Origin of the sequence: Bartonella sp. AC158YNML, from assembly GCF_042196725.1 — a bacterium.
GTDB lineage: Bacteria > Pseudomonadota > Alphaproteobacteria > Rhizobiales > Rhizobiaceae > Bartonella.
This window is the reverse complement of sequence record NZ_JBHIQU010000004.1, coordinates 57,672-115,342: the sequence shown is the minus strand read 5'-3', so window position 1 is coordinate 115,342 and position 57,671 is coordinate 57,672. Positions and strand designations below refer to the sequence as shown.

44 protein-coding genes, 1 tRNA gene and 1 other RNA gene (1 of these 46 only partly in view) are annotated in these 57,671 nt (G+C 37.8%); 21 read left to right on the top strand and 25 right to left on the bottom strand.

Translation table 11 applies throughout. The features are described from left to right. Positions 1-949: 949 nt before the first annotated feature. Positions 950-1,025 (bottom strand) — tRNA-Lys (locus tag ACFIM1_RS03745). Between the two features lie 436 nt (positions 1,026-1,461). Between ACFIM1_RS03745 and ACFIM1_RS03740 the strand changes: the two genes are divergently transcribed. The 5 genes from ACFIM1_RS03740 to ACFIM1_RS03720 all read left to right on the top strand — a co-directional run bounded on the left by ACFIM1_RS03740 (position 1,462) and on the right by ACFIM1_RS03720 (position 9,056). Next, complete coding sequence (locus tag ACFIM1_RS03740; protein ID WP_375609287.1) at positions 1,462-3,036, top strand: TerC family protein; 1,575 nt, start codon at positions 1,462-1,464, stop codon at positions 3,034-3,036. Between the two features lie 289 nt (positions 3,037-3,325). Beyond that, on the top strand, positions 3,326-3,934 hold the full coding sequence (locus ACFIM1_RS03735) for a fumarylacetoacetate hydrolase family protein (RefSeq protein WP_375609286.1): 609 nt from the start codon (positions 3,326-3,328) through the stop codon (positions 3,932-3,934). After that, positions 3,931-4,563: a LysE family translocator gene (locus tag ACFIM1_RS03730; RefSeq protein ID WP_375609285.1), complete on the top strand. Its 633-nt coding sequence runs from the start codon at positions 3,931-3,933 to the stop codon at positions 4,561-4,563. The genes ACFIM1_RS03735 and ACFIM1_RS03730 overlap by 4 nt, the downstream gene beginning before the upstream one ends. A 759-nt stretch (positions 4,564-5,322) precedes the next feature. After that, on the top strand, positions 5,323-6,723 hold the full coding sequence (locus tag ACFIM1_RS03725; RefSeq protein ID WP_375609284.1) for an amino acid permease: 1,401 nt from the start codon (positions 5,323-5,325) through the stop codon (positions 6,721-6,723). 941 nt (positions 6,724-7,664) lie between these two features. Continuing rightward, on the top strand, positions 7,665-9,056 hold the full coding sequence (locus ACFIM1_RS03720; protein WP_375609283.1) for an amino acid permease: 1,392 nt from the start codon (positions 7,665-7,667) through the stop codon (positions 9,054-9,056). A gap of 115 nt (positions 9,057-9,171) precedes the next feature. On the opposite strand, the gene ilvC is transcribed toward ACFIM1_RS03720, so the two are convergent. The 3 genes from ilvC to ACFIM1_RS03705 all read right to left on the bottom strand — a co-directional run bounded on the left by ilvC (position 9,172) and on the right by ACFIM1_RS03705 (position 13,419). Continuing rightward, positions 9,172-10,191 (bottom strand): ketol-acid reductoisomerase, encoded by a 1,020-nt coding sequence (gene ilvC / locus ACFIM1_RS03715; protein WP_375606998.1) that lies wholly within the window; start codon positions 10,189-10,191, stop codon positions 9,172-9,174. A 1,287-nt stretch (positions 10,192-11,478) separates the two neighbouring features. Beyond that, positions 11,479-12,213, bottom strand: coding sequence for a pyridoxine 5'-phosphate synthase (locus ACFIM1_RS03710; protein WP_375606997.1), 735 nt, complete (start codon positions 12,211-12,213; stop codon positions 11,479-11,481). Positions 12,214-12,297: 84 nt separating this feature from the next. Further along, positions 12,298-13,419, bottom strand: a complete 1,122-nt coding sequence (locus tag ACFIM1_RS03705) for an ATP-dependent RecD-like DNA helicase (protein WP_375609282.1) — start codon at positions 13,417-13,419, stop codon at positions 12,298-12,300. A 1,014-nt stretch (positions 13,420-14,433) separates the two neighbouring features. Between ACFIM1_RS03705 and ACFIM1_RS03700 the strand changes: the two genes are divergently transcribed. The 5 genes from ACFIM1_RS03700 (at position 14,434) to ACFIM1_RS03680 (ending at position 17,638) form a co-directional block, all read left to right on the top strand. Beyond that, entirely contained in the window at positions 14,434-15,360 is a 927-nt protein-coding gene (locus ACFIM1_RS03700; RefSeq protein ID WP_375609281.1) for a D-2-hydroxyacid dehydrogenase family protein, read from the top strand. A 232-nt stretch (positions 15,361-15,592) separates the two neighbouring features. Further along, positions 15,593-15,805 (top strand): hypothetical protein, encoded by a 213-nt coding sequence (locus ACFIM1_RS03695; protein WP_375609280.1) that lies wholly within the window; start codon positions 15,593-15,595, stop codon positions 15,803-15,805. Between the two features lie 27 nt (positions 15,806-15,832). After that, positions 15,833-16,054 (top strand): hypothetical protein, encoded by a 222-nt coding sequence (locus ACFIM1_RS03690; RefSeq protein WP_375609300.1) that lies wholly within the window; start codon positions 15,833-15,835, stop codon positions 16,052-16,054. Beyond that, entirely contained in the window at positions 15,979-16,830 is an 852-nt protein-coding gene (locus tag ACFIM1_RS03685; protein WP_375609279.1) for an MFS transporter, read from the top strand. The genes ACFIM1_RS03690 and ACFIM1_RS03685 overlap by 76 nt, the downstream gene beginning before the upstream one ends. A 67-nt stretch (positions 16,831-16,897) precedes the next feature. Beyond that, a complete protein-coding gene (locus ACFIM1_RS03680; RefSeq protein ID WP_375609278.1) occupies positions 16,898-17,638 on the top strand; it encodes a TauD/TfdA family dioxygenase in 741 nt (246 codons plus the stop codon). Between the two features lie 760 nt (positions 17,639-18,398). Here the strand turns inward: ACFIM1_RS03680 and ACFIM1_RS03675 are convergent. From ACFIM1_RS03675 to ACFIM1_RS03645, 7 genes are all read right to left on the bottom strand, one after another. Beyond that, positions 18,399-20,198: an acetolactate synthase 3 large subunit gene (locus tag ACFIM1_RS03675; RefSeq protein ID WP_375609277.1), complete on the bottom strand. Its 1,800-nt coding sequence runs from the start codon at positions 20,196-20,198 to the stop codon at positions 18,399-18,401. A 271-nt stretch (positions 20,199-20,469) separates the two neighbouring features. Then, on the bottom strand, positions 20,470-21,342 hold the full coding sequence (miaA, locus tag ACFIM1_RS03670; protein WP_375608254.1) for a tRNA (adenosine(37)-N6)-dimethylallyltransferase MiaA: 873 nt from the start codon (positions 21,340-21,342) through the stop codon (positions 20,470-20,472). A gap of 703 nt (positions 21,343-22,045) precedes the next feature. Next, entirely contained in the window at positions 22,046-23,569 is a 1,524-nt protein-coding gene (locus ACFIM1_RS03665) for a Do family serine endopeptidase (protein WP_375606991.1), read from the bottom strand. 151 nt (positions 23,570-23,720) lie between these two features. Beyond that, on the bottom strand, positions 23,721-24,659 hold the full coding sequence (gene hflC / locus ACFIM1_RS03660; protein WP_375606990.1) for a protease modulator HflC: 939 nt from the start codon (positions 24,657-24,659) through the stop codon (positions 23,721-23,723). 2 nt (positions 24,660-24,661) lie between these two features. Beyond that, on the bottom strand, positions 24,662-25,801 hold the full coding sequence (hflK, locus tag ACFIM1_RS03655; protein WP_375606989.1) for an FtsH protease activity modulator HflK: 1,140 nt from the start codon (positions 25,799-25,801) through the stop codon (positions 24,662-24,664). Between the two features lie 118 nt (positions 25,802-25,919). Continuing rightward, on the bottom strand, positions 25,920-26,429 hold the full coding sequence (locus ACFIM1_RS03650; RefSeq protein WP_375606988.1) for a dihydrofolate reductase: 510 nt from the start codon (positions 26,427-26,429) through the stop codon (positions 25,920-25,922). Then, a complete protein-coding gene (locus ACFIM1_RS03645) occupies positions 26,426-27,220 on the bottom strand; it encodes a thymidylate synthase (protein ID WP_375606987.1) in 795 nt (264 codons plus the stop codon). Before ACFIM1_RS03645 ends, ACFIM1_RS03650 begins: the two co-directional genes overlap by 4 nt. 221 nt (positions 27,221-27,441) lie before the next feature. On the opposite strand from ACFIM1_RS03645, the gene ACFIM1_RS03640 reads away from it, so the two are divergent. The 3 genes from ACFIM1_RS03640 to ACFIM1_RS03630 all read left to right on the top strand — a co-directional run bounded on the left by ACFIM1_RS03640 (position 27,442) and on the right by ACFIM1_RS03630 (position 32,959). Continuing rightward, positions 27,442-28,749, top strand: a complete 1,308-nt coding sequence (locus ACFIM1_RS03640) for an MFS family transporter (RefSeq protein WP_375607008.1) — start codon at positions 27,442-27,444, stop codon at positions 28,747-28,749. 908 nt (positions 28,750-29,657) lie between these two features. Then, complete coding sequence (locus tag ACFIM1_RS03635) at positions 29,658-30,968, top strand: MFS family transporter (protein ID WP_375609276.1); 1,311 nt, start codon at positions 29,658-29,660, stop codon at positions 30,966-30,968. A 683-nt stretch (positions 30,969-31,651) separates the two neighbouring features. Continuing rightward, positions 31,652-32,959: an MFS transporter gene (locus tag ACFIM1_RS03630; RefSeq protein ID WP_375606985.1), complete on the top strand. Its 1,308-nt coding sequence runs from the start codon at positions 31,652-31,654 to the stop codon at positions 32,957-32,959. A gap of 68 nt (positions 32,960-33,027) precedes the next feature. On the opposite strand, the gene ACFIM1_RS03625 is transcribed toward ACFIM1_RS03630, so the two are convergent. After that, on the bottom strand, positions 33,028-33,333 hold the full coding sequence (locus ACFIM1_RS03625; RefSeq protein ID WP_375609275.1) for a DUF2853 family protein: 306 nt from the start codon (positions 33,331-33,333) through the stop codon (positions 33,028-33,030). A 96-nt stretch (positions 33,334-33,429) separates the two neighbouring features. On the opposite strand from ACFIM1_RS03625, the gene ssrA reads away from it, so the two are divergent. The 5 genes from ssrA (at position 33,430) to ACFIM1_RS03600 (ending at position 37,428) form a co-directional block, all read left to right on the top strand. Continuing rightward, positions 33,430-33,786: a transfer-messenger RNA gene (gene ssrA, locus ACFIM1_RS03620) on the top strand. A gap of 183 nt (positions 33,787-33,969) precedes the next feature. Further along, on the top strand, positions 33,970-34,515 hold the full coding sequence (locus tag ACFIM1_RS03615) for an SspB family protein (protein ID WP_375608248.1): 546 nt from the start codon (positions 33,970-33,972) through the stop codon (positions 34,513-34,515). 8 nt (positions 34,516-34,523) lie between these two features. Next, positions 34,524-34,706, top strand: coding sequence for a DUF4169 family protein (locus ACFIM1_RS03610; RefSeq protein WP_375608247.1), 183 nt, complete (start codon positions 34,524-34,526; stop codon positions 34,704-34,706). A gap of 10 nt (positions 34,707-34,716) precedes the next feature. Continuing rightward, a complete protein-coding gene (locus ACFIM1_RS03605) occupies positions 34,717-34,968 on the top strand; it encodes a ribbon-helix-helix domain-containing protein (protein ID WP_273788067.1) in 252 nt (83 codons plus the stop codon). A gap of 120 nt (positions 34,969-35,088) precedes the next feature. Further along, positions 35,089-37,428, top strand: coding sequence for an ATP-dependent helicase (locus tag ACFIM1_RS03600; RefSeq protein WP_375609274.1), 2,340 nt, complete (start codon positions 35,089-35,091; stop codon positions 37,426-37,428). A 56-nt stretch (positions 37,429-37,484) separates the two neighbouring features. On the opposite strand, the gene ACFIM1_RS03595 is transcribed toward ACFIM1_RS03600, so the two are convergent. Beyond that, a complete protein-coding gene (locus tag ACFIM1_RS03595) occupies positions 37,485-38,114 on the bottom strand; it encodes a DapH/DapD/GlmU-related protein (protein WP_375609273.1) in 630 nt (209 codons plus the stop codon). 139 nt (positions 38,115-38,253) lie between these two features. Here ACFIM1_RS03595 and ACFIM1_RS03590 point away from each other — a divergent pair, with 139 nt between their 5' ends. The 3 genes from ACFIM1_RS03590 to ACFIM1_RS03580 are packed head-to-tail and all read left to right on the top strand — an operon-like array spanning position 38,254 to position 41,575. Next, the gene (locus ACFIM1_RS03590; RefSeq protein WP_375608243.1) at positions 38,254-38,835 is read left to right on the top strand and encodes an SCO family protein; all 582 of its coding nucleotides are present in this window, start codon (positions 38,254-38,256) and stop codon (positions 38,833-38,835) included. A 26-nt stretch (positions 38,836-38,861) separates the two neighbouring features. Further along, a complete protein-coding gene (locus ACFIM1_RS03585; RefSeq protein WP_375609272.1) occupies positions 38,862-39,731 on the top strand; it encodes a 50S ribosomal protein L11 methyltransferase in 870 nt (289 codons plus the stop codon). Between the two features lie 17 nt (positions 39,732-39,748). After that, positions 39,749-41,575 (top strand): aminopeptidase P family protein, encoded by a 1,827-nt coding sequence (locus ACFIM1_RS03580; RefSeq protein WP_375609271.1) that lies wholly within the window; start codon positions 39,749-39,751, stop codon positions 41,573-41,575. Positions 41,576-42,182: 607 nt separating this feature from the next. Here the strand turns inward: ACFIM1_RS03580 and ligA are convergent. The 12 genes from ligA to ACFIM1_RS03520 all read right to left on the bottom strand — a co-directional run. Continuing rightward, positions 42,183-44,342, bottom strand: a complete 2,160-nt coding sequence (gene ligA, locus ACFIM1_RS03575; protein ID WP_375609270.1) for an NAD-dependent DNA ligase LigA — start codon at positions 44,340-44,342, stop codon at positions 42,183-42,185. A gap of 112 nt (positions 44,343-44,454) precedes the next feature. Continuing rightward, positions 44,455-46,116, bottom strand: a complete 1,662-nt coding sequence (gene recN / locus ACFIM1_RS03570; protein ID WP_375609269.1) for a DNA repair protein RecN — start codon at positions 46,114-46,116, stop codon at positions 44,455-44,457. A gap of 6 nt (positions 46,117-46,122) precedes the next feature. Further along, complete coding sequence (locus ACFIM1_RS03565; RefSeq protein WP_375609268.1) at positions 46,123-47,016, bottom strand: outer membrane protein assembly factor BamD; 894 nt, start codon at positions 47,014-47,016, stop codon at positions 46,123-46,125. A gap of 158 nt (positions 47,017-47,174) precedes the next feature. Continuing rightward, positions 47,175-48,059 (bottom strand): UDP-3-O-acyl-N-acetylglucosamine deacetylase, encoded by an 885-nt coding sequence (lpxC, locus tag ACFIM1_RS03560; RefSeq protein ID WP_375606974.1) that lies wholly within the window; start codon positions 48,057-48,059, stop codon positions 47,175-47,177. A 214-nt stretch (positions 48,060-48,273) separates the two neighbouring features. Then, positions 48,274-50,037: a cell division protein FtsZ gene (ftsZ, locus tag ACFIM1_RS03555; RefSeq protein ID WP_375609267.1), complete on the bottom strand. Its 1,764-nt coding sequence runs from the start codon at positions 50,035-50,037 to the stop codon at positions 48,274-48,276. Positions 50,038-50,100: 63 nt separating this feature from the next. Next, positions 50,101-51,402 (bottom strand): cell division protein FtsA, encoded by a 1,302-nt coding sequence (gene ftsA, locus ACFIM1_RS03550; protein ID WP_375608236.1) that lies wholly within the window; start codon positions 51,400-51,402, stop codon positions 50,101-50,103. Next, positions 51,399-52,310: a cell division protein FtsQ/DivIB gene (locus tag ACFIM1_RS03545; protein ID WP_375608235.1), complete on the bottom strand. Its 912-nt coding sequence runs from the start codon at positions 52,308-52,310 to the stop codon at positions 51,399-51,401. Before ACFIM1_RS03545 ends, ftsA begins: the two co-directional genes overlap by 4 nt. After that, positions 52,298-53,218 (bottom strand): D-alanine--D-alanine ligase, encoded by a 921-nt coding sequence (locus ACFIM1_RS03540; protein ID WP_375608234.1) that lies wholly within the window; start codon positions 53,216-53,218, stop codon positions 52,298-52,300. The genes ACFIM1_RS03545 and ACFIM1_RS03540 overlap by 13 nt, the downstream gene beginning before the upstream one ends. 239 nt (positions 53,219-53,457) lie before the next feature. Next, positions 53,458-54,435 (bottom strand): UDP-N-acetylmuramate dehydrogenase, encoded by a 978-nt coding sequence (murB, locus tag ACFIM1_RS03535; protein ID WP_375606970.1) that lies wholly within the window; start codon positions 54,433-54,435, stop codon positions 53,458-53,460. Next, a complete protein-coding gene (murC, locus tag ACFIM1_RS03530) occupies positions 54,413-55,840 on the bottom strand; it encodes a UDP-N-acetylmuramate--L-alanine ligase (protein WP_375609266.1) in 1,428 nt (475 codons plus the stop codon). Before murC ends, murB begins: the two co-directional genes overlap by 23 nt. After that, positions 55,824-56,960 carry a UDP-N-acetylglucosamine--N-acetylmuramyl-(pentapeptide) pyrophosphoryl-undecaprenol N-acetylglucosamine transferase gene (locus ACFIM1_RS03525; RefSeq protein WP_375608233.1) on the bottom strand — a complete coding sequence of 379 codons (1,137 nt, stop codon included), beginning with the start codon at positions 56,958-56,960 and terminating at the stop codon, positions 55,824-55,826. The genes murC and ACFIM1_RS03525 overlap by 17 nt, the downstream gene beginning before the upstream one ends. Further along, positions 56,953-57,671, bottom strand: the 3' portion of a protein-coding gene (locus ACFIM1_RS03520; RefSeq protein ID WP_375606967.1) for an FtsW/RodA/SpoVE family cell cycle protein. Its footprint extends 436 nt past the window's final position; the window shows 719 of its 1,155 coding nt (coding positions 437-1,155); its start codon lies beyond the right edge, outside the window — the gene reads right to left on this strand; the stop codon is at positions 56,953-56,955. Before ACFIM1_RS03520 ends, ACFIM1_RS03525 begins: the two co-directional genes overlap by 8 nt.

Below are 57,671 nucleotides of genomic sequence, written 5' to 3'. Positions count from 1 at the left end.
ATAGTAAAGCCATTATGCACCACCATCTTTATGCTCAATAAAAGAGAAAGCCAGCACAATTATACTATTTCTCACTTCCAATTTTATGGCACCTTTTAACACTTGAAAACCTTAATAAAAGACATTTACATTCTTTTCTTCAATAGTCTTTATCCCTACCCTTATCCCACTTATGAAGTACAAAAAATGAATAATTTTAATTGATTGACTATAAAGAGACTGAAATAAAATAAGCCTACGATATTAAAGTATCTTATTCAAAAGAAGAATAATTAATTATTATAAATCAATGTATTATATAATTTTAGCGGATTTTTCAATATCTATATTTTTAACAATTAAGCTTTAACAGGAGTAACTGAACAGTTTAATATTTTAAAACTTGAAGCCTCATGAAAGCTTATTTTCTGTCGTTTAGCAGATATTACTGTTGATCCGTTAAACTGACCTGATTTTATTCTTGTACTGGACCGCTAAACACTTTGTTGACCTTGATCCGACTATTAGAGTACCAATGATTATTACAGAAATTTTTTGTTTAAGTGCGAGAATTATCAGACAATATCTACGTTACCTACTTGCACAACTAAAAGAGAAAGATTGTTCTGTTTTTAAACAATAGGCCAGAACTCCAAAAAACTTTTAGTCACTTTATATTAAAAGAAATGAGAACAGTTTTCTTATAATTCTTTAAATAATACAATTGTTGATAAGAAACTTCTCCTCACCAATTGCGATTTCTAAAAAATTAAGACACATCAAAGGATTTTTAAGCTCTCTTTAAAAAAATAAATTGGTCCAAAAGCGAATGTTAAAATATAAAATGATGACAAGCTATATCAACAAACTACCCTTAAACAACTGCATATGGGGAAATCCTACTCTTAAATTTTATTGAATATCCTAAAAAAATACGCAATCAATAAGTTATTTATGGTATAAAACCAAATGGTGGGTGATGAGGGGATCGAACCCACGACCCGCTGATTAAGAGTCAGCTGCTCTACCGACTGAGCTAATCACCCATAAGTTTCTCAAAAAATGAGAATGAGCGTTTCTATAACGCTCCTAAGAGTGGATGTCTAGATATTTTGTTGTTTTTTATATAGCCTCATTGTCCGCAAGATTAAAAATATGATATTCACCACTTGATCTTATATAAAAATAAACCCATTATAAGAAGCTCTATAATAAATGTTCTGATTGTTATACAAAACCTATAGTTGGAGGATCATCGAGCATAATGCCCGAGCAAAATTTAGAGGAACCTTCTTGTGGTTGTAGGCGAGTTGGAGCATCATTTTGTTTTATCAATACTCATATGCATTTAAGCAATAGTTTGCTATTTTTTTCTTTGAGTATCAGTTTTTTTGCATTCAATGTTCATGATTCAATATACAAATAAAAGCCCATGGATTTTTTTTGTCAATCGCGTGCTTTTAAGCTTTTAAAAGGTAAGAAATGATGGAATGGATCGCTGATCCGCATGCGTGGTTTGGTTTGATCACGTTGGTTTTTCTCGAAATTGTTTTAGGAATAGATAACCTTATCTTTATTGCAATTTTAGCTGAAAAATTGCCTCTGCATTTGCGTGACCGTGCACGCTTTATAGGTCTTACTTTAGCATTAATGATGCGGCTTTTCCTTCTTACAGTTATTGGATGGGTTATGAGGCTGGACACGGTAATTCTTTCACTTTCATCTTTTGTCTTTAGTTGGCATAGCTTTATTTTAATTGGTGGTGGAGCTTTTTTGCTGGCAAAGGGAACCTTAGAACTCCATGAAAGATTAGAAGGAGTATCACATGAAAGAAAAACAGGCGTTGCTTATGCTGTTTTTTGGCAAGTAATTATTCAAATAGTAGTGCTGGATGCTGTTTTTTCACTAGATAGTATTATTACCGCAACAGGTATGATTGCAAAAGAGCAGGCAGCAGTTATGTATATCGCAGTGATTGCTGCTATGGCAGTAATGATGTGCGGATCTGGCCCTCTTATGCGTTTTATTAATCGTCATCCCACTATTGTCATCCTTTGCCTTGGTTTTTTGATGATGATTGGTTTTACGCTTATTGTTGAAGGATTCGGTTTTCATATTCCAAAAGGGTATTTGTATGCTGCTATTGGTTTTTCTGTTCTCATCGAAGCTTTTAATCAAATTGGACGTCGTAACCGTGAAAAAATGATTAAAACGAATGATCTACGTAGTAGAACAGCAGATGCTGTTTTGAGGCTCTTAGGAGGAGGAAGCAAAGATAGTAATCTTGCTGAGACTGTAGATGTTATTGCTGAACAGGCCGCAGCTTCTGAGTTATTTAGACCAGAAGAAAAAGAGATGATTCGTGGCGTTCTCGATTTAGCTGATCGTCCTGTTCGCTCTATTATGTCGCCACGTAATGAGATTGAGTGGTTAGATTTAAATGCTGATGAAAATGAAATGCGTGAAGAATTACAAAAAGTTAAACATAGCCGTTTAATTCTCGCGCGTGAAAAAGTGGATGAATTTGTTGGCGTTGCATTGACAAAAGATCTTCTTTTGAATTTGGCTGAGGGAAAAAAGATTAATTGGAAAAAAGCGATGCGAGAGCCCCTTGTTGTTCATGAAAATACAAGTGTTTTACGATTGATGGAGCAATTACGTCATTCTTCGATTCAGCTTGCAATTATTGTTGATGAGCACGGGTCTTTTGAAGGGATTGCAACACCAACCGATATTCTTGAAGCTATTGCAGGTGACTTTCCTGATGACGATGAAGAACTCATGATCGCAGAACAACTTGAAAATGGAAGTCTTCTTGTAGAGGGGTATGCTGATATCCGGCGTTTAAGTGGTTATCTTGGGCGTAATCTTGTTGATGAAGCAGATCGTTATACGACTCTGGCAGGCTTTATGCTTTGGCAATTTGGTCATTTACCGAATGAGGGGGAAAATTTTGAAACGGATGGTTTACGCTTTAAAGTTATCGAAATGGAACGCCGGAACATATCTAAAGTCCTTATTTCTCCACTTGCGTTACCAGAAAAAAACGAATTCTAATTCTTTTAATAAATAAGGTAAATAAAAGGATTTTTCTTATAATTAGAAAGTAAAAAAATAGGCAGTTGATGACTTAATTGTATTGTCATATTTTTTTAAGCGTGAAATAATGAATGTACAAGAGTTAAGTTATCAACGAATTTTCAGTGCAAAAAAGTTTTCATTGATAATTTGGAATGAGAGCTTCTTAAACTATTCAAGATTCCTATTCAGTATGAATAATGCCAAATTATTATTGAAATCAATCTGTTGTATATACAAAGAAAAATGAAAAACTGGGAGATCTGATATGATAAATGACATTTACTGTGTTGGACTCAATTATGTTGAACATGCTCATGAAATGGGCAATCTTGTTGAAGATGAACCTGTTATCTTTAGCAAACCAAATAGTTCTCTCATTTTAGGTCATGAAATTTATCTTCCTAATTTTTCTAAAGAAATCCATTTTGAAACTGAAATTGTGCTCAGAATCTCAAAGGACACTTTCATGGTCACAGAGAAAGAAGCAGAAGAATGCTATGATGCCGTAGCAATAGGTCTTGATATTACCGCAAGAGACTTGCAAACAAAACTGAAAGAAAAAAAGCTTCCTTGGCTTTTATCTAAAGGATTTAAAGGAGCGGCATACGTCTCTGACTTCATAAACAAAGAAAAAATAAACAACCCAATAACCTTTACAATGAAGTTAAATGGCGAAACGAGGCAAGTTGGCAATACGAAAGATATGATCTTTAGCTTTGAGAAAATAATATCATTTTTAAGTCACTACATTCAGCTAAGGCGTGGTGATATCATATACACAGGCACTCCACAGGGCGTAGGAAAACTCTCTAAATTTGACAGAATAGAATTATATCTTGAAGCTCAATTAATCTCAGAGCTAAAAGTAGAATGAGTCATCAAATACTAACCTTTTTCATTGTTTCATTTTTTTTAGTCATCTCCCCAGGACCGAACATGGCCCTTATCATCGATAATGCAACGAGATTGGGGAAAAAGAAAGCATTTATGAACGTTTTAGGGTTATGTACAGCAACATATGCGCATGGAGCATTTTCCATATTAGGGGTATCAGCACTCATTCTCAACAACAAAACGCTCTTTCTTTTAGTAAAACTCATGGGAAGCTGCTATTTATTATATATGGGCTTTAAATCGATTAAATCTGGAATACACAGCTTAAATTCAAAAGAAAAAATATCAACAGATGAAAAAAGCATTGTCGGTACAACAAAGCTTTTTACCAGCTATATGGATGGTTTTTTGACACAAATACTAAATCCCAAAGTATCAATATTTTACATAGCAGCCTTTCCAAAATTCTTAGCTTCTGGCGGTAGCATTAAAAAAGGCTTTGAACTTGTAACGATACATTCCTTCAACATCTTTACATGGTTTACTTTAATGACCATTTTTATATCATTCGCAAGCGCCACTTTAAAAAAGAAAAAAATAAAAGGATACATTAATATTGCGACAGGAACAGTTTTATCTCTATTTTCTTTTTTCATTTTCTTTGGATAATGTTATTTCGATAACAAATTGCAAAGCTAACAGATCAATCTTTTTATGATTCTCTTTATCGCTATTAATATTCCAATCTCTAACAGAACTTATAAAACCACCAGTTCTTTCTCATTTTCTCTGAAGAATTGAATTACGCTGCATTTCAGTATCATAGCATAAAGACGTTTTGTATAAAGAATGCGAATTCCTCGCAACATTTTATCAAGTGTTATCAATATCTAAAGGAACATCTTATTCACCACTTTAAAAGAAAAAACTATGAGATTCCTCTTTTCCTTTGTGAAACAAAAGTAATTCCTTCTCACTTATGATAGCACCATAAAAATAGAAAAATGATTTTAGAAATCATTTAAATTTTCTATCATTAAAGAATTTTTCCTAAACTCAAATGACAACTGTCTAGCGCTATTTGAGCAAAAATTAAAACTCCCCTTATCCCAATAAAAACAAATAACATACTGATTAAAATAATAAATTTTAGAAAACCATAAAAACTTCTGATAACTTTCTGAAATAGTTTTAAAAATCATCTATAATTTGTTATCAAAATAGCAAAAAACTCCATATTCAAATATCTGTTACTTTATTTAAGATGAAAATATTCTCTTTTTTCAAAACTATATTCTTTTCTTTATCCACACAAAATCATAAAAAACGTTTTTTTCCTTTACACCTCATTTATATCATGCTTCGATACAAAATAATGTTTTTTCAGTGTAATTTAATCTCAAAATAATTAAAGGGAACTCCCAAAAAATGGACTACAAACAAAATTTAAAAGATAATTCTCACGATGGATTGCAGCGTGGGCTACACAACCGACATGTACAACTTATAGCCATTGGAGGGGCGATTGGAACAGGTCTCTTCATGGGATCAGGAAAAACAATTAGTGTAGCAGGTCCTTCCATCATACTCGTTTATGCTATTATCGGTTTTGCTCTATACTTTGTCATGCGCGCTATGGGAGAATTATTGCTTTCTAATTCTCAATACCGATCTCTTATTGATTTTTCAACCGATATGCTAGGACCGGGAATCGCTTTCTTTGTTGGCTGGAGCTATTGGTTAAGCTGGGTTGTAACGGGAGCTGCTGATATTATTGCCATCATCACTTATATGAACTTTTGGTGGCCAACACTCAATCCATGGTTTACTGTTTTTGCTTGTATTAGTGTCTTTTTAATCTTTAACCTCTTTGCCGTAAAACTATTTGGTGAGCTTGAGTTTTGGTTTGGTCTTATTAAAGTCGTAGCAATTTTAGCATTAATTATTGTTGGTTTTTATATGATCGCTACAGGATTTACTTCTCCCAATGGTACGGTTGCTTCACTCAATCACGTATGGAACGATGGAAATATCTTCCCACGAGGAATGACAGGATTTTTTGCTGGATTTCAAATTGCCATTTTTTCTTTTGTTGGCATAGAAATTGCTGGAACAACTGCTGCTGAAGTCAAAGAACCTAGAAAAGTTCTCCCCAAAGCAATTAATGCAATACCAGTCCGTATTGTACTCTTTTACATTTTTTCTCTCGCTGTAATTATGTCTGTCACACCTTGGGATCAAATTGTTCCAGATAAAAGCCCCTTTGTCTCGATGTTTTGGCTTGCAGGCATTCCAATAGCTGCTGGCTTGGTAAATTTTGTTGTTCTCACCTCAGCTGCCTCTTCAGCAAATAGTGGTATTTTTTCTACCAGCCGTATGATATATGGACTTGCAACACAAAAAGGTGCTCCTCCAATTTTAGGTAAACTTTCTAAATACCATGTTCCAGCCAACGCTCTATTCTTTTCTTGCTTATGTATTTTAATAGGATATACAATTGCCTCACTCTCTCCAAGCCTTATAAGTGCTTTTACAATTGTAACGAGCATTTCGGCTATTGCATTTTTATTTGTATGGTCTGTCATTTTGATTAGCTATATTGTGTATCGTCGCAATCGCCCTCATCTACACGCTGAATCCATCTATAAGATGCCAGGAGGTGTTATCATGTGTGGGATCATTTTAGTTTTCTTTGCTTTCATGCTTTATTTATTGACATTAGAACCTGATACTCTAATAGCCTTTAAATATAGTATAGTCTGGTTTATTTTCTTAGGTATAATGTATTTCATGTTCGTAAGAAAATACGCATCTCAAAATAATAAATAAAATTTGTACATAAAAAACATCTCAAAAAAGGGTAACTAAAGTTATCCTTTTTTCGCGCTTGACCTCCTCCCCACACCTCAAAGGAGGAGGATTCCCACCAGCCTCTGGTCTGTCAACAGTCCAGCTTCTCTCGGCGGATTTCACCTGATAACCACTCATGCAGTTTACTTCATAGGATCCACGGGCAAGCCCTACCCTGAATACGGGTCACAATATCTAAAAACACTTAATATCTAAAGCTTATCATGCCTCATATCACCACTCTAAACAACGGTGTTTTACGGCATAATAAGGATAAGACGTAAGCGATTTGCAAAGAATTCTCTATAAACTTCACTTACATTGTTTATTCCTCAAGCATTTAAACTTTATCTAAAACATCAGAAAAACAAAGTTTGCATTCAACTTTTTCTCAAAATTAAAAATACAGCTCTAAATAGAATATATCCCAACAATTATCTACAATAAAAAAGATTATATGAAAATATTTTTTATGTAGAATAACTTTTAATTATTATTTTTCAAATTTATTATACAGATATATTTAATTTTATTAAAAAAGTTAAAGTATTTTAAAATAACTATATTTTTATTTAAAATAAAAATTTTATAAATAATTAATTTAAATATAAAATATATAAATCATTAATATATTATTTAATATAAATAAATTAAATTAATAATATAAAAATAATTATTTCATAATATATAATAGCTTTTACTATGTATAAATCATCAAAAATTAAAATTTTATACTAAATTTATATTATGTTAATGATTTTATAAAATAATTATATCATTAATTTGTAATATTTTTTCTTTATTCACATGGAATTGCAAAAAATATTCCTTTACTCCCTAGCTATATCATGTTTCGATAGAAGGGATTACCTTTTTTAGGGTAATTTTATCTTAAAATAACTAAAGGGAACCTCCCAAAAATGAATAAACAAAATTTAGAAAAAAAACCTAAGAAGAAATTGCAACGTGGACTACATAACCGACACATACAACTTATAGCCCTTGGTGGAGCGATTGGAACAGGTCTCTTCATGGGATCAGGAAAAACAATCAGTGTAGCAGGGCCTTCGATTCTACTCGTTTATGCAATTATTGGTTGTGCTCTATACTTTGTCATGCGTGCTATGGGAGAGTTATTGCTTTCTAATACACAATACCGATCTTTTATTGATTTCTCAACCGATCTTCTAGGGCCATGTGCCGGATTCTTTATCGGCTGGACATATTGGTTGTGTTGGATTGTCACTGGAACTGCTGAAATTATTGCCATTGTCACTTATACACACTTTTGGTGGCCTGAACTCAATCCGTGGATTCCTGTTATAATTGGTCTTATGTCCTTTTTAATTCTTAACCTCGTCGCAGTAAAACTATTTGGCGAACTTGAGTTTTGGTTTGGCTTTATCAAAATCGTAGCAATTCTAGTCCTAATCGTTGTAGGATTTTATATGATCTTTACCGGTTTTGTCTCTCCAAACGGTACGGTTGCTTCTCTTAGCCATATATGGAACGGTGGGAATATTTTTCCGCGAGGAATTACAGGCTTTTTTGCTGGATTTCAAATTGTTATTTTTGCTTTTGTTGGCATTGAACTCGCTGGAACAGCTGCTGCTGAAGTAAAAGAGCCTCAAAAAGCTTTACCACAGGCTGTTAATTCAATACCAATCCGCATTGTATTCTTTTATATATTCTCTCTTCTTGTGATTATGTCTGTAACGCCGTGGGATCAAATCAGTCCAGAAAAAAGCCCATTTGTAACAATGTATGCACTTATTGGTATTCCAACTGCTGCAGGTTTGATGAACTTTGTTGTCCTCACAGCTGCCGCATCTTCAGCAAATAGTGGAATTTTTTCTACCAGCCGTATGATATATGGGCTAGCAACACAAAAAGGTGCTCCTAAGTTTTTAGGAAAACTTTCTCGTAACCACGTTCCAGCCAATGCATTATTTTTTTCATGTTTATGCATCTTATTTGGTTATGCCGTTGTATCGTTATCTCAAACACTCATAGCTGCTTTTACAATTGTTACGACAATTGCCGCAACTTTGTTTATATTTGTATGGTCTATCATTTTGATCAGCTATATCGTCTATCGTCGCAATCGTCCTCTCCAACATACTGTTTCTCCTTATAAAATGCCAGGAGGTGTTGTTATGTGTTGGGCGCTTCTTATTTTCTTTACATTCATTATTTATTTATTGTCATTAGAAGCTGACACTGCCATAGCTTTAAAATATACTCCAGCGTGGTTTATATTTTTAGGGATTGTATACTTTCTTTTTGGAAGAAAGAATTATGCAAAAAATTAAAAAATAAAGCTTATGTTGCCAAAAACATATAAAAAAGGGTAACTAAAGTTACCCTTTTTTTGATATTTATCTATAAAATTATAAAAGCTATTGATCAAATATCTCTGTAAAAGCTTCAATTACGCTCTTTATCAACCAAAGCGTTAGATTTTATCCAAGGCATCATAGAACGAAGTTTTTTACCAACTTCTTCAATAGGATGATTATCATTTAAACGCCGCATACTTTTAAAATGAGCAGCACCAGCCTTATATTCTTGAATCCAATTCGATGTAAATTTACCCGTTTGAATATCTTTCAATATACGTTTCATTTCTGCTCTGGTTTTATCCGTAATCACACGTGGACCAGAGATATATTCACCCCATTCAGCTGTATTAGAGATCGAATAATTCATATTTGCAATGCCCCCTTCATACATGAGATCAACAATCAGTTTCACTTCATGTAAACACTCAAAATAAGCCATTTCTGGTGCATAACCTGCTTCCGTTAATGTTTCATAACCAGCTCGAATCAATTCAACAAGACCTCCACAGAGAACCGCTTGTTCACCAAAAAGATCAGTTTCACATTCTTCTTTAAAAGTTGTTTCAATCACCCCAGCACGTCCACCACCAAGACCACATGCATAAGATAATGCTACATTATGAGCATGCCCTGAAGCATCTTGCGCCACCGCTATTAAGCAAGGAACACCACAACCCCGTTGGTATTCATGACGAACTGTATGCCCTGGACCTTTAGGAGCAATCATCACAATATCAACGTTTTTTTTAGGTTCAATCAAGCCAAAATGAATGCTCAAACCATGCGCAAAAGCAATCGCTGCCCCATCGTGTAAATGATCATGAATATGTTCCTTATAAATATCAGCTTGCAATTCATCTGGCGTTGCCATCATGATGAGATCTGCCCATTTTGCTGCTTCAGCAACACTCACCACTTTAAAACCATCAGCCATGGCTTTTTTAACTGTTTCCGACCCTGGACGCAAAGCTATTTGCACATTTTGGACACCGGAATCTTTCAAATTTAAAGCATGCGCACGCCCTTGAGAACCATAACCAACAATGGCTACTTTTTTCCCTTTAATGAGATTAACATCCGCATCACGATCATAATAAACACGCATAAAAAAATTCCTTCTTTCTCTATTTAAACTGGATTTCAGATTACTTTTATTCAATAAGAAACATTATCTACAGTGCATCACACACTTATAAAGACAAAAAACACCGCTTATAAGAACACAACAATTGAATAATTTTAAAGTTTACATATTGCATAGAAAAAACTGTAGTCCCCAAACATTCCTAAAACATATACGGATCCCCAAATAAACTTCAACTGCTATTCTACAAAAACAATAATTACACAAAATAAGATTTCTAAAGAAAATTTAGCTAATATTCTACTCTTTTATCGTGCAACAAAACGCTATATTCTAAAAATTAAGATACAACACACAATTTTTAACATGAACCAAATCAATATAGATAGCAAGAAAAATTACAAAATAACAAGTATTGTTTTAGTACAACCTTCAAAAGCATACACAGCAATATCTTTAGAATAATAGAGAAGACGCTTTTACTTGTTACATTCTTTAATAACCACGCCTCTCACGCAAAACAGAATGCCATTGTGTTATTCATTCATGCGCTTATTAAAAAATTCTTAATGCGCTCGAACTCTTTTCAATAGTCCTCTATAATAATCTAAGATTTATCGTACACGCCCCCCTTTACTTTATAAAGTTACAAGTTGATATCATCATTCTATTTTCTCGCTCCCAATATTGCAATAGCTCATATTACATTGAGCCTATTCATAAAAAGCATTTTGTGACTTTAAATCTGTTCGATGAAATCATCCCCCTTGCGCGTCACAAGCAGAATTGCATGTGAATATGTCTTATGAACCATCGCATGGCAAAAGCTGCCGCAACATTAAACGAGCCCAAAAATGAAGACGATAACTTATATCTTTATGACGTAAAATGGTGATGCATAAGAGGTTTTACGTTACACTTTTCACAAGTAACACTGTGAAATAAGCTCAAACATATTAAAAGATATCTCTCAAACACCTTATGACGCTCAATAAATTTTGTGCACTGATCCATTTAAATTTCTTCGCCAATCCCTTATAAGAAAAATACTCTAAAAAACTATATTCCTTCGAAAAAATTATAGTAAGTAGATTTGGTAAAATTTCCTCATAATGGATGGTATATAAAAAGCATTTCATACTCTAAAAAACACAAAAAATAGAAAGCTACTAATAAACAGAGGAAAATAGAATATTTTATAATGTATGCTAATAGTGCTATTTATCTCAACATATATAAAATTGTTTTTTTAGATAAATTGATAAAGCTTTATAAAAATTTTTTCCCAATTTTATAGAGAAACAAAGATTACGATAATAACCGGATAAAACGCTGAACAGTATCATGCATTCCATACTCTAATGCATCAGCAATAAGCCCATGGCCAATAGAAACCTCATCAAGCCAAGGAATACTTTTGACCAGAGCAGGAAGGTTCATAAGTGTCAGATCATGCCCAGCATTCATACCTAACTGCAACTCTTTAGCTCTTCTTGCTGCTAAAACAAGTTTATTGAGCTCTTGATCTTGTTTTGTTTTATCCTGAAATTCACCACCATAAGGTCCCGTGTAAAATTCCACACGATCAGCACCCATTGCTTTAGCAATATCAAGACCATCGACAGCAGGATTAGCAAAAAGGGATACACGAATCTTTCTTTTTTTTAAATTCTGAATAATAGGTGCTAAAAATTCTGCATCATGAGCAAAATTCCACCCATGATCAGACGTTGACTGATCTGGATCATCAGGAACAAGGGTAATCTGGTCCGCATAATTTTCAGCGATATCCAAAAATTGATCACTTGGATAACCTTCAATATTAAACTCAGCCGTAGGAAAATTGTTCTTTATTAAACAGTATATATCTGACAAATCCGCAAAACGAATATGCCTTTCATCAGGGCGTGGATGAACCGTCAAACCTGCTGCTCCAGCAGCAAGCGCTATATGCCCAATATTTGTTATACTTGGCCACGGAAGATTACGTCGATTACGCAAAACAGCAACAGCATTAAGATTAACCGAAAGTTTTACCGCCATGCCCATTTCCATTTTTTTATAGTGTGTAACAAGATAGAAAAAAGGCATTTTCTATCTGAAACTGGGATGATACACACATTTTCTCTATCGAACAATCGTTAAATGCTCTGCTGCGCGGGTAATTCCCGTATAAAGCCAGCATGCATACATATCACGAAATGCAAAACTTTCATCAAACAAAACGACGTTATTCCATTGAGAACCTTGCGCCTTATGAACCGTTAATGCATACCCATAATCAAAATCATCATATCGCTTTTTTAATTGCCATGAAATTTCTTGATCAGGGTTTTCAAACGCTGCTTTTAAAAGTTTAATCTTTGCTACCCCACGCTCACTTTCTTCTGGTTTCACAAGAAGATTAATACTTGGTTTAACGGTCTCCTTCTGTGAAGTCATCACCTTCCATAAAGAGCCATTCAACAAACCTTTAATGGGATCATTTCGCAAACACACCAGCTTATCTCCCGCTTGCGGATAATCTGCTGTAAATCCCTTTAACACACGCAAACGCTGATTATAAAGGTGGCGTGTACGATTAACCCCTACCAAGACCTGATCAGCATCCAAAACCAATTGTTGATTGACCTCTTTACGTGTAACAACGCGCGCTTCTCCATAGTCACCATAAGCAATATCGCGTCCTTCGCGCACGTCCATAGCAAGACGTATAATCGGATTATCTCGCGCTTGCCGATGAATTTCTGAAAGAAGAAAATCTGGTTCTCCATTAGAAAAAAAGCCTCCACCAGATATAGGAGGCAATTGACCTGGATCACCAAGAACAAGAATTGGCGTTCGAAAACTCATTAAATCACGCGCCAATTTTTCATCGACCATCGAGCATTCATCAACAATAATGAGTTTAGCTTGTGCAGCAGCACTTCTTCGATTTAACGTAAATGTTGGAGCAATAGACTTTTTTCCTGTTATTTCATCGGAAACTTCCTCTTCTCCACGTGGACAATAAATTAGCGAATGAATAGTACAAGCATTGCTTGCACCTTTAGAACGCAAAACCTGCGCCGCCTTCCCTGTAAAAGCAGCAAATTGAACAGAACCATCAACTGTCTCTGCAAAATAGCGTGCAAGCGTCGTCTTACCCGTTCCCGCATAGCCAAAAAGGCGAAAAAAAGGAGAACGCCCTTCCCTCAACCACGCGGCAACAGCCTTCAATGCATTATCCTGTTCCCGTGAAAACTGCATAGCTTACCAATATAAGTTTTGCATAAAAAGAGCAGTATTTTGAAAAAAACCGACTATTAAAAAAAACTTTTTTATTAAGAATTGCTGACACACACCCATCTAACAACTTTCGTAGCACAATTATCAATTATTTACCCATTACTTTTTCAAGATAGTGTAACAATCTAAATTTTATCTATACATCGATCTTCTTGGTAATACCTTATACTTATCGAATAAAATATCATTTTTTACAACAGTAACACCAACAATGGAATATGCATATCTTAAAGTTAAAATAACACCTAGTATACGCTTTTTATAACCAAAATTTAGAATGAGAAAAAGAGTATTGCCTTTGCAAAACCCTAGCTAGAAAAAATGTCCTTAACAGGATAAAAATAATGTAATTTTATGAATACTATTTTACACAAAAAATCAGCTTTCTTGCACATAAAAATAAAGTATATCCACTATTCTGAAATAATAATTAAATATATTAAAAACATTTTGGCAGAAATAAAAATAGCTCTCAACAAAACTACTTAATCCTATGATGATACACCTCTAAAGTTCCTATTTCCCTCTTATCATGATTTTAATAAATTTACTCTTCATGCTACAAATAACGCTTATATGAAGCACGCTTTATCTTGCACAAATATGGAGCTTTTTCTGTTTCAACAATAAAATATGGTTCGTAAATATGTCCTTCTTGATAGTCTATTATAAGAAAACTGGAACATGGTTTCAGTCCAGCGTAGCACTTCAGGTTCGTCCTCTAGAATATGAGAAAAGCGCAATTTTCCATCTATTGAGTCAAACTTTTTCTTTTTGTCGCAATGTTTTAAAGTTTATAAAAACTAACTGATTAATGCTATTCTTATTGCTATAAAATAACAATGAAATCAAGGGGGATTAATTTGTTAATAGGCTTGGCGTTATGCCAAAATATCAGCGGTAATATTGCTTTTTGTTTGTTTTAGAAATGAAATAATGAACTCAAATATTGATGAATGAAACAGGAGGTTTAAATTGAAAATATTAATTCCAGACGACTATCAAAAAGCCACCCTAACATTACAGTCTATTACAAAATTAATGAAATCACATGAAGTGCTGGTTATAAATAATTTAGCTAAAGAATGTGATCTAGAAGATAAGCTCAAAGGGATCGATATTCTTATCTTAATCAGAGAACGGACTATAGTTGATAGAGATCTTCTCCTGAAACTGCCAAATTTAAAATTAATCTGCCAAACAGGCCCTATAGGTTCACATATTGATATAGAAGCTTGTAGAGACTTGGGAATTGAAATATTAGACGGTGGTGGAGATCCAACTTCTGCTGCTGAATTTGCGTGGCTCTTAATTATGTCTGCGCGTAGAAAACTCTGTAAATCTGTATCTGATATAAAAAAAGGACGATGGCAAACAACATTTGGCAACCAAATGAAAGGAGCTACTCTTGGAATATTCGGGTTTGGGCGTATTGGTAAAATGGTTGCTCAATATGCTCAAGCTTTTGGCATGTCCATTTTGGTTTATGGGAGCGAGCGTTCAACGCAAGAAGCAAAAAATTTAGGTTATCATTTTACGCATTCAAAAGATGAATTTTTTACACGTCCTGACGTTATATCCGTCCATTTACGTTTAAGTGATAAAACCAGAGAAATCATAAAATTAGATGATCTATTGAGCATGAAACCTCATGCTATTTTTGTCAACACAGCGCGTTCAGCTTTGGTTGAAAAAGGGGCGATAGAAAAAATACTCAGTTTGGAAAATTCAACTTACTTTGCACTGGATGTTTATGACAGCGAGCCAGTATATGAGAGCAAATTATTGCAATCAGATAGAGTTCTTTGCACACCGCATCTGGGCTATGTGACTGAAGAAAGCTTTGAGAATTATTTTGAAAAAGCTTGCCAAAATATAGCTTCTTTTATGAAGAGCACTTAATGCCGGCTGAGCCAATGTTTGTAAAATTTATCTTATATCGCTAGCGTATCAAGTTTGCATTACACATAATAGCGTATTTCCTTAAATTAAGCATATTCCTTAGCTTTCATATTCATACCAATCATATTGACAGATTTTTTATGTAATCAGCATAAAATACCTCATTTATTGTTCCAAGCATTATTAAAAAAGGCTACTTCATTGGAATACACTTTAATTGGAGGGGGACTGAGTGAGCAATAATAAAATTATAGAAAAAAATTATTATAGATGGATTATATCGCTTGTTGCCACTATCGCTCAAGCATCAGCCTGCTTCTTTGTTCAAAGGATTGGTCCTTTAGCTGAATTTTTTAAGAATGATTTTTCGCTTAGCGACTCTCAGATAGGTTTACTGTCTTCATCAGCGCAGTTCCTACCTATTGGGTTACTTGTAGCAAGCTAATTACTAGACAAGTTTAACGAGCGCTATATTGTTGGAGTTGGCGCGGTCGGCGTTTCTTTCGCTCTTTTGTTGGGAGCAATTGCAGATAACTCTATTTCCCTTTTGGTCTGTTTACTAATTGTAGAGGGATTTTATAGTTCTGCTCAACCTGGTGGCGCTAAATCTGTTTCTTTATGGTTTCCACAATCGCAACGCGGATTTGCAATGGAAATAAGGCAAGCGGGGCTACCATTAGGTGGGGGGTATTAGCTGGGATAGTTCTTCCTACTAGTGCGTTTGTCTATGGCATACAAGGTGCGTTTTTAGTCGGTGCCATAGTTTCTTTTTTAGGGGGATGTATATTTATTATTTTTTATCACTCACCAGAAAAAATTGTAGCTATCGTTTCAGAAAGCAAAGCAAAAGTTTCGTTCTATGCAAATGTAAAGTCTCGTCTTGCGATGTTAACGGCACCGCATATGAAGAATATTATTTTCTCAGGCGTTTCACTTGTGATCGTTCCATATGTTTTAACCATTTTTATAACGATTTATTTTTATAGAATCTATCACCTGTCTTTAGCTAAAAGTGCTTATTTGTTTTTTGTTTCACAGGCTTCTGGTGCCTTAAGAAGAATTATTTTAGCAGCGTGGAGTGATCATTGTAGAAAAGGACGATTTTTTCCTGTCTTGTTTTGCATGATTGCAGTCGTTTTTGGATTTTTAATATTAATTTTGGGCATAAGTGGATCGATAATTTATTTAACTATTTTATCTGCTTGGTTAGTTTTTTGGAATGGGATGGTATGGCCCTTGGGTCGCCTATATTGTAGACTCTTCACCGAAAGAAAGCGTTGGCTTTTCTCTGGGTTTAGCAATGTCTATAAATCAAATCGCAATTATTACTGCTCCACCATTATTTGGATTAATCCAAGATTTTACAGACACTTATTTACTAACATGGCTGATTTTAATTATTGTTTTTTCACTTTTCTTAATAAGAAAGTAGGGAAAGATAATTGGGGAGGAAATTATAATGATCAATGAAAATACTTTTGAGTTGAGCTAAAAAATAGCATTTTCGCTGTTACCCCATAGAATATTGGCAATTCTGATGAATCAAAAGGTATCTATTACCCCTAAACCATATTTAATCTTTGAAAATCTTCCAATTGATAGACAAATTAATACGTCACCTAATCCTTATAATTTAGATGCGTCTTGTAAAAGTGGCTATATTAGCGAAAATTTAATTATGATGTTTTCTTTATTGATTGGAGAGCCTTATGCAATTAAGTTTAAAGGCGAACATATAGTAAATAACCTAGTTCCTTTAGAGGATAATAAAAAAGATTATACAGGATTAGGATCTGAAGTTGAGTTAGATTTTCATATAGAAAATGCTGCACTAAAATTTATAACCGGTTTAAATTTATCTCCTAAAGGGATCCTTTTATCTGGTGTTCACAATGATGTTGATGGTCCGTTAACGAGAATATCTGATGCACGTCTCGCTCTAAAACTTTTAAGTGAGGAGGATTTGAGGAACTTAAGGGATAATTTATATATAATTAATGTTCCCTATAGATGGAGAAGAAATGGAGTAACCTCTACAGGTAAAGTGCCCCTCGTTCAAGGGGACGGTGAATTCCCAGATATCAGCGCTGTTTTTTATCCAGGCATGTTAGAGCCACAGTCAAAAAAAGCCAAGGAAGCTTCAGATCATTTTAAGGCTGTATCTTTTGGAATTGATGTACAACAGGGAAGATTATTATACATTGATAATAGAATGGCTCTACACTCTAGAGATAAATTTTTTGGATCATTTGATAGTTATGAAAATCCAATGCGATAGATTCAAAGAGTGTTTGGTCTGCAGATTTATGGAATCATAGATATGTAGAACAAATAAAAGAAAGAGTATTTAATTTTCAATGTTAATGTCCTGATAATGATATAATGGTGAGTATTATTCTGGTTTATATATATTGACGATACATCTCATATGTATAGATTTTTCCCGCATAATCAGGTGAGGTTACTAGCTAATTATAAGCTATGGTGGCCAATTGATTTTCTATGGCTGCATTCGCTTTTTGTTATTTTCGCCATTCCTTTCAAGCCTCTAGGGGGATTTTCCTATCAAGCCCTTGAAAGAGCTATTTGGAGTAATTTCATAATGCAAAACCAAAACATAGTGACAAACTTTTCTATTGTTTTCACAAGTATAACGGTTTGCATGGTTGCACCCTTCAAGCATGGTGGCTTTTTTTCTTGCACGATGAAATCTTTCATATATGAGACAACATAATTAATTTATAACAGATAATTCAATGTATTATCTAAAAAATGCAACGATATAGCTATTAATGTGAACATATGAATTTAAAAAAAACAAACATCGCGTACAAATAAATTCAAACATAATTTGGCACACGACTTATAACATTTTTTAGATAAACAAATAATAATACACCCCATGTCTTTAAACACAGAATGAAAATAATAAAATGAGTTCTAAGAATAATAGAAACTCTCCACAAAGAAGAGACAGAGATGAAGCCTCCAAAGACTTCATCATCACCATCCTTCACCATTTTGTTAACATATTCATTTTATACAAGAATCTTTCCCTCGGAAGAAATAGCATTTGCAATAGCTTCTTCGCTTGCTTCATCGGGTAATAACATCTCATTATGGGCACATCCCGATGGGATCATAGGAAAACAGTTTTCTAAATGATAAACACGACAATCAAAAAGAACAGGCTTATCACAATCAATCATCTGCTGAATTTTATCATCAAGTTCATCGGGTTTTGAACAATGAATCCCTACCGCTCCATAAGCTTGTGCCAATTTCACAAAGTCAGGCATAGATTCCGTATAAGAATGAGAAAGACGATTACCATGCAGCAATTGCTGCCACTGGCGGACCATTCCCATATACTGATTATTTAAAATGAAAATTTTCACCGGTGTGTCATGCTGAATAGCTGTTGCAAGCTCTTGAATATTCATCTGAATGGAGGCATCACCAGAAATACATACAACAAGCGCATTAGGATGCGCTATTTGAACACCTATAGCAGCAGGTAAACCATACCCCATCGTTCCAAGACCACCAGAAGTCATCCAGTGTTTTGGTTCATCAAAATGATAATACTGCGCTGCCCACATCTGATGCTGCCCGACATCCGTTGTAATATAAGCATTCGCATCTTTGGTAAGAGCATAAAGTCGTTCAAGAGCATATTGCGGCATAATGACATCTTTTTTCTCCGCATATGCCAATGAATTACGAGCTTTCCAACGGTTAATTTGCATCCACCATATTTTACGACTTTCTTTATCGAACTTTGATTGATGCATATGCAAATTTTGCATTATATCTGCCAAAACACAAGCCACATCACCAATAATTGGAACTTCTGCTTTTACAATTTTATTGATAGAAGAAGGGTCAATATCAATATGAATAATACGCGCATGAGGTGCAAATGCATCAAGGCGCCCCGTGATACGATCATCAAATCGTGCTCCAACAGCTAACATGACATCACAATCATGCATGGCCATATTAGCCTCATAGGTTCCATGCATTCCAAGCATTCCAAGCCAATTTTTACCGGAAGCAGGATAAGCACCAAGTCCCATTAATGTTGAAGTAATCGGAAAATCCCCCAATTGAACCAAATTACGTAAAAGCTGTATAGCTTTCATCCCTGATGAAATAACACCACCACCAGAATAAATAATAGGACGTTTTGCCTCAACTAAAAGAGAAACGGCAGATTCAATAGCCTTAGTATTCCCTTTCAACGATGGAAAAGAATGTAAAGACTCCTGAACTTGAGGTGCTCTATAAAATCCTGAAGCAAATTGAACATCCTTAGGAATATCAATCAAAACCGGCCCAGGACGACCTGATTGAGCAAGAGAAAAAGCTTCATGAATAACAGCTGCAAGATCATTGACATTTTTAACCAGCCAATTATGCTTCGTACAAGGCTTTGTAATTCCAACTGTATCTGCCTCTTGAAAAGCATTTGTTCCAATCACCGTTGTTGACACCTGCCCAGAAAAACAAATAAGAGGTATCGAATCCATAAGAGCATCTTGCAAAGGTGTAACAGCATTCGTTGCCCCTGGACCAGAAGTCACAAGCATAACCCCTACCTTCCCTGTGCTACGTGCATAGCCTTCAGCCGCATGCCCTGCAGCTTGTTCATGACGCACCAAAATATGCTGGAGTGTATCTTGGTGATAAAGAACATCAAAAATAGGCAAAACAGCCCCACCAGGATAACCAAAAATATGTTCAACGCCTTGATCTATAAGAGCTTGAACCACTATTTCAGCGCCCGACATTATTTTTCCATCTGCACTCTCTTGCTTTCTTGGATCATTTCTCATTTTTCCCACTCACCTACTTTATAGGACAATAAAAAAAGCCCCTAACGGAGCCCATAAAAAAAGCCCCCAAAGGAGCCTATTACACAACACATACTGTATGATTACCCCCATTATTCCAACGTATAAAATATATAAAAAATTCCTTGTAGAAAGATTTTTAATTCCATTGATACCATTCGTCAATAAAAAATTATATTTTCTAAAAAATTTCTTTTTCACGAATTATCTTTTATCTTTCGATAAGTTTTTTTGCAAAGCTATAACTCTTTTATCAAAAAGTAAGCATCCATTCTTCATCAAATTGATTACGAAACCATGTCATTTGTCTTTTTGCATATCTCCTCGTTTGTATTTTTACCGCTTCAAGAGCATTCTCAAAGCTTCTATATCCATCCAAATAAGCCATAAATTCAGGTACACCAATAGCCTTCATTGCTGGTAATGAAGGGGAAAGTTTAAGTTTTTTCATAGCCACCACTTCTTCTAAAGCTCCTCTTTCAATCATAGAATCCAAGCGTTTATGAATACGTTCATAAAGCAGAGGACGTGGTGGCATGAGAAGAATTTTTTCGGTCAAATTCGGCGCAATGATAGGTGTTGTTTTTTGTTTCTGCCACCAACTGAGCGTCTTACCGGTTGCATCATAAACTTCCAAAGCACGGACAATACGCTGTCTATCGTGCGAAGAAATTTTTTCAGCAACATCAGCATCAATCTGTAACAACTGGCCATAAAGACTTTCAGGTCCTTCTTGATCAAGCAGCAGACGCCATTTCTGCCGCACAACATCTGGAACATGAGGAATTTCCGCAATCCCTTCCAAAAGAGCACGAAAATAAAGTCCTGTTCCGCCAACAAAAATAACTGATCTCAAAGAAAAAGTAGCCAATAGCTTCTCAACATCACACAACCATTGCCCTACTGAGTAATTCAACGTAGGACTCACATGACCATAAAGATAATGGGGAACAATCGCAGTATCAGCCTCTCTCGGCCGTGCTGTTAAAATATTTAAAACATCATAAACCTGCATTGAATCAGTATTAATAATGAGAGCATTTTTTTCTTTAGCCATTTGCAAGGCAAGTTCTGACTTCCCACTTGCCGTTGGCCCCGCTATTAATGTAACTGTTCTCTGTGTCATGAATAGCAATTTCTCCCAATCAATAACTTATTGCAACATGCAGCCCCCCCAAAGCCACTGTATTTTCTCTCCATGATCATAGAGTAAATACTTCAAACAAAAATACGAACACAAATTCTCTTTAATACAAAGAAAATCCTATGAAACTTATAAAAAAGAAAAAATGGACTTAATAACAACACCAAAGGAATTTCCAAGCATTTTTTGCTATCATAATTCAATAACAAACCACAGCTATAATAATTCTGTCCGTTAATGCCATTAAAAACATACTCTTTGTCATCATTTATGAAAATAATACTGAGTTTAATCTATACAATCAAATAGCTTTATTTTTTCCTATAAAAATAGCATGCTACGCCGGTTTATAATCAGAGCCTTATAAAGCATCATATCAATACTATTTACTTGCGCATCACAAGCAGAGATAAAAATGGACTTAAGAAAGGTGTACCAATATCTCTTATGCAGCATTTCAAAGTCTAGGCTGTTACAATATTGATAACTGAAAAATACTATGATGGCACCAATTTATACTTTATATCCAGCATAAAGATATAATGATTTCCTATAGATTTTATATTGCACACCCCATGCTCTCTATCGTGAAATGAGCTTGAGAAACATTGAACATCACATGCCTGACTTGCAAAAGACCCCATAGACTAAAGCTGCTAAAAAACAAAAAATAATTTTTCAAACATCAATCCATTAAAATCGTTACGAACCGTAACTCTCCATCTGGACGCGCAACAATAAAGAGAGCATTTTTTCGTCCAGCTTCACGTAATTTATGAATACGTCTCTTAGCCTCATCAATTGTTGTGATAGAACTCTGATTGATATCAACTATCACTTCACCAACGCGAATACGCTTTTTATCCGCTGCACTATTTTGTGCAACAGCTGTCACCACTAGTCCTCGAAGTTTATCTGAAATTGAATAACGATGACGCAAATCCTCTGTCAGTTCAGATAACGTCATGCCCATAAATTGCATTGTCACGTTTTTCGACAGATCTTGATTTTTTTTATCATCAACTTCTTCTGTATCTTCATTTGGATCTGTTTCAATCAAACGTCCAAGCTTAACTTTTACTGTTTCTTCTTGCCCATTGCGTAAAACAGTAACGTCCACCACTTTTCCTTCTGAACTTTCTGCAACTAAACGCGGCAAATCACGTGCATGCTTAATTTTGGAATTACCAAAGGAAAGAATAATATCTCCAGTTTGTAACTGGCTATTATCTACATTATTTTCTTTCGTCTGTTCTATTTTACCAGCCACCAATGCTCCCACAGCATTGTCCAATTTTAAACTTTTTGCAATATCCTCTGTTACCGGCTGAATACGAATAGCCAACCAACCACGCCTTATTTCTCCAAAATCACGCAATTGATTAATAACAGAAAGAGCCATATCCGATGGAATAGCAAATCCAATACCGATAGATCCTCCCGAAGGTGAAACAATTGCTGTATTAATGCCAATGACTTCACCATTTCTATCAAATAACGGACCACCAGAATTGCCACGATTAATTGCTGCATCTGTTTGAATAAAATTATCATAGGGACCAGCATTAAGATCACGGTTACGTGCAGAAATAATGCCAACTGTTACACTTCCACCAAAACCATAAGGATTTCCAATAGCCATAACCCAATCACCAATACGTGCCTTTTCTGAATCACCAAAACGCACAGCTTTTAATTTTTTACTTCCTGCATCGACTTGAAGCAACGCCAAATCAGTTTTGCTATCCTTTCCAAGAAGCTTTGCCTTTAGTTTTGTACCATCCGTAAAATTAACTTCAATATCATCAGCATCAACGATAACATGATAATTTGTAACAATAATCCCTTTTTGCGCATCAATCACAAAACCAGACCCTAAAGAACGCACCTTTTGAAATTGACTATCTTTTTGACCATCTTTAGGTGTAAAGAAATCACTAAAATATTCCTCCAACAATGAATCTTTTGGGATAATGGGTACCGCAGTATTTTCATCCTGTTCTGTTCCTTCAACAGTCTGCGCCGTGGAAATATTCACAACTGTTTCCAAAAGCTCAGAAGCTAAATCAGGAATAGAAAGCAATGCCTTGCTTGTCTCGGCTCCCCAAGACAAACTCACTGATCCAGATAGAAACAAAGTCACACAAAAAACAACTCTTGTGATAAAAAACTTTAAAAACGTATTTTTACTCATGACACTTCTATCCATGACATGCCTTTAATCAAAGATGCAAAGAGCCCTACTAAATTTATCTACGTAAAACCAGCACGGCTCGATACTCTCTACCACTTTTACCATAAAAGAAAATGGTCACAGATCATTCTTTTCATGCAAAATCTCGTATCTGCAATCCATTATTTTATCTATTCTCTCCCGATTTTGGATCAGTTTTACTGAGGCCCGTATTCATTGTCGGTAAGAATGCTTTATTTGCCTGCGGCGGATTACGAAAATAGAAAAAGAAATCCTCATTTGGAGAAATCACCATCGGTGTTTTCTCTAAATTCTTGTATTGTTCCATCGCCAACCAAAAATCGTAAAAAGACGGATTAGCCTCCCTCGCATTCAATAAAAGACGAATACTTTCAGCTTGACCTTCACCACGGGTAATTTCAGCATCACGCTTTGCAGCTGCTACAATTTCTTCATATTCACGATTAGCTTCTGCCACAATACGATCTCGCTCCTGCTGACCACGAGCTCGGATATTTTCCGCAGCAGCTTCACGTTCAGCTGCCATTTGCCGATAGACATCTTCTGAAACAGCATCAGTCAAATCGGTTTTACGAATACGCACATCAACAATGGTAATACCCAACGAACCTGCATCTACAGAAAATTGCTTCTGTACTTCAGCCATCATCGCGCCTCGTTCATCCGATAAGGCTGCTTTAAATTCTCGCTTACCATAAACAGCACGCAAAGCGTCAATAAACCGTGGTGCAAGGTTTTCACGTGCCGCAATTTGTGGACGCCCAGAAGCAATGCGCTGTAAAAACAACTTAGGATCTGTAATACGGTAAATAAAGAACGCATCCACCTCATAATACGCACCACCACGAACCTGTACAGATTGTGTAGGAACATCGTAACGCAATAACCGATTATCAACAATGATCATCTTATCGATAAAGGGCGCCTTGAAATAGATTCCAGGATTAGATTCTACCTGAACAATTTGTCCAAAACGCTTAATTGCTACTTGTTGACGAGGATAGACGATAAAAACGGACATCCACAAAATCATCAAAACAAACACTATAGCACTAAAAACAAACAAAAAGCGAGATTGCTGCATAATTAATCTCCTCCAGCAATACGAGAATCTAAGAGTAACGCAGGACGCGCTGATGTTGCCTTTACTTTTTCTGATGACTTGCTACGCAACAATTCATTCAAAGGTAAATAAGGCACCGCTGGAGAATTTGCCTGATCAAGAACCAGCTTATTTGGTGAAGAAAGAATCCGCCCCATCGTCTCCATATAGAGACGGTAGCGCGCAGCTTCTGGTGAAATCGCAGCCTCTCGAGCTATTGCCTGAAAACGTTCAGCACGCCCTGTTGCCTCTTCAACCATTTGTGCCTTTTCACCTTTTGCGATTTCCCGTGTGCGTGAAGCTTCACCATTTGCTAAACCAATTTTCGTAAAACGCACACGATTCCCCTCTTCAATCATTCTTCCACGTTCCTGCTCCGCCTGCTGAACAGAATTAAACGCAGCAGCAACCTTTGTTGGAGGAGCAGCTTCACTGATAGACACACGGCTTATTTCGACACCAAGTTGATATTTATCCACAGTCAACTGGATAATCTTTCTAACGTCATTAGCAACTTCTTCTTTCTTGTCACGTAAAACATCATCAACCGGCCGCGAACCAATGACCTCACGCATTGCACTCTCAGCAACTTGGCGGACAGTTCCCTCTTGATCATTCACATTGAATAAAAACTGACTAGGATATGAAATCCGATAGTAAACAGAAAAATTAACATTAACGATATTCTGATCACTCGAAAGCATTAAACCATCACTTTGTTGCGCTTGACCAGGCTTTCCACCAATCGCGATTGTTTTTTCCGTTAAAGGTACTTTCATATAGGTCTCAATTGGCCAAAAATGAAAATGCAAGCCATCACCAATAATGCCTTCTTTAGGGATGCCAAAGCGCAGCTCTACCGCTTGTTCATTTTGCTGAACAATATAAATTGACTGGTATAACCAAAAAAACGCAATAAGCAGAAGGAACAAAACAGAAAGACTACTTCTCCCAAATTGTTTAAACTGATCCTGCCCTTTGCGCAAAATATCATTAAGATTAGGACCATTTTCGCTACCATGATTGCCACCAGAACCAAAGATATTCTTAGCTGGTGTTTTTTTTTCACCACTGTTTTTATCGCCACTCCACGGGCCACCACCATTTTGATTTGTCCAGGGCATTATCACCTCTTTAACTGATTACCACTACTCGAACACCAACCATTTGCTTGATCTTATAGGGTGCCTATTACCTCATTATAATACAACTGATAACCCCTTCCACTTCATATTACAAAAATTATTTCCGCTCATAAACAACAAAACGTGTCGGATGACTATCTTTATCCCCTTTTGGAATATCTTGTGTTTGCACAATAGTCCACTTTTCTTTATCAAAAACAGGAAAAAAACTATCACCTTCTATAGAGGCTAAAACTTCTGTAAGGAATATTTTATCAGCCATAGGCAATCCTTGTTGAAAAATTTCCCCTCCCCCAATAATAAAAATTTCCTTTACATTATTTTGAGAAGCAACGCTTGTTGCAAGAGAGCAAGCTTGCGATAAAGAGTGAGCAACAACAGCCCCTTCAGCGTTGAAGGTACAATCACGCGTAATGACGATATTTGTACGCCCTGGTAAAGGGCGCCCAAGAGAATCCCAAGTTTTTCTTCCCATAATAATGGGCTTACCCAATGTCAAAGCTTTAAAGCGTTGCAAATCCGTTGATAAATGCCAAGGCATGGCACCTTCACGACCGATAACACCATTTTCTGCAACCGCAGCAATGAAACAAATGGAAATCATCATATTGCTACCGGCGCCTTAATATGGGATTGTGCTTCATAATTAAGCAATTCAAAATCCTCAAATTGAAAAGAAAAAAGATCTGTTACCGCTGGATTTATGCGCATACATGGCAAAGCATTTGGTCTACGAGACAATTGATATTTTGCCTGTTCAAAATGATTAGAATAAAGATGAGCATCCCCCAGAGTATGAATAAAGTCGCCTACTTTAAGACCGCTTACTTGCGCAATCATCATCGTTAACAGTGCGTAGGATGCAATATTAAATGGAACACCTAAGAAAATATCCGCCGAACGCTGATAAAGCTGACAGGACAATTTTCCCTCCGCAATGTAAAATTGAAAAAGACAATGGCACGGAGGTAAAGCCATTTCTTCTATTAATGCAGGATTCCAAGCTGATACAATCAAGCGACGAGAATCTGGCATTTCCTTAATCATTGTTAAAAGATTACTAATTTGATCAATATGGCGCCCATCAGGAGCAGGCCAAGAACGCCACTGATAACCATAAACAGGACCAAGATCTCCTTTTTCATCAGCCCACTCGTCCCAAATTGATACACCATGCTCTTTCAACCATGCAATATTTGTATCACCTTTAAGAAACCACAAAAGCTCGTAAATAATTGAACGTAAATGTAGTTTTTTTGTTGTCAACAATGGAAATCCTGCTTGTAAATCAAAGCGCATCTGATACCCAAAGATAGATCGCGTTCCAACGCCCGTCCGATCTGTACGATCAATACCCTGATTTAAAACGTGGGATAAAAGAGCCAGATATAATTTCATGAGGGTTATTATGTCCGATTCTCCTCATTATAGAAAATAAAAACTGTAAAATTCGTACAAACATAATTCAAATCTTTATCCGAAAACATCTTACACAAGAAATTATCGTGATCTGACTAAAATTTTTATGCAAAAGATAAAATACTATAGACAGCTTCTGAAGAAAAGAACATAGAGTGATAATGAACAAAAATGGTGAACGTGAAATGAAGGGATTGACTATGGAAAAACAAGAATCTTTAGCATCACATGATACGCAAAAACGTATCTGGGCTATTGTATCCAGTGCATCAGGTAATCTAGTAGAATGGTATGATTTTTATGTTTATTCTTTTACATCCATTTACTTTGCATCACAATTTTTTCCCTCAGATGGCGATGTCGTTGCACAACTTTTAAAGGCCGCTGGTGTCTTTGCTATTGGTTTTCTTATGCGCCCAATCGGCGGATGGCTCTTTGGCTTCATTGCTGACCGCTATGGACGTAAACGCTCAATGCTTATTTCTGTTGGTATGATGTGTGGTGGTTCTTTCTTAATCGCCATACTTCCTACTTATGAAACTATTGGAATGGCAGCAGCAATTCTTTTACTTTTACTCCGAATGCTTCAAGGACTTTCTGTCGGGGGTGAATATGGTACGACAGCCACTTATATGAGTGAAGTGGCACTCAAAAACCGCCGTGGATTTTTTAGCTCTTTTCAATATACCACACTGATTGGTGGACAACTTCTAGCCAGCCTGGTTATATTCATTCTAGCACTTTATCTCACAGAGGATCAACTAAAAGCATGGGGATGGCGTATTCCATTTGCCATTGGGGGCCTAGGAGCAGTTGTTGCAATTTACCTCCGTCGTACACTTCATGAAACAACCACAGAAGAAAATCGTTCTAAAAAGCAAGCTGGTAGTCTTTTAGAGCTTCTACGCAATCACAGGAAAGCTTTTTTTCTAGTTGTTGGCTTTACAGCTGGGGGATCGCTCACATTTTATACCTATACAACTTATATGCAAAAATATCTGATCACAACCACCGGCTTTGATAAACATACTGCAACAACAATCATGACTGCTGCGCTCTTTGTTTTCATGTTACTTCAACCTGCATTTGGTTTTATGGCTGATAAAATTGGAACAAGAACTTCACTGCTTATTTGGAGTGTTTTATCTATTATCTTTACGATTCCTGGACTTCATGTAATTGGTAACACTAATGAAACATGGATTGCTCTATCAGTCATTATTGGAATGCTATGCATTATGAGCTTTTATACATCCATCTCTGGTATTGTAAAGTCAGAAATGTTTCCCGCTTCAGTGCGAGCAACAGGTGTTGGATTCTCTTATGCTATTGCCAATGCAGTGTTTGGCGGCTCTGCTGAATACGTAGCGCTTGAATTAAAAGACCTTGGATACGAATCTGTCTTCTATTTTTATATAACCGGCATGATGATTATTGCATTCATTGCGGTTCTCTTGATGCCCGATGCGCGCAAAAAAGGATATTTACAAGGAGACGATATTCATTAACTTTTGATGTTAACAAAAAAGCCCAGTATTCTGGGCTTTTTGTAATTCTTTCCCATAGAAGCTTAAAGCGCACGATTTTTTATCTCTTCAAACACCTAAAGAAGAAATTTTCTCTCCTGCATATACTGCTTATAAAAATAAACAGCTGCATATTATTATGAATAAATGCTTCTTTTGCTGAAGATAAAAAATTTTTGATTTATTTTAATACCCCCCATTCCCACTCAAAATCGAAGAAAAGTGATTATCTTTCAAGAAATTTTATCAATAATAAAGATTCCACTCATGATTTTGTTTAATACGTTCTTAATGGTACCCCTCATGAAACACAAATCCTTTCATGAAAAGTAGAAAATACAATTATATTATGAATTCGCACACTTTTTTGAGAAACATTTCTCAATATACCCAACTCCATTTCACAACGGCACCCGTGAATGACATAACGTAAAAGCCCCGTAAAATATAAACATGGGCATCACTCTCTTTACACTTAATAAAAGTGCAAGCCGCTATTATTATACTATTGACGAACTCTTAATATTGTACTCCCCCTTAACACTTAAGATCATTTCTAAAAAGTATTTTAACTGATACACCAACCTCGCATGCAATAGTCAATAACATCATTTTACGAAACAGCATCAAGCATATAAACTAAACAGTATCATATCTTCATAAATACTCTGCATATGCAAATAATTCACAATCAAACAAAAAACAATATTTCCTTAAGGATAGATTTACGCAATATAACAACACCATGAGCCCAAAACAGCACTGATAGATCTAGAAAAAATCTTTATGTTTCCCTAAAAATTTATCATGATACAATGGCGTTTTTATAATGCACATCGTAAATAGCTTTAAAAAGAAAAAAAATTATAAATCTAAAAGGGGAATATTTCATGAATAACCAAACAATTTTAGATCCGCATGATACAAGGAAACGTATTTTTGCTATCATATCGAGTGCATCAGGTAATCTGGTAGAATGGTATGATTTTTATGCTTACTCCTTTGCATCGGTTTATTTCGCTTCACAGTTTTTTCCTAAAGATGAGGATATCGTTACACAACTGTTAAAAACTGCAGGAATCTTTTTTATTGGCTTTCTTATGCGTCCAATTGGAGCATGGCTCTTTGGCTTCATTGCTGACCGCTATGGACGTAAACGCTCAATGCTTATTTCTGTTTTTATGATGTGTGGAGGCTCTTTTCTCATTGCCATACTTCCCACCTATGAAACCTTGGGAATAACAGCAGCATTCCTTCTCCTTTTAGTTCGTATGTTTCAAGGACTTTCCGTTGGCGGTGAATATGGTACAGCAGCAACATATATGAGCGAAATTGCGCCCAAAAACCGTCGAGGTCTCTTTGCTTCTTTTCAATATGCAACAACGATCTCAGGTCAACTTCTGGCAAGTTTTATAATATTTATTTTAGCCATTTACCTTAACGAGGATCAATTAAAAGCGTGGGGATGGCGTATTCCCTTTGTCATTGGTGGTTTTGGAGCAATCGTTGCAATTTATCTGCGTAGTTTTCTCCATGAAACAACAACCCTCAAAAGCCGCTCTGCAAAACATACTGGTAGCCTTAAAGAGCTTTTTCGTAATCATAAAAAAGCGTTCTTTTTGGTTGTTGGTTTTACAGCTGGCGGATCACTCACATTTTATACATACACCACTTATATGCAAAAATATCTGATAACAACTACTGGCTTTGATAAACAAACAGCAACAACGATAATGACCGCCGCCCTCTTTATTTTTGTGTTACTCCAACCTCTTTTTGGTTCCCTAGCCGATAAAATTGGAGCAAGGATTTCACTCATCAGTTGGGGTGTATTATCCATTATCTGCACCATTCCTGTACTTAAAATGATCGGTAATGCCCATAATCCATGGACAGCACTCTTAATCATTATTGGAATACTCTGTGTTATGAGTTTTTATACGTCCATTGCTGGTATTATAAAAGCAGAATTATTCCCTGCTTCAATCCGAGCAATTGGTGTTGGATTTGCTTTTGCCATTGGCAATGCACTGTTTGGTGGTTCTGCTGAATATGTAGCGCTTGGATTAAAAAATATGGGACACGAATCTGTTTTCTTTTATTACATAGTTGGTATGATGATCATTGCACTCATCTCTATTCTCCTTATGCCCGATATTGATAAAGGGGGCTATCTCGATCAAGACGATAAACTTCATTAAATTCATTTCCTGAATAAAAAAGCCCAACTCTTGGGCTTTTTTTGATCTCTTCTCCACCCTAGTAAAGAACGAAAACCCGCCCCGCATTCGTCTTACAAACAACTCAGTTTCTCTTAAATTATCTATAGTTACTACCCTCTTTATGTAATTTACTTGATAAGATTCTATGGGCAAGCCCTACCCTAAATACTTATCATGTATATCTGAAAAACACCTCATACGGAAAACCTTATCTGAATCCTTCCCCCCCCTAAAAAATAATGTATTATGGCGCAAAACGATAAGTAAGGACTTAAAAGTCCCATTTTATACTATTTAACCCTTATGAAATAACTTAATTTTTGCTATTACTTCTTGTAAAATCCATATATTTTATGACATCAAATTATCATTCAAATAATTAATATAGTATTATTATCATAAGGTTTGAAGATATACTTATATAATTTTCAATGTATATTTGTCATATAAACACAATTAAAATTAATATGATAATTTTTTCTAATAAAAAAGTAAAACTCTTAAAAACAATAACAATATAACTCCAATAAATCATCTTAAAGAATTTCTCTAAGAAATTATCATGATACAATTGGATTTTTCTGGAAATCATAAAAAATTATGTTTAGAAATTATATTTAGAAATAAATATATGGACTATAAATCCAAAAGGGGAACAATTCATGGAAAATGAAACAATTTCAGCATCACAGGATGCAAGAAAACGTGTTTTTGCTATTATAGCAAGCGCATCAGGAAATCTCGTAGAGTGGTATGATTTTTACGTTTACTCATTTGCATCAATTTATTTTGCATCACAATTCTTTCCCTCCGATGGTGATACGATTACGCCACTGTTAAAAACCGCGGGTGTGTTTTTTATTGGCTTTCTTATGCGCCCTATTGGAGCTTGGTTTTTAGGATTTATCGCCGATCGTTATGGACGTAAACGCTCGATGCTTATATCCATTTTTATGATGTGTGGTGGCTCTTTTTTCATCGCCATACTTCCCACCTATGAAACCTTAGGAATAACATCAGCAATCCTTTTACTTTTAGCTCGGATGATGCAAGGACTTTCAGCAGGTGGTGAATATGGTACAGCAGCCACTTATATGAGCGAAGTTGCTCTCAAAAAACATCGAGGGCTTTTTGCTTCTTTCCAATCAGCCACCCTTATTACAGGTCAACTTCTTGCCAGCTTCATTATATTTATTCTAGCATCTTATCTCTCTGAAGATCAGTTAAAAGCATGGGGATGGCGCATTCCTTTTGTGATTGGTGGTTTCGGGGCAGTGATTGCGATTTATCTGCGTCGTTCTCTCCACGAAACAACCACGAAAGAAAGCCGCTCTCACAAACACTCTGGCAGTCTTAAGGAACTTCTCACCAAGCATACAAAAGCCGTTGTCGTAATTGCATGCTTTGCATCAGGAGGATCACTCACATTTTACACCTTTACGACTTATATGCAAAAATATCTGATCACAACCACCGGCTTTGATAAACATACCGCAACAACGATTATGACAGCTGTACTATTTATTTTCATCCTATTCCAACCCATAGCTGGTATCATAGCCGATAAAATTGGAACAAAAACTTTACTTATCATTTGGAGTATACTCTCTGTCATCTTTACATTTCCTGGACTCTGGATAATCGGTAATACGCATAGTCTATGGGTTGCCTTATCGGTCATTATTGGCTTGCTCTTCATTATGAGCATGTATACATCCATCTCTGGTGTCGTAAAATCAGCAATGTTTCCCTCTTCAATACGTGGATTAGGCGTTAGTATCTCTCATGCCATTGGTAACGCTTTATTTGGTGGTTCTGCTGAATACGTTGCGCTTGGATTAAAAAAGTACGGTCATGAATCACTCTTTTATTTTTATATAACCGTCGTGATGATCATGGCATTCATTGCTCTTCTCTTTGTCCCGAGTATGCGTAAAGGGGGATACCTCCAAGAAGATGAAAAACATTAACCCTTTTTATAAACGAAAAAAGCCCAAGAGATTGGGCTTTTTTATCATTATCGCAAATTTAATATTGTTTAAATCTTATGAAGTGCATTAAGGTGCTTAGCAACTAAATAATAAAAAGTCATACGACTTTTTCTACGCTCTCCAGACATCATCTCAGCCACTTTTGAAACAGCCATTTTAGCACTCTGTTCATCAGCTTCTAAAACATCTTGAACCCATTTTTCAACACGTTCTAACTCTTTTGGATCTGTTGTAGCAACAAGCGCTGCATCCTGTTTTTTCATCACCAAAGCTAAACGATGGCTAAGTCGTTCTACTGCTGCTTCATCAGGATTTGGATCATATAGTTTAATATCTGCTAAATTATTTGTCATTTTTCATCATCTCCTCTCCAAAAACGAGCGGCCTATACTTTAAAACCGCATCATATAGCTCCATAAATAACTAGAGGATTAAAAATATTAACAACCCCCCTTTTCCTGAGACCATTCTTCATCTATATTTAAGAGGCTGGCTTACCAGCTATGGTAATAAATGGACGGTGAAATAAACCTATTGGACCCGGGGGCGGTACCCGGCGCCTCCACCAAAATATAAGAAACCAAAATTATATTTTGCTGGGGGCGAAATAGGATCGACAAGGGTGTAAAGATCGCTCTTTTACTCGGCATTGTACCACCGTTATCGGGCTAAATGAGTAGTTGCAAATGACAACTATGCGGAAGCACGTCTCGCCGCTTAAAGTGGTGTGAATGTTTCAACTTGACTCTTAAATCGTCGCAGGTTTAAGCGGGGTTCGAAGGCACCTGGCAACAGAAGCCTTCACTTTTTTTAAATGTTATTGATTGATCTTTCAGGCATTATCAGACATTATTTATCTTAGAGTTTCGTGTTTTTTCAATTCATTGAGGTGCATCGTAGATAAAATATTGCTAGTTTTAAAATACATTTCTATTACACAACATCAATATGACCCATTCTGCTACGTGAAATAAAAGGAATAAACTTCGATGGTTAAAGATCAAATCCGTTACGATATTCTCGTTCAGGATGCGCTTCGTGGAGTTATCCGTAAAGTTTTATCGGAAGTTTCTAAAGCTGGTCTTCCGGGAAATCATCATTTTTTTATAACTTTTTTGACGAATTCCCCAGGCGTTAAAATTTCTTCTCGGCTAAAAAATCGCTATCCTGAGCAAATGACAATCGTCTTGCAACATCAGTTTAGAGATCTCAGTGTTTCAGAAACAGCCTTCGAAGTAACCCTCTCTTTCAGGGAAATAACAGAAAAACTGGTGATTCCTTTTACTTCCATTCAGGTCTTTTATGATCCTGTAGCAGCATTTGAAGCAGCATTTGACCTGCCCTCAAGTCTTACCTCTGGAGAAAGTGAAAATTCAGAAAACACCTTACCTGCACCCATTACTCTATCAAACAAACAAAAAAAAGAAAATACGCTCACAGAAGAACAAAATCTCAGTACCAATAAAGAACCTTCAAATAACGATACAAAACAAAGTGCTGATGTTGTCTCTTTAGATTCTTTTCGGAAAAAATAAACTTTCTCATGCCTGAATTAATTAACCTTCGCCAATTTCGAAAACAAAAAAAGCGTACAGAGAAAGCTCTTCATGCTGAGCAAAATCGTTATCGTTTTGGACGAACAAAAACTAAAAAACTTTTTGAGCAACAAAAATCTTTAAAAACGCAAAAATTTCTTGATCAAAATCGTTTACGAAATGACGAATAAAGGTAGAAAAATGCACGAAAATAATTCTATCGATTGGTCAAAAGTCATTCCACGAAAGATATCTGTTCGCGTTGATGGACACGCAACAAGCGTTTCTTTAGAACCACCATTTTTAGATATTCTAAAAGATATAGCCCGCAAAAAAGGACAATCTTTAGCCTTTATTATTACCGATATTGATAGCAAAAGACCACAACAAGTAAATCTTTCGGCCTCGTTACGCGTTTATGCCCTTCAAAGCGTTCTCACCCAACGCCTTTAATGTTTGTGCTTATTTTTTTACGTTCTCTTTCTGTCTGTTCAACTGAAACTGTTGTGACTTTTTAAGAGAAGTTTTTTTAATCTAGAACTTCAATGAAAAAAAGACTACAAAAGAGATACAATGAGTAATTTTTCTGATCACACCATACCTTTCTTTGAAGAAGATTCCCCTCCAGACCATGATAAGGAAAATTCTGGGTTTTCTTCCCCTGTCCTAAAAGAAAAAAAATCATATAATACAAACTATTTAGAACAGCTCAATCCAGAACAGCAACAAGCTGTTATGAATACTGAGGGGCCTCTTTTAGTTCTTGCAGGTGCTGGTACTGGAAAAACACGCGTTTTAACAACCCGTATTTCTCACATTCTGCGCTCTGGACTCGCCTCACCTCAACAAATACTTGCTGTCACTTTCACCAACAAAGCAGCCCGTGAAATGAAAACACGTATTGGTGAACTTATTGGAGAAGTTGTTGAAGGTATGCCTTGGCTTGGAACCTTTCATTCCACTGGAGCTAAAATTTTACGCCGTCACGCAGAGCTTGTTGATTTAAAAAGAAACTTTACAATTCTCGATAGCGATGATGTTCTTCGACTTTTAAAACAACTTATTCAAGCTGAAGGATTAGACGATAAGCGTTGGCCCGCACGAAACCTTGCCATGATGATTGATTCTTGGAAAAATCAAGGACTTTCACCAACATATATCTCAAAAAGTGATGCTCATTCCTTTGGTAACGGCATGGGACGTGAACTTTATCACAGTTATCAAAATCGATTAAAAGATCTTAATGCTTGTGATTTTGGTGACCTTCTACTTCATTCTATCTCTATCTTCCAACATAATCCAGATATTCTTCGCGAATATCATTCTCAATTTCGTTATATTCTTGTCGATGAATATCAGGATACAAATACAGCACAGTACCTTTGGCTTCGCCTTTTGGCCCAACATCCTCAAGGTCAACATGTTAATCTTTGTTGTGTTGGCGATGATGATCAATCCATTTATGGATGGCGTGGTGCAAAAGTCGAAAACATATTACGTTTTGAAAAAGATTTTCCTTCTGCTAAAATTATTCGTCTAGAACGCAATTATCGCTCAACATCCCATATTCTTAAAACCGCCTCCCATCTCATTGCTCATAACGAAGAAAGACTGGGAAAAGTCCTTTTTTCTGCTCAAATAAAGAGTGAGGAAGAAAAGGTAAAAATTCATTCAGCATGGGATTCGGCAGAAGAAGCACGAGCAATCGGAGAAGAGATCGAACGCGCACAACAAACCGGTCATGCATTAAATCATATGGCTATATTGGTACGCGCATCATTTCAAATGCGTGAATTTGAAGATCGCTTTGTAACACTTGGCCTTAATTATCGCGTCATTGGTGGTCCTCGTTTTTATGAGCGAATGGAAATACGTGATGCCATGGCTTATTTACGCGTTGTTGTCCAACCTACTGATGATTTAGCTTTTGAGCGTGTTATTAATACACCAAAACGCGGCATAGGAGATGCAACCCTGCGCATTCTTTATGAGAGTGCACGTGCACGTGCTGTTCCTCTCTTTTCTGCTGCCGCAGACATCATTGAAACAGATGAATTAAAGCCTAAGGCACGCAGTGCGTTACGAATCCTTATTGAAAACTTCCGCCGCTGGCAAAATATGCTTCAAGACACTCCTCATAGAGAACTTGCCGAGATCATCCTTGATGATTCTGGTTATACAAACATGTGGTTAGAAGATCGCTCACCAGAGGCTCCTACAAGACTAGAAAATCTTAAAGAAATGATTCGTTCCATGGAACAATTTGAAAATCTTCAAAGTTTTTTGGAACATGTTGCACTCGTTATGGAAACGGAAAATAATGAAAATATGGATGCAGTCAACATCATGACCCTTCATTCAGCCAAAGGACTTGAATTTGAAACAGTTTTTCTTCCAGGTTGGGAAGAAGGACTCTTTCCCCACCAGCGCTCATTAGATGAAGGTGGACGTTCAGGATTAGAAGAAGAACGGCGTCTTGCTTACGTAGGTCTAACAAGAGCAAAAAAACATTTGCATATATGGTTTGTATCGAATCGAAGAATTCATGGACTTTGGCAACCTGCTCTCCCCTCCCGTTTTTTAGATGAATTACCAGCAGAACATATAGAAGTTGTAGAAATGGAAACATCCTATGGTGGTTATGGAAAATCTTCCTTTCAACATCACGATTCCTTTTATAATGACTATGCAACACCAAGACAAAAGCGTGCACAAAAAAACAAAAATATTGAAGGGAAAGTTATCTCTCAATCACTCTCTCATGCACCATCAGATTTTTCTGTCAATGATCGGATTTTTCACATAAAATTTGGTTATGGTCATATTACAGCAATAGACGATCATAAATTGACAATAATGTTCGAAAAAGCCGGAGAAAAGCGTGTACTAGATAATTTTGTAAACAAAGCTTAATTACAAGCAAACCACGATCAGTTTTTTCAAGAAACCACTTTATTTTATTCTGAATGTCATTTCCATTTGCGAACAAAGGCTTCAATGGGCAAATTTTGCATATCAGGCAATGCGTTGTGAATTTTATCAAGCGGCCAATCCCACCAAGCCATATCTAAAAGGCATTCTATCACATGATTGGGAAAACGCATTCGCAACCGTTTAGCAGGCACCCCAACGACAATCGTATAAGGCAAAACATCTTTCGTTATAACAGCGTTCGCGCCAATGATAGCGCCATGACCAATTGTCACCCCAGGCATAATAACCGCACCATGTCCAATCCACACATCATGCCCAATAATAACACGTTTTGCACAACGCCTTTCACGAAAACCACTATCTAATGCCATATAACGAAAATATTCGTTTGGACGATAGGTTATTTTATGCGTTGAAACGCGCTCCATAGGATGCTCCAACGCATTCATTCGTACATGAGATGCAATAGAACAAAAACGCCCAATATCGCTATAAATAGCCTCACTGTTACGTTCTAAATAAGAAAAATCTCCAATGGTTACATCACGCAAAACTACCCGCTCATTAATTTCCACATAGCGCCCTAATTTACAACCATGCAGCTGTGCTGTCGTATGGATACGAGGTTTACTTTCATGAAATCGAAGATCGTTTTCAATATTCATTCTTACCTTCCATCAATTGCTTCATCAATAAATATGGAAAGACATACCAACCAAACCAATAAAATCAACCATGAAACAAACATTGCAAAACAAACCTGCCGATGTTACAATTTCTTGATCTATCTAAGAGAGTCAAACTATGAAAAATGTACTCCGCATTTTAGGGCTAACAGTTATATTTCTTACGGGGATTTTTATTTATGATGCATTTATAAATAAGCCTTTAGGTGATAACTTTACGCTCACTGATTCAAATGGAAAAACGATTACCGAAGCGGATATTCGAAGCCAGCCTTCAATAATTTTTTTCGGCTTCACTATGTGTCCTGAAATCTGCCCTACCACACTGATGAATCTTGATCGATGGCTTACAGCACTTGGACCTGAAGCTGATAAGTTAGGAGTATGGTTTGTGACTGTTGACCCCGAACGTGATACACCAGAAGTACTCCATAATTATCTCAGCAATTTTAACAATAAAATCGTTGGTATCAGTGGAGATCCTGATAAAGTTCATAAAATGGTCAATTCTTTCAACATCGTTGCTGAAAAAGTCCCTGAAACAGATGAAAGCTATACTTATAACCATACGGCAGCAATTTTTTTACTCAAAAAAGGTGGAAAATTAGCTGGCGTTATCCGTTATGACACGAAAGAAAGCGATAGCGAATTAAAAGATGAAATCGCCATTGAACGGCTAAAAAAACTCATATCAAACTAAAAAAGCCAATCAAAAGAAAGAACAGCATGTCGCAACAAATTCGCTTCTATTATACTGCTTTTAAAAGTGAAGCAGAGCAATTTTATACCCTTATAGAAAGAGCTTTTGATGAAGAAGGATATCCTCTTGCTCTTATAGAGATAGATGAACAAAATGCTATATATGAGCTTTCTCTATATGTTGATCAAGACAATCAAGAAGACGCATTGAAACGTTTTGCAAGCGTTCTTTCTATAGATTCTGATAAAATTAATATGGAAGTTTTACCCAATATTGATTGGGTACAAAAAAGTCTAGAAGGACTAAAACCTGTACATGCTGGTCCTTTTTTCCTTCATGGAAGTCACAACAGAAACGCCATTCCAGCTAATGTTCTCCCTATTGAAATTGAAGCAAATCAAGCCTTTGGAACAGGACATCATGGGACAACAGCTGGTTGTTTGGAAATGATTGCCAAAGTAATGAAACACGAAAATCCACAAAATGCCCTTGATCTTGGAACTGGTAGTGGAGTCTTAGCCATTGGCATAGCAATGCTCAAGCCCATTAGTATTCTCGCCTCCGATATTGATCCTATTGCTATTCAAGTTGCACAACATAATATCGAGCTTAATGGCGTAAAAGAGTATATTACAGCTGTTACAGCAACAAGTTTTACCCATGAACATATTACAACACGTGCGCCTTTTGATCTCATTGTTGCCAATATTCTTGCCAATCCTCTCATTGAACTTGCGCAAGAAATGGTAAAAGCCCTTAAAAAAGGGGGATCACTTATACTCTCTGGAATTCTTGAAAAGCAACACGCCTACGTTTTAGATACTTATATAAAACAAGGACTCAAGCATATCGAAACATACCACCGTCAAGGATGGGTAACGATACATCTGAAATAAAATAAAAGGACGTTGTTATGTATCAATCTTTTGAGGCAACAACAAATCCCACGCATGCTGCAAAACGCATTGCCTCCCTTCGTAAAGAACTTGATCGCCTTGGGCTCGATGGTTTTCTTGTTCCACGGTGCGATGAACATCAAGGAGAGTACGTCCCTCCTCATGCTCAACGCCTTAGCTGGTTAACCGGCTTTACTGGATCAGCTGGGATTGCACTGATTTTAAAAAACAAAGCCATCATATTTACAGATGGGCGATATAAGCTCCAAGTTCGCCAACAAACTGATCCTGATATTTTTAATTATGAAGATCTCATAACTTGTCCTCCCTCACAATGGCTTGAAAAAAATGGTCAAAAACTTTCTATTGGTTTTGATCCATGGCTCCACACGATTGCTGCCACCGATGCATTGAGAAACGCATTAGAAATGAAAGCAGGTGGAAAACTTGTAGAAGTTCAACATAATCCCATTGATCTGCTCTGGCATAATCAACCAAAATTACCACAATCTGCATTATCAATTCACCCTCTCAAATATGCTGGGTGCGATACAGATGAAAAGTTGGCATTGATTTGCAGATATATACAAAAAGCAAATGCAGATGCTTTTATTTTTACAGACCCCTCTTCCATTGCATGGACATTCAATATACGGGGCAATGATGTTTCCAACACGCCTTTTTCCCTTTGTTTTGCTCTCATTCCACTTAACGAAACACCAGCTTTATTCATTGACCGCAAAAAACTTGGTGGAGAACAGAAACAATATCTAGAACGTTATGCAAAATTATATGAACCAGAACAGCTTATTCCCAAGATCAAAGAGTATATTCAAAAAGGGACAGTGTTTGCCTTAGATCCACAGCTAACATGCGAAAAATTACGAACTGTTATTGAAGAAAAAAATAGCTCTTTTATCACACTTACCGATCCTGCGGCTCTACCACGTGCCATTAAAAATGACACAGAACTCAATGGCACACGCAAAGCACACCTACGCGATGGTGTTGCCCTAACCCGTTTTTTTTCTTGGTTAGATAAACAAATACCAGGGTCAATAAGTGAAATTTCTGCTGCTCAAAAATTAGAAGAATTTCGCATAAATACAGCAAACGAAATGGGAGAAAAACTTAAAGATCTTTCTTTTGATACAATCTCAGCCGCAGGGGCAAATGGTGCCATTATTCATTATCGTGTAACAACGCAAACAAATAAACCACTCAATGCTGGTGAACTTTACCTCGTTGATTCAGGTGGACAATATCGTGATGGCACGACTGATGTCACACGCACAGTAGCAATTGGGAATATTGGAGAAGAAGAAAAACGCTGTTTTACGCTTGTCCTCAAAGGCATGATTGCTCTTTCAACTGCAAGATTTCCAAAAAGCACACGCGGACAAGACATTGATGCTCTTGCACGCATTGCATTGTGGAAAGCTGGTTTTGATTATGCCCATGGCACCGGTCATGGTGTTGGATCTTATCTTTCTGTCCATGAAGGACCGCAAAATATTTCTCGCAAAGGGTGCCAAGAACTCATCTCCGGTATGATTCTTTCAAACGAGCCAGGCTATTACCGCGAAGGCGCTTTTGGTATCCGTCTTGAAAATTTGATGATTGTGAAGCCAGCACAAAAAATTGATGGTGGAGATATAGAAATGCTCTCGTTCGAAACACTCACACATTGCCCCATTGATCGACGGTTAATCCTTCCAGAGCTTTTGACACAAGAAGAACGACAATGGCTCAATGATTACCATGCGCGGGTTTATCAGATGAATGCACCTTACTTAAATGAAGAAGATAAAAAATGGGCAAAAGAAGCAACAATGCCCCTTTAAATGAAGCAACGTATAACTTTTACTCTTTCTACAAAACATTACACCCTTCTCTTTTAAAGAGAGAAGTGCGAATTTACCATCAGCAAACACAAAAAATGCTTCTATGAAATACTTCAAGTTTTTTTGCCGATACGACAAAAGCCTTCCAAAATTGAAACAGAACGGGATACACTCTCAAAAGATAATGCTTATCAATTATCCTCCACCATCTCCACATGAGTTATAGCCTTATTCTGCTATACAGAAATTTTCATTATATTTTGTAATCCTCCGCGTCGCATTTCTAAAACGCCCATTATAACCAACTTATTACGCCGTTTAGATTCAAAAATTCTGCATATTTATTTACAATTTTTACCTTGCTTCACAGTAATAATTTATATCTTTTACTAATAATAACCTTGCATATTCTTCATCATAATAGTTTAAGTTTAATATTTAAGTTCAATGTTAATTATTTTAAATAACGTAATAAATATCAAAATATATGGCGCTCTGTTTTTGCAAAATAAACAGCCCCTATTATCCCCCTTTTTGATTTCATCCCCCCCAAAAATGTAAGAGCGATAATCATACAAATAGCATACGATCTTCTAGAAAACATCCTCTAAACATTATGTTTCTCAATCAACTGTAGCCAAGCCTCTTCATCGATAACCTCAACACCTAATTCTTCAGCTTTAGCCAATTTGGAGCCCGCTCCAGGTCCTGCAACAAGAAGATCTGTTTTTTTAGAAAGTGAACCAGATGTTTTGGCCCCTAATCGCTCTGCCAATGCTTTTGCTTCATCACGTGACATATGTGCTAAAGTTCCCGTAAAAACAATGATCTTCTCCGCTATTGGTGAAGAAGCTATCATGATAGGTGCCTCATCAAGAGGTGTTACTTCTTCAAGCAAAACAGACAAAACTTCACGGTTATGCGCTTCTCTATAAAAATCAACAATTGCGCCCCCTACCTGTGGTCCAATTCCTTCAATATTGGTAAGTTCCATCCAAGCTTCATTGCCTTCTTTGTTTTCCTGCTCACATGGCATAAATGCTTCCATAGCCGCCGTTTCAAAAGCTGTATAATTTTGATATGCTCGTGCAAGGCGGCGTGCATTCACCTCTCCAACATGACGAATCCCCAATGCAAACAAAAAACGGCTTAAAGGAATTTCGCGGCGTGCATTAATGGCATCATACAGTTTCCGCACTGAAACAGTACCAAAACCTTCCATATTTTCTAAACGGATCAAAGACTTTTCTTGGCGCCGTTCTAAAGTAAAGATATCAACTGGTGTATGAATACAAAGCGCCTCATCTTGAGCATGGAAAAAAAATTCTACCTGCTTTTTACCCAAGCCTTCAATATCAAACGCATTGCGTGAAACAAAATGACGAATACGTTCAATCGCTTGTGCAGGACAAATAAGCCCACCGGTACACCGACGCACCGCTTCTCCTTCTTCACGAACAGCATGACTCCCACAAGCGGGACACAGATGAGGAAAAACAAAAGCAGAAGCATCTTTTGGACGTTTTTCAGCAATAATATCAACAATTTGAGGGATTACATCACCAGCGCGTTGTACAATCACGGTATCGCCTACACGGATATCACGCCCTTCACGAATGGGCTCTCCTTTATGGCCAATTCCCTTAATATAATCCTCATTATGCAAACTGGCATTGGTCACCACCACCCCACCAACAGTAATAGGTGTAAGGCGTGCAACAGGCGTCAAAGCTCCCGTACGACCGACCTGAATATCAATATCTTCCAAAAGCGCCATTGCTTTTTCTGCTGGAAATTTATGGGCTATTGCCCAACGCGGCGAACGAGAAACAAACCCCAAACGCTTTTGGAGCATCAAATCATTAACCTTATAAACAATGCCATCAATGTCATAGCTTAAAGAATGACGGCGTTCTTCTATATCACGATAATAGAAAATAATTTCTTCTACTCTCTTAAAGACTTTTATTAATGGATTGATAACAAAGCCATATTCTTTTAGCTTTTTCATCATCTCTATTTGACTTTCTGCAAATACTTCACTCACTTCACCACAAGCATAAGCAAAAAATTGAAGCTTTCTGCTGGCGGTTATCCGTGAATCAAGCTGACGGAGCGAACCAGCCGCTGCATTTCGAGGATTGGCGAAGGTTAACTTTCCCTTCTCTTGTTGGCTTATATTAAGAGCTTGGAAATCTTCCCGTCCCATATAAACTTCGCCGCGAACCTCGATTACCTCAGGAAAATCACCTTGCAAAACTTGTGGAATATCAGCAATTGTTCGAGCATTTGCCGTCACATTTTCACCGACAGTTCCATCCCCACGCGTTGCCGCACGCACAAGCCGCCCCTTTTCGTAGCGCAAAGACAAAGATAAACCATCAATTTTTGGCTCCGCTGTTATTTCCAACACTTGTGTTTCTGGAAGACGTAAAAAACGACGAATACGCTCAATAAATTCAGTAACATCTTCAGAGCTAAACGCATTATCAAGTGAAAGCATAGGCTGTACATGAACAGACTTTTCAAACTTTTCAGAAATTGGTGCCCCAATTTTATGTGAAGGAGAATCAACACGAATAAGCTCTGGAAAAAGAGCTTCAATTTCTGCATTACGGCGGCGCAACGCATCGTATTCTGCATCAGAAATTTCAGGCTGATCATCACGATTATAAAGCACATCATGACGTGCAATTTCTTTTGCCAACCACTCTAATTCACTTTCTGCTTCAACAGCTGAGAGATTTTTAACTGCATCTTTGTTCATAAAATCTATTCCAAATTACGAGTTACTGCCATAAGGACTTCCACGCTTCCTCATAAAGTGAATCGCAAATAAAAATAAGCTTTCCAGTATTTTTATCACTGGCTAATTACCTTTATGCGAGAAGCTTTTGAGCCGCTGCACGCGCTTCTTCAGTAATCTGTTCTCCTGCCAACATACGAGCAATTTCTTCTGCACGTTCATGCTCTTCCATTTTATGAATAGCAGTAACAAAGCGTCCTTTATCATGACTCTCAATTTTCGAAATAAGAAAATGACCATGCGCTTTCGATGCAACCTGTGGTGCATGCGTAATAGCAAAAACCTGAACACGTTCTGATAAGCGTTGCAACCGTTGTCCAATAGCCGCTGCAACAGCCCCCCCAACACCTGTATCAATTTCATCAAAGATCAGCGTCGGTGCTGATCCTCGATCAGACAAAACAACTTTTAATGCCAACAAAAAACGAGACAATTCACCGCCAGAAGCCACACTAAGCATCGGTCCAGCTCGTGTTCCAGGATTTGTTCGCACCCAATATTCAATACGATCACATCCCTCAGCACTCCGCTTTTCCACATCACTTTGCATTTCAACAATAAACTCGGCCCTCTCTAACTTCAATGCCGGCAACTCAGCCATAACACTTTCAGATAAATGCTTTGCTGTCTCCCGACGCTTTATTGTTAAGGCTTGCGCCAATGTATCATAATTTTTCTTTGCCTGCTTTGCCTCATCTTCAAAACGTGTCAATATAGTCTGAGCCTCTTCAAAATCAGCGAGTTCTGCGTCCATTTTATCGCGTAACTGAATCAATTCATCCGCAGAAACTTGATATTTACGAGCAAAACCCCGAAGAGAAAAAAGACGCTCTTCTATCCGTTCCAATTCATCAGGTTCAAAATCTAATGCTCGTATTGCCGTCTCAATACCTTCTTGTGCTGTTGCAAGTGCATGCAATGCCTCATCAATAGATTTCACCACTGGTGCAATAAGTTCTTGCGCCTCAGGAATTTTCCGCTCCAAACGCCTCACCAAATTAGAAAGCACTGGGATTGGTGATTTTTGACCCGTTAAAAGATCATCCGCTTCTTTAATATCTGTTGCTATTTTTTCTAATTTAAGCATATCAGCACGACGAAGAGAAAGAGCTTCCTCTTCACCAACTTTAAAATCAAGCTTTTCAAGCTCTTCTACACACGCACGAAGATAATCAACCTCCCGTACAGCACTCTCTACTTTAAGACGCTGCCGTTGCAAACGCTCCTCAAATTCACGCCATGTGTGATAACACTGACGCAAATTTTCCACTTCATCTTCAAGACCACCAAAGGCATCTAATAATTGGCGATGTGTAGCAACATCAACAAGCGCACGATCATCATGTTGTCCATGGATTTCAACCAACAAACGGCCAACACTCCGCATCAATGCAACACTAGACACCTGATCATTGATAAAAACACGGCTACGTCCATCACTTGATTGCACACGTCGTAAAATAATATCACCCTCATCATCAAGACCATTCTCACGAATAAGTTGACGTGCAGGATGTGAAACAGACACATCAAAAACAGCTGTAACCTGCCCGCGGTCAACCCCATGACGCACAAGCGAAGCATCACCCCGCCCCCCTAGAGCAAGTGATAAAGCATCAAGGAGAATAGACTTCCCCGCACCCGTTTCTCCAGTTAAAACCGTCAACCCCGCTGTAAAATGAATATCGAGCGTTTCGATCAAAACAATATTATGAATCGAAAGCTGTACCAACATAGAGAATCAACGTACCCCCTTCTTATCACCACCTAAAGCATTTGAGATCCAAGAAGATTTATGCTCACGTGGCGATATTTTATTCTTCTGCAAGAGATTATAAGAAAATTTATACCACTCACTTTTGGGATAATTACGTCCTAAAATAGCTGCTGCCGTCTGTGCTTCTGCCGTTAAGCCGAGAGCTAAGTTAACTTCCGTTAAGCGGAAAAGTGCTTCTTCAATTTGATTTGTATCAGAATACTCTTCAACCACGGTACGAAACCGTCTACTTGCCGCAAGATAGCGCCGCCCCTCTTCATAATAGCGGCCAATCTGCATTTCTTTACCAGCTAGCTGTTCGCGACCAAAACGGATTTTATCCTTAGCATCCTTGACATACTCAGAATTAGGATAACGCTCTATAAGAAGCTGCATAGCAGCAATAGCACGTTTCGTGTCACGTTGATCACGCGTAACATCAGGAATCCGACGGAAAGAAGAAAGACCAATAATATAGTACGCATAAGCCGAGTCAGTCGACCCTGGATAAAGCGTAATATAGCGTTGAGCCATACTAATTGAATCATCATACTTTCCGAGTCGATAATTAGTAAAAGCACCCATCACAAGAGATTTGCGCCCCCAATCTGTATAAGCGTACTGTTTTTCAATCTTCAAAAACTTTTTCGATGCGTCCCCAAGCCGCCCACTTTCAAGGCTAGCAAGCGCTTGATTATAGAGAACATCTGGCGGCTCTATTTTCAAAACATAAGCAGATGGATCAAGGGTCTTTTTCTCTTTAAAGAGGCATCCCGCTAACATACAAGTGCTTCCCAAAAGCACCACCCCCAATATCTTGCGTACAATGTTAGATTTTCTATATGTCATATTTCCAATGCACACATGAGATTTTTTCATATTTTTTCCGGCCTCCACAGAATATCACCTTGTAGCAAAAACAATTTATCAAAGGTTTTATACCATATCACTATAAAATCCACATAACCAATTTAGCAGTTCAGGTCAATCATCCCCTTAAAAATCAAATAAATAATAAAAAAATCTTGTCAATTTTTTTACTCTTTCTCTAAAAAGCTTTTTTCGTAATATGATTCGTCTGCCAAAACAGCCTTCACCAATTGCGCATTAATTCTATGCCCACTACAATAAGAACGAAATAATCCAATAAAAGGTGCACCAAGCAAAGCAGTATCACCAATCGCATCAAGCATCTTGTGCCGAACACATTCATTCTCCCAATAAGGACCATCGGGATTTAAAATTTTATCATTAAGGTCGATAACAAGAGAATTTTCCAAAGAAGCACCTCTCGCCTTTCCAGAAAGCCTTAATTCTTCCACGTCTTTGATAAAACCAAAAGTGCGCGCACGTGACAAATCATCCCTAAACCCTCGTGTGGTAAGATCAAAACTGAAATGTTGCTTACCAATAGCAGAAGAAGGAAAAGAGATCGTTATATCAAAACGACGTCCATTAAATGGCAAAAGCTCTGCAACACCATGAGCTCCTTCAACCCGCAACGGCTTTTTTATAATGAAATAAGAACGCAAGGCATTTTGCTGTACAATACCAACATCTTCAAAAGCTTGGCAATATAGCCACGCTGAACCATCCAAAATAGGAATCTCATTATGTGACACTTCAATAATAAGATTATCCAAATTATAAGCAGCAATTGCTGCCATCAAATGTTCAATTGTTTCAACCCTTACATCTCCATCTCCAAGTACTGTTGATAATTCAGTTTTTCCTGTTTGCGATGCATGGGCTTGAAATATTTTCTCTGTTCCGTCTAATCCACAACGCTTAAAAACAATACCGCACCCAACATCCGCTGGACAAACCTTTACCACTGACAAACAGCCACTATGAACGCCAATCCCCTTAAATGTTACTGCTTTTTTAAGAGTAGACTGATATTTTGGTACTAAACTCATCATATCATTTTATTAAATTGCTTGTACATCTTTTAACAAAATTTATAAAACTATAAAAAATATTCATAGTAAATAATAAAAAAAAACCGCTTATTGTAAGCGGTTTTTTTTAAACAAAGTATTTTATTCAAAAAACAGTAATATATTTTAATGTATAATTTTTTACTGAGCATTAAAGAAATAATAAAATTTCTTACTTTACCTCATTTTTCATCAATTAATTTGCCTGACGACGTAAAAATGCTGGTATTTCCAACTGATCTTCTTCACTTATAAAAGTACGCTGATCTTGTGGTACCTGAGGATGCAGCTCACCAGAACGACGTGGAACATAAACAGAAGCATCTTGAGAAAGCACCTGAGAGTTTTTATTGTAAACATGAGACTCTTTCTGCTGAGACGATCTAACAGCAGGCTCCAACCTCGCTTCTGGCTCAGCTTCTTCACGATGTGTCAAGCTCTGTTTCAAACGCTGCCAAAGATTACGAGGACCTTGATCAGTCACAAATGTTCTTTGGCTTTGTCCATGAGCAACAGGAGGAAAATCCTTTAACTCAGGCATACGCATTGGAGCGCGCGCTTGCATTTGTTTTGGTTGCACTGGCTTTTCTGTTTGCTTCACAACCCCTGTCATCTCATCAAGAACATGCGCTGTTGCCTCCATACTCACGGGAGCCGCCATCGCTTGTTGAGAACCGCGGCTTACCTGCATACGAGGCACATTTAATTTCTGTTCCTGAACAGCATTTGAGCCATACGCAACAGCACTCATCGCACTTCGTGTCGTCATTGCTTCTACAGGATGTGCAAAAATTTGACTTTTGGGACGGAACTGTTCTCCGGTTGATTTACCCTTCTCTATTTCAAGTGATTCGATCACTTCTACCATTGACTCAGAACGCAGAGGCGATGATTGAACATGAAAAGAACTGTGTGACGTTCCAGGATCGCTCTTGCGTATTGAAGAAGCAGGCCTTTGAATCTGAGGATGAGAAGACTGAACCACATCACTAACTTCACGATCGATACCGGTCGCAACCACAGAAACACGAATAACACCTTCCAATGACTCATCATCAATAGCGCCAAAAATCACATTTGCATCAGCGTCCACTTCTTCACGAATACGATTAGCAGCTTCATCAACCTCAAAGAGAGTCATATCACGACCACCCGTAATAGAAATCAGTAAACCACGCGCCCCACGCATAGAAGTATCATCTAACAATGGGTTCGCAATAGCAGCTTCAGCAGCAGCCAAAGCACGCCCATCACCAGATGCCTCACCGGTTCCCATCATGGCTCGACCCATTTCGTGCATAACAGAACGAACATCAGCAAAATCAAGGTTAATCAAACCCTCTTTAATCATCAAATCCGTAATGGAAGCAACACCAGAATAAAGCACTTGGTCAGCCATAGCAAAAGCATCAGCAAATGTTGTCTTATCATTTGCAATACGGAAAAGATTTTGATTGGGAATAACAATCAATGTATCGACAGACTTTTGTAATTCTTCAATACCAGCCTCTGCCGTTTTCATACGACGTGCCCCTTCAAACTGAAAAGGCTTTGTCACAACACCAACAGTCAAAATACCTTTTTCACGCGCTGCGCGAGCAACAACGGGAGCAGCTCCTGTTCCAGTTCCTCCCCCCATACCAGCAGTAATGAAAACCATATGAGAGTCTGCAAGATGATCAATAATTTCATCAATACATTCCTCCGCCGCCGCTTGCCCAACTTCCGGTAAAGCACCAGCACCCAAACCTTCTGTCACAGCTGCCCCAAGTTGGATAACACGTTCAGCCTTTGACATAGCCAAAGCCTGTGCATCCGTATTTGCAACAACAAAGTCAACTCCCTGAAGACCAGCATTTATCATATTATTCACGGCATTCCCGCCACCACCTCCAACACCAAAAACGGTAATGCGTGGCTTCAATTCCGCGATATCTGGCCGATGCAGATTAATCGTCATTTTCTTTTCCTTCTCATAAGACACCGCAAGCCAAAGCGATGAAATTTATCCAACTAGACTTAACTAAAAACTCTCACGCAACCACTGACCAACACGCTGAAAATACCCACGCGTGCCCATCGATAAATGATTTCCTGCCGCCTGCATTGTTTTTTCTTCAAAACCCACCAATTGCGGATAAATTAACAACCCAACAGCAGATGTAAACGCCGCCCCTTTTGCAAGAGAAGGAAGCCTCGAAATACCTAAAGGCCGCCCGATACGAACATTTCTTCCTAATATAGTACGTGCCATTTCTGGCAATCCTGTTAACTGGCTTGCTCCCCCAGTCAAAATAACACGTTTACCAATGATGTGACCAAAACCAGAACGATTTAAACAATCACGGACCATTTCTAAAATTTCTTCAACACGCGCACGAATGATACGCCCAAGAACTGCGCGAGGATATTGAGTTTCACGCTGTTCACTCCCAATTTCTGCTACATTAATCATTTGCCGCTCATCAGCACTTGTTAAAAGTGCTGAACCATAAACAACTTTTAAACGTTCCGCCTCTGTTAAAGACATAGAAAATCCGCGCGCAACATCAAGAGTGACATGATGCCCCCCAACAGCAAGAGCATCTGCATGAATAAATTTCCCCTCAAAAAACACTGAAAATGTTGTTGTTCCACCACCAAAATCAATACATGCAGCCCCTAAACGCGCCTCATCATTCATCAAAACAGCAAGACCACTTGCAAAGGGAGTAGCAACCATTGCTTCAACACTCAAATGTGCACGATTAATACAAGTTTCTAAATTACGCAAAGATGCTGTTTCTGCTGTTACCACATGCACATCAACACCAAATGTTTCCCCTGCCATGCCAATAGGATCAAAAATTCCTTTATCTCCATCCAATACATAAGAAACTGGAACTGAGTGCATAACATGACGTTCAGCATCAAAGGCTTTGCGCGAAACATCTGAAAAGGCCATACGCATATCACGCTTGGTGACTTCACGACCATTCAAATGGACCTTTCCATTAATCAAAGCACTTTGTAATCGACTTGAGGAAAAATTCACAATCACTGAATCCACCACCAAACCCGCCATTTTTTCTGCCGCATCAACAGCCAAGCGTATTGATTGCTCTGCTGCAAACATATCCATCACAACACCAGATTTAATACCGCGTGAACGCTGCACTCCAAAGCCCAGAATTTCCGTAGAATGTGTACGACCATGTAAATAGTGCGCATGCTTCAAAGGACGCAAACAAGCAATAAGACAAACAATCTTACTTGAACCGATATCAAGAACCGTTAAATAACGTGTTTTACGTCCCCCCAGATGATGTGATCTGAGCAATGTCATAGGCTTCCTGCCTTTCGCGCTTTTAAAATACGTTCTTCTTCTACTACAGTAGCATTATAACGCTCCAACGTTTCATCTGATAAAGAAACAGTAATCCGATCAGCAAGGCGTAAATCAACACTGAGAATATCGCGAGATAAAAGATCTTGCATTGTACCGGACGAAACAAGAGAAGAAAGCCTTTCAAGCGCACCACTTTCAGGCAACATAACGCGCATTCCGTTATCCAAAACAAGATCCCAACGCCGATCCCCTACCCGCACGAAAGCACGAACACGATTATATATTTCCGGATAAACTAACAGCGCTTGAATAAACACTTTAGCAGCATTTTGCGCCCCCTGCCCAACCACAAGCGGCAAATTCCAAACATTTTTCCCTTTAAAGGGCACAATGACACGACCTGTATAATCAACGATATCGACCAAGCCATCGTGTTGCCAAATGGCATAAGGTTCACGCTCCACGATGGAAATCCGCATTCTATTAGGATAAATCTTCTGAACATTAGCGGATTGAACCCAAGGCTGTTTTTCCAAAAGAGAGCGTGCTCTTTCAACATCAAAAGTGAATATAGAGGATGCAACATCAAGTTTTAAAATTTTCAAAATATCCTGCTTTGCTAAGCGGTTATTCCCTCTTATATCGACATCTACAACCACAAAACCAATATCTGATATTATCGTTTTTACAATCACACCCATCTGACCACTGGATGACAATCCATAAAAGGCCGTCACCAAGAAAAACCATACAACAGCAAAAGAGCCATAATGGCGTGGAATATGAATATTGACAAAAACAAACTCAAACATAAACCGAAGAAAACGACGATAAAGACGTGGCAAAGCCGGCACTGAAAGCACCTCCATCGGAATATTCGTTTTATTAATACTCAACGCATGCATGATGCGTCCTCCACTATCCATTGAACAATATCGCCATAAGTACGACCGCTCGCTTTTGCAATATCAGGAAGAAGAGACGTCGAGGTCATACCGGGTTGCGTATTAATTTCAAGCCAAACCAATTCTCCTGTTTTCTCATCAAAACGAAAATCAGAACGGCTAACACCTCGACACCCTATCGCCTGATGGGCTGCTAAAGACATTCTTTGCACACTTTGGTAAATATTTAGTGAAAGTTGTGCAGGACAAATGTGAAGAGAACCACCCGTTTTATATTTTGAGTCATAATCGTAGAATGGAAAGTGTTTATCGGGAAGAATTTCACACACATCCAGCACTTCGTTCCCCAAAACAGCACAAGTCAATTCACGACCAGGAATATATTTTTCAATCATTACCTCATCCGCATATCCCCACTCAGCTCCCCCAATATTATGCGGCGGTGCAGCTTCATTTCCTTGAACAATGACAACACCAAAACTTGATCCTTCACACACAGGTTTAATTACATAAGGAGGCTCCATGGGATGTGTTCGACCCAAAGCAAAGCGGCTCATGATACGAGAAGGAGCAACACAAACCCCAACATTTGCAACGATAATTTTTGCACGTCCCTTATCCATTGCCAAAGCAGATGCCATCACGCCAGAATGAGTATAAGGAATTTTTAAATATTCAAGAATCCCTTGAATCCGGCCATCTTCACCAAATGGACCATGCAATGCATTGAAGGCAATATCAGGCTGCAACTGTTCAAGAACAGAAGCAATATGAGCGTCAACATCCACGCGGCTCACGCGATACCCCTGCATTTCAAGAACATCAGCACAAGCCGCCCCTGAAGATAAACTTACAGACCGTTCAGAAGAAAAACCTCCCATTAATACAGCTATATGTTTATCTTTCATAATAAATCACCCTCTTTCGCATACTATATGTAGTCTATATAGAATACATCAGCACCACATACAGGAAAAAACAAAGTTTATCCTTGCGAATCAATAACCTAGCATTTTGCATAATGAATCAGACTCAAAAGCTTGATGCAAGAGATTCTTTGTTAATTTATTGATTCTTAATAGAAATTTTTTATTATCTCTTTGAAATGACTCAATTTTTTATTTTCACTTTTTTAGTGAACAATAAATCAATGAAATGGATCAAAAGGAGGAACACTTCGACCACGCTCAAATTGACCAATACGCTCTATTTCCCATTGTAAAAGGTGGGCTGAATGTGCAAAAACACGTGCACGCACTGTTTCTCCCAATGCTTCAAGATCATATCCTGTTGCTTGCCCTGTATTGATCATAAAATTACAGTGCATTTCGCTCATCTGAGCACCACCAATCCGTAAACCACGACACCCTGCCTCATCAATCACGCGCCACGCAGATATATTCTCAGGATTTCTAAAAGTTGATCCACCGGTCTTTTCACGAATAGGTTGCACTGTTTCCCTATGGAGGGCAACTTCATCCATAGCAGCACGAATATCATCTTTATTACCGGTTTGTCCTTCTAATAAAGCAGCAGTAAAAATAAACCCTTCAGGAATATCACAATGGCGATAGGAATAATGCATATCTTTCAAACTCAAAATATGACGTTTTCCTTTACGATCCAGCGCATAAACCTCAACAACACGTGCTGCGGTTTCAACACCATTTGCACCCGCATTCATTTTGAGTGCCCCTCCAAGACCACCAGGAATACCGTGATAAAAATGAAAACCCGCGATTTCTGCCTTTAAAGCAGCGGTAGCTAAATGTTTATCGGCCGTACCTGCACCAACTAAAAAACGTTTTGGAGAAACTTGTTGCACTTGCCCAAAACCTTTTGGCGAAAGACGAATCACAACACCAGGAACACCCCCATCACGCACCAGCAGATTAGAACCTATTCCTACAATTGTTACAGGAATAAATTCAGGCAAATTTTGAAGGAAAAGAGCTAAATCTTCCTCATCAACAGGCTGATAAAAAAGTTCTGCCAACCCACCAGTGCGAAACCACGTCACCTTACGCATCTCAACGTTAGGTGTAAGCTTGCCTCTTATACCCCCCAACAGTGGTTGCAATTGCGCCAATAACGCCTCACCATCAATGTGCTGAAAATTTATCATGACCATCAAATACCGACAACTGATGAGGCAATGCACACGCCCATTGTGTGATATTGCCAGCACCAAGAAAAACCACATAATCCTCTGCCTGAGCAAATGTTGAGACAAGAGACACAACATCTTCCAGACCATGTATTAAGCGCACATCACGATGACCAGCCATTTTAATATGCTCTACCAATTCTTGAGAACCAAATCCTACAAGAGGTTCTTCACCAGCCGCATAAACGGGCGTAATCAACACTGTATCTGCATCATTAAAACAAGCAGCAAAATCATCAAATAAATGGTACAAACGCGAATACCGATGGGGTTGTGCAATCGCAATAACACGCCCTTTTGCACTCTCACGTGCAGCACGCAAAACTGCCTTTATTTCAACAGGATGATGTCCATAATCATCAAATATTTCAATGCCACGCCAACTTCCTATTCGCGTAAAACGCCGTTTTACTCCGCCAAATTCTGCTAAGCCCCTTTTTATAGCTTCATTTGAAATGCCAAGTTCATGCGCAATAGCAATCGCCGCCGTTGCATTGGCAACATTATGCTGCCCTGCCATGGGCAAAAGCAAATTTTTTAACTCAATCTTTCTTCCTGTTTTGCGTGAGCGAACAAGAACATCAAAATGCGTTTTTTGACCATCCATCGAAAGATTAAGAAAACGAACATCCGCTTGTGGATTTTTACCATAAGTGATCACCCAACGATCATCAATACGGCCCGCCAATGACTGAACCTCTGGATGATCAAGACACAAAACAGCAAAACCATAAAAAGGAACATTTTCTACGAATTGCCGAAAAGCCTCACGCACAGCATCAAAACTTCCATAATGATCCAAATGCTCAGCGTCAATATTAGTAATAACAGCAATATCAGCAGGCAGCTTTAAAAATGTACCATCACTTTCATCAGCTTCAACAATCATCCAATCGCCATCTCCTGTACGAGAATTCGTACCATAAGCATTAATAATACCGCCATTAATCACCACTGGATCAAAATGACCAGCATCAAGAAGGGCTGCGACCATTGATGTGGTTGTTGTTTTACCATGTGTACCACCCACTGCAATTGCACGCCGAAACCGCATCAGCTCCGCCAGCATTTCTGCACGTCTGACAAGCGGCAAATGTCTTTCCTTTGCAGCAATATACTCAGGATTTGTTTTTTTAACGGCAGTAGAAAAAACAACAACCTCTGCATTCCCTAAGTTTTCAGCACAATGACCTATATGAACGTTAATTCCTTTTTTCCGTAAACGTTCAACATTTGCACTTTCAACTTGATCTGACCCTTGAACTTTATAGCCAAGATTATAAAAAACCTCCGCAATTCCACTCATACCGATCCCCCCGATTCCGATAAAATGGATAACGCCTATATCAAGTGGCATTTTCATTAAAAAGCTCCTCTTTTATATCTGACAACAATCGCCCTGCAATTAAGGATTCAGCCATATCAGCAAGGCAACGGGTTGCATGAGGTTGCCCAACTTTTTTTGCAGCAAGCGCTTGTTTTTCTAATAAATGGGGCGCACAACAAGCGTGCATTAAAAGAGAAGAAAGCTTTTGTGCATTTAAATCTTTTTCTGATACAATTTGCGCACCACCTACACGAGCAAGCAGAGCTGCATTGGCAGCCTGATCATGATCTAAAGCATGGGGATAGGGAACAAGCAAAGCAGGTCTACCAATCACCGCTATCTCACAAACGGATGAAGCCCCAGCGCGCGACAAAATAAAATGAGCATGTGCCATACGTTCAGCCATATCATCAAAGAAAGGAGCAACCTCTGCTTGTACGCCCATATCACGATAGATTTTGATCAACCCTCCTGCTTCACCGCGAACTTGCTGTACAATTCGCAAGCGTTTACGGTTCTTATCATCGAGTAACGCAATGGCTTCTGGAACAATATGTGAAAAAGCAGAAGCCCCTTGGCTACCACCAAAAATCAAAAAATTAAATGGCGTTTCCCCCTCTGAAGAATGATAAGGAATTTCGGCCGCCTTCAGCACAGCCTCACGGACAGGATTCCCCGTTAAAAGCATTTTATGGGCATAAGCGCCATTGGGCGACAACAAACCACCAGCGATTGCACGCACAAAAATTGCCAACATCCGATTGGCACGCCCCATAACAGCATTTTGTTCATGAATAAATGTCACACGCTTTGTTAAAGCCGCAATAAAAAGAGGAGGAAAGCTCGGATATCCCCCAAATCCTCCAACAAGAACAGGACGTAATTTATAAAACAACGCCAACGATTGCCCCATTCCCCTTAGTAAAGACCAAAACGTCTTTATCAGAGCAAAAGGATGGCGGCGTATAAATGTTGCCGATGAAACGATATGTGTATGCTCTTCATCAAAGCACCGAACAAAAGGGCGTGCTCTTTCATCTGTTATTAAATGAACATCATATCCACGCTCCCTTAATTCAACACCAAGGGACTCAGCAGGAAAAAGATGTCCACCTGTACCACCAGCCACCAAAACAATAACTTTTTTATCATTCATAAGGCGTATCCAAGACAGAAGAGGAAGAAAAAGCTGAAAGGCGTGCTTCTGGCCAACGACGTGTTAAACTGAGCAAAATGCCCATTGAAAACGCAATCGCCACCATCGAAGAACCACCATAAGAAATAAAAGGCAATGTCATGCCTTTTGGAGGAATTAAGTGAAGATTAACGGCCATATTAATAGCTGATTGAAAGCCAATCATCATTGCTATGCCAGTAATACCAAGACGTATAAAGCAATCACGTGTATTCATTGCTATATACAATGAACGCATAACGATAAAACCAAAAAGCATCATAATTAATAAACAAAGAATAATACCATATTCTTCAGCAGCAACGGAAAATACAAAATCTGTATGGCTATCAGGAATAATACGTTTTACTGTTCCCTCCCCAGGACCTTGCCCAAACCAACCACCATTCAAAATAGCCTCACGTCCAACATCTACTTGAAAGGTATCTCCTTCACCTGTCAAAAAACCATTGATACGCTCACGCACATGATACAGAAAAAGATAAGCTAAAACAATTCCTCCAGCACCTAAAATGAGAAAGAGAAAAATAACGGCTAGAGGCACACCAGCAATAAAAAACAAACCACCCCATGTTGCACTTATTAAAAGTGTTTGTCCAATATCAGGCTGCAAAACCAGAAGCACACAACAAATGCCATAAAGTACAATCGCTAACGTATAACCTAGAATTC

Excerpts from the sequence above, each read along its gene's own strand:
- ACFIM1_RS03630 (WP_375606985.1), top strand. The coding sequence starts at position 31,652 with ATGGAAAATGAAACAATTTCAGCATCACAGGATGCAAGAAAACGTGTT.
- ACFIM1_RS03625 (WP_375609275.1), bottom strand. The coding sequence starts at position 33,333 with ATGACAAATAATTTAGCAGATATTAAACTATATGATCCAAATCCTGAT.
- ftsA (WP_375608236.1), bottom strand. The coding sequence starts at position 51,402 with ATGACATTGCTCAGATCACATCATCTGGGGGGACGTAAAACACGTTAT.
- ftsZ (WP_375609267.1), bottom strand. The coding sequence starts at position 50,037 with ATGACGATTAATCTGCATCGGCCAGATATCGCGGAATTGAAGCCACGC.
- ACFIM1_RS03735 (WP_375609286.1), top strand. The coding sequence starts at position 3,326 with ATGATAAATGACATTTACTGTGTTGGACTCAATTATGTTGAACATGCT.
- ACFIM1_RS03710 (WP_375606997.1), bottom strand. The coding sequence starts at position 12,213 with ATGGCGGTAAAACTTTCGGTTAATCTTAATGCTGTTGCTGTTTTGCGT.
- ACFIM1_RS03665 (WP_375606991.1), bottom strand. The coding sequence starts at position 23,569 with ATGGATAGAAGTGTCATGAGTAAAAATACGTTTTTAAAGTTTTTTATC.
- ACFIM1_RS03540 (WP_375608234.1), bottom strand. The coding sequence starts at position 53,218 with ATGAAAGATAAACATATAGCTGTATTAATGGGAGGTTTTTCTTCTGAA.
- ligA (WP_375609270.1), bottom strand. The coding sequence starts at position 44,342 with ATGAACAAAGATGCAGTTAAAAATCTCTCAGCTGTTGAAGCAGAAAGT.
- ACFIM1_RS03685 (WP_375609279.1), top strand. The coding sequence starts at position 15,979 with ATGGTTTCCACAATCGCAACGCGGATTTGCAATGGAAATAAGGCAAGC.
- ACFIM1_RS03640 (WP_375607008.1), top strand. The coding sequence starts at position 27,442 with ATGGAAAAACAAGAATCTTTAGCATCACATGATACGCAAAAACGTATC.
- lpxC (WP_375606974.1), bottom strand. The coding sequence starts at position 48,059 with ATGATGAGTTTAGTACCAAAATATCAGTCTACTCTTAAAAAAGCAGTA.
- murC (WP_375609266.1), bottom strand. The coding sequence starts at position 55,840 with ATGAAAATGCCACTTGATATAGGCGTTATCCATTTTATCGGAATCGGG.
- ACFIM1_RS03740 (WP_375609287.1), top strand. The coding sequence starts at position 1,462 with ATGATGGAATGGATCGCTGATCCGCATGCGTGGTTTGGTTTGATCACG.
- ACFIM1_RS03705 (WP_375609282.1), bottom strand. The coding sequence starts at position 13,419 with ATGCAGTTTTCACGGGAACAGGATAATGCATTGAAGGCTGTTGCCGCG.
- ACFIM1_RS03610 (WP_375608247.1), top strand. The coding sequence starts at position 34,524 with ATGCCTGAATTAATTAACCTTCGCCAATTTCGAAAACAAAAAAAGCGT.
- ACFIM1_RS03545 (WP_375608235.1), bottom strand. The coding sequence starts at position 52,310 with ATGCATGCGTTGAGTATTAATAAAACGAATATTCCGATGGAGGTGCTT.
- ACFIM1_RS03725 (WP_375609284.1), top strand. The coding sequence starts at position 5,323 with ATGGACTACAAACAAAATTTAAAAGATAATTCTCACGATGGATTGCAG.
- miaA (WP_375608254.1), bottom strand. The coding sequence starts at position 21,342 with ATGACACAGAGAACAGTTACATTAATAGCGGGGCCAACGGCAAGTGGG.
- ACFIM1_RS03605 (WP_273788067.1), top strand. The coding sequence starts at position 34,717 with ATGCACGAAAATAATTCTATCGATTGGTCAAAAGTCATTCCACGAAAG.
- ACFIM1_RS03720 (WP_375609283.1), top strand. The coding sequence starts at position 7,665 with ATGAATAAACAAAATTTAGAAAAAAAACCTAAGAAGAAATTGCAACGT.
- ACFIM1_RS03600 (WP_375609274.1), top strand. The coding sequence starts at position 35,089 with ATGAGTAATTTTTCTGATCACACCATACCTTTCTTTGAAGAAGATTCC.
- murB (WP_375606970.1), bottom strand. The coding sequence starts at position 54,435 with ATGATAAATTTTCAGCACATTGATGGTGAGGCGTTATTGGCGCAATTG.
- ACFIM1_RS03615 (WP_375608248.1), top strand. The coding sequence starts at position 33,970 with ATGGTTAAAGATCAAATCCGTTACGATATTCTCGTTCAGGATGCGCTT.
- hflC (WP_375606990.1), bottom strand. The coding sequence starts at position 24,659 with ATGCAGCAATCTCGCTTTTTGTTTGTTTTTAGTGCTATAGTGTTTGTT.
- ACFIM1_RS03645 (WP_375606987.1), bottom strand. The coding sequence starts at position 27,220 with ATGAAATTATATCTGGCTCTTTTATCCCACGTTTTAAATCAGGGTATT.
- ACFIM1_RS03590 (WP_375608243.1), top strand. The coding sequence starts at position 38,254 with ATGAAAAATGTACTCCGCATTTTAGGGCTAACAGTTATATTTCTTACG.
- ACFIM1_RS03635 (WP_375609276.1), top strand. The coding sequence starts at position 29,658 with ATGAATAACCAAACAATTTTAGATCCGCATGATACAAGGAAACGTATT.
- ACFIM1_RS03680 (WP_375609278.1), top strand. The coding sequence starts at position 16,898 with ATGAATCAAAAGGTATCTATTACCCCTAAACCATATTTAATCTTTGAA.
- ACFIM1_RS03730 (WP_375609285.1), top strand. The coding sequence starts at position 3,931 with ATGAGTCATCAAATACTAACCTTTTTCATTGTTTCATTTTTTTTAGTC.
- ACFIM1_RS03525 (WP_375608233.1), bottom strand. The coding sequence starts at position 56,960 with ATGAATGATAAAAAAGTTATTGTTTTGGTGGCTGGTGGTACAGGTGGA.
- ACFIM1_RS03580 (WP_375609271.1), top strand. The coding sequence starts at position 39,749 with ATGTATCAATCTTTTGAGGCAACAACAAATCCCACGCATGCTGCAAAA.
- ACFIM1_RS03675 (WP_375609277.1), bottom strand. The coding sequence starts at position 20,198 with ATGAGAAATGATCCAAGAAAGCAAGAGAGTGCAGATGGAAAAATAATG.
- recN (WP_375609269.1), bottom strand. The coding sequence starts at position 46,116 with ATGTTGGTACAGCTTTCGATTCATAATATTGTTTTGATCGAAACGCTC.
- ACFIM1_RS03565 (WP_375609268.1), bottom strand. The coding sequence starts at position 47,016 with ATGAAAAAATCTCATGTGTGCATTGGAAATATGACATATAGAAAATCT.
- ACFIM1_RS03585 (WP_375609272.1), top strand. The coding sequence starts at position 38,862 with ATGTCGCAACAAATTCGCTTCTATTATACTGCTTTTAAAAGTGAAGCA.
- ilvC (WP_375606998.1), bottom strand. The coding sequence starts at position 10,191 with ATGCGTGTTTATTATGATCGTGATGCGGATGTTAATCTCATTAAAGGG.
- ACFIM1_RS03650 (WP_375606988.1), bottom strand. The coding sequence starts at position 26,429 with ATGATGATTTCCATTTGTTTCATTGCTGCGGTTGCAGAAAATGGTGTT.
- ACFIM1_RS03595 (WP_375609273.1), bottom strand. The coding sequence starts at position 38,114 with ATGAATATTGAAAACGATCTTCGATTTCATGAAAGTAAACCTCGTATC.
- hflK (WP_375606989.1), bottom strand. The coding sequence starts at position 25,801 with ATGCCCTGGACAAATCAAAATGGTGGTGGCCCGTGGAGTGGCGATAAA.